The sequence below is a fragment of the Candidatus Methylomirabilota bacterium genome (genome assembly GCA_035315345.1).
Taxonomy (GTDB): domain Bacteria; phylum Methylomirabilota; class Methylomirabilia; order Rokubacteriales; family CSP1-6; genus CAMLFJ01.
This window is the reverse complement of the sequence record DATFYA010000161.1, coordinates 1-55847: the sequence shown is the minus strand read 5'-3', so window position 1 is coordinate 55847 and position 55847 is coordinate 1. Positions and strand designations below refer to the sequence as shown.

At 70.4% G+C, this 55847-nt stretch carries 59 protein-coding genes (1 of these 59 running past the window's edge); 41 read left to right on the top strand and 18 right to left on the bottom strand.

The window, feature by feature from the left end:
• On the top strand, positions 1-966 hold the 3' portion of the coding sequence (locus VKN16_20830; protein HME96652.1) for a TRAP transporter large permease. Its footprint begins 315 nt before the window's first position; 966 of the gene's 1281 nt are visible here — the last part of the coding sequence; the start codon falls outside the window, past its left edge; it ends in the stop codon at positions 964-966.
• A gap of 3 nt (positions 967-969) precedes the next feature.
• On the opposite strand, the gene VKN16_20825 is transcribed toward VKN16_20830, so the two are convergent.
• A complete protein-coding gene (locus VKN16_20825) occupies positions 970-1971 on the bottom strand; it encodes a zinc-dependent alcohol dehydrogenase family protein (GenBank protein ID HME96651.1) in 1002 nt (333 codons plus the stop codon).
• A gap of 221 nt (positions 1972-2192) precedes the next feature.
• Here VKN16_20825 and VKN16_20820 point away from each other — a divergent pair, with 221 nt between their 5' ends.
• From VKN16_20820 to VKN16_20775, 10 genes are all read left to right on the top strand, one after another.
• Positions 2193-3380: an acetyl-CoA acetyltransferase gene (locus tag VKN16_20820; GenBank protein HME96650.1), complete on the top strand. Its 1188-nt coding sequence runs from the start codon at positions 2193-2195 to the stop codon at positions 3378-3380.
• Positions 3381-3406: 26 nt separating this feature from the next.
• Positions 3407-3766, top strand: coding sequence for a hypothetical protein (locus VKN16_20815; GenBank protein HME96649.1), 360 nt, complete (start codon positions 3407-3409; stop codon positions 3764-3766).
• Positions 3766-4566: a Sir2 family NAD-dependent protein deacetylase gene (locus VKN16_20810; protein ID HME96648.1), complete on the top strand. Its 801-nt coding sequence runs from the start codon at positions 3766-3768 to the stop codon at positions 4564-4566. Before VKN16_20815 ends, VKN16_20810 begins: the two co-directional genes overlap by 1 nt.
• Positions 4563-5330: a fumarylacetoacetate hydrolase family protein gene (locus VKN16_20805; protein HME96647.1), complete on the top strand. Its 768-nt coding sequence runs from the start codon at positions 4563-4565 to the stop codon at positions 5328-5330. Before VKN16_20810 ends, VKN16_20805 begins: the two co-directional genes overlap by 4 nt.
• Positions 5327-5932 (top strand): CoA pyrophosphatase, encoded by a 606-nt coding sequence (locus VKN16_20800; GenBank protein HME96646.1) that lies wholly within the window; start codon positions 5327-5329, stop codon positions 5930-5932. The genes VKN16_20805 and VKN16_20800 overlap by 4 nt, the downstream gene beginning before the upstream one ends.
• Positions 5929-6711, top strand: coding sequence for an enoyl-CoA hydratase-related protein (locus VKN16_20795; GenBank protein ID HME96645.1), 783 nt, complete (start codon positions 5929-5931; stop codon positions 6709-6711). Before VKN16_20800 ends, VKN16_20795 begins: the two co-directional genes overlap by 4 nt.
• Positions 6712-6929: 218 nt before the next feature.
• On the top strand, positions 6930-7598 hold the full coding sequence (locus VKN16_20790) for a FecR domain-containing protein (GenBank protein ID HME96644.1): 669 nt from the start codon (positions 6930-6932) through the stop codon (positions 7596-7598).
• Entirely contained in the window at positions 7595-8437 is an 843-nt protein-coding gene (locus tag VKN16_20785) for a MaoC family dehydratase (protein ID HME96643.1), read from the top strand. Before VKN16_20790 ends, VKN16_20785 begins: the two co-directional genes overlap by 4 nt.
• A 4-nt stretch (positions 8438-8441) precedes the next feature.
• Positions 8442-9833, top strand: a complete 1392-nt coding sequence (locus VKN16_20780) for a sigma-54 dependent transcriptional regulator (protein HME96642.1) — start codon at positions 8442-8444, stop codon at positions 9831-9833.
• 217 nt (positions 9834-10050) lie between these two features.
• Complete coding sequence (locus VKN16_20775; GenBank protein ID HME96641.1) at positions 10051-10299, top strand: helix-turn-helix domain-containing protein; 249 nt, start codon at positions 10051-10053, stop codon at positions 10297-10299.
• A gap of 7 nt (positions 10300-10306) precedes the next feature.
• Here VKN16_20775 and sppA read toward each other — a convergent pair whose 3' ends face one another.
• Together sppA and VKN16_20765 are read right to left on the bottom strand one after the other, a co-directional pair.
• Positions 10307-11269, bottom strand: a complete 963-nt coding sequence (gene sppA / locus VKN16_20770) for a signal peptide peptidase SppA (GenBank protein ID HME96640.1) — start codon at positions 11267-11269, stop codon at positions 10307-10309.
• Between the two features lie 49 nt (positions 11270-11318).
• Positions 11319-12254: a TIGR03619 family F420-dependent LLM class oxidoreductase gene (locus VKN16_20765; protein HME96639.1), complete on the bottom strand. Its 936-nt coding sequence runs from the start codon at positions 12252-12254 to the stop codon at positions 11319-11321.
• Between the two features lie 150 nt (positions 12255-12404).
• Between VKN16_20765 and VKN16_20760 the strand changes: the two genes are divergently transcribed.
• The 9 genes from VKN16_20760 (at position 12405) to VKN16_20720 (ending at position 18505) form a co-directional block, all read left to right on the top strand.
• Complete coding sequence (locus tag VKN16_20760; GenBank protein ID HME96638.1) at positions 12405-13046, top strand: PilZ domain-containing protein; 642 nt, start codon at positions 12405-12407, stop codon at positions 13044-13046.
• A 47-nt stretch (positions 13047-13093) separates the two neighbouring features.
• On the top strand, positions 13094-13678 hold the full coding sequence (locus VKN16_20755; protein ID HME96637.1) for a TetR/AcrR family transcriptional regulator: 585 nt from the start codon (positions 13094-13096) through the stop codon (positions 13676-13678).
• 24 nt (positions 13679-13702) lie between these two features.
• Positions 13703-14476 (top strand): enoyl-CoA hydratase-related protein, encoded by a 774-nt coding sequence (locus tag VKN16_20750; GenBank protein ID HME96636.1) that lies wholly within the window; start codon positions 13703-13705, stop codon positions 14474-14476.
• The gene (locus VKN16_20745; protein ID HME96635.1) at positions 14477-15226 is read left to right on the top strand and encodes an SDR family NAD(P)-dependent oxidoreductase; all 750 of its coding nucleotides are present in this window, start codon (positions 14477-14479) and stop codon (positions 15224-15226) included. It abuts the gene before it with no gap.
• Between the two features lie 33 nt (positions 15227-15259).
• Entirely contained in the window at positions 15260-15580 is a 321-nt protein-coding gene (locus tag VKN16_20740) for an SCP2 sterol-binding domain-containing protein (protein ID HME96634.1), read from the top strand.
• Positions 15581-15684: 104 nt separating this feature from the next.
• Positions 15685-16785, top strand: coding sequence for an alpha/beta fold hydrolase (locus VKN16_20735; protein ID HME96633.1), 1101 nt, complete (start codon positions 15685-15687; stop codon positions 16783-16785).
• Between the two features lie 23 nt (positions 16786-16808).
• Complete coding sequence (locus VKN16_20730; GenBank protein ID HME96632.1) at positions 16809-17339, top strand: poly(R)-hydroxyalkanoic acid synthase subunit PhaE; 531 nt, start codon at positions 16809-16811, stop codon at positions 17337-17339.
• The gene (locus VKN16_20725) at positions 17336-17917 is read left to right on the top strand and encodes a MaoC family dehydratase (protein ID HME96631.1); all 582 of its coding nucleotides are present in this window, start codon (positions 17336-17338) and stop codon (positions 17915-17917) included. The genes VKN16_20730 and VKN16_20725 overlap by 4 nt, the downstream gene beginning before the upstream one ends.
• A gap of 84 nt (positions 17918-18001) precedes the next feature.
• On the top strand, positions 18002-18505 hold the full coding sequence (locus VKN16_20720; protein HME96630.1) for a polyhydroxyalkanoate synthesis regulator DNA-binding domain-containing protein: 504 nt from the start codon (positions 18002-18004) through the stop codon (positions 18503-18505).
• 42 nt (positions 18506-18547) lie between these two features.
• Here VKN16_20720 and VKN16_20715 read toward each other — a convergent pair whose 3' ends face one another.
• The gene (locus VKN16_20715; protein HME96629.1) at positions 18548-19000 is read right to left on the bottom strand and encodes a hypothetical protein; all 453 of its coding nucleotides are present in this window, start codon (positions 18998-19000) and stop codon (positions 18548-18550) included.
• A gap of 156 nt (positions 19001-19156) precedes the next feature.
• On the opposite strand from VKN16_20715, the gene VKN16_20710 reads away from it, so the two are divergent.
• Genes VKN16_20710 through VKN16_20700 form a run of 3 tightly spaced genes read left to right on the top strand, consistent with a single transcriptional unit; the run spans position 19157 to position 23229 of the window.
• On the top strand, positions 19157-20662 hold the full coding sequence (locus VKN16_20710; protein HME96628.1) for a long-chain fatty acid--CoA ligase: 1506 nt from the start codon (positions 19157-19159) through the stop codon (positions 20660-20662).
• A 10-nt stretch (positions 20663-20672) separates the two neighbouring features.
• Entirely contained in the window at positions 20673-22463 is a 1791-nt protein-coding gene (locus tag VKN16_20705; GenBank protein HME96627.1) for a long-chain fatty acid--CoA ligase, read from the top strand.
• Positions 22432-23229, top strand: a complete 798-nt coding sequence (locus tag VKN16_20700) for a glucose 1-dehydrogenase (protein ID HME96626.1) — start codon at positions 22432-22434, stop codon at positions 23227-23229. The genes VKN16_20705 and VKN16_20700 overlap by 32 nt, the downstream gene beginning before the upstream one ends.
• A gap of 3 nt (positions 23230-23232) precedes the next feature.
• Here the strand turns inward: VKN16_20700 and VKN16_20695 are convergent, their stop codons facing one another.
• The 3 genes from VKN16_20695 to VKN16_20685 all read right to left on the bottom strand — a co-directional run bounded on the left by VKN16_20695 (position 23233) and on the right by VKN16_20685 (position 27365).
• Entirely contained in the window at positions 23233-24966 is a 1734-nt protein-coding gene (locus VKN16_20695) for a carboxylesterase/lipase family protein (GenBank protein ID HME96625.1), read from the bottom strand.
• A gap of 105 nt (positions 24967-25071) precedes the next feature.
• On the bottom strand, positions 25072-26355 hold the full coding sequence (locus tag VKN16_20690; protein ID HME96624.1) for a DUF445 domain-containing protein: 1284 nt from the start codon (positions 26353-26355) through the stop codon (positions 25072-25074).
• A gap of 254 nt (positions 26356-26609) precedes the next feature.
• Complete coding sequence (locus VKN16_20685; protein HME96623.1) at positions 26610-27365, bottom strand: alpha/beta fold hydrolase; 756 nt, start codon at positions 27363-27365, stop codon at positions 26610-26612.
• A 119-nt stretch (positions 27366-27484) separates the two neighbouring features.
• On the opposite strand from VKN16_20685, the gene VKN16_20680 reads away from it, so the two are divergent.
• From VKN16_20680 to VKN16_20670, 3 genes are all read left to right on the top strand, one after another.
• Positions 27485-28489, top strand: a complete 1005-nt coding sequence (locus tag VKN16_20680; GenBank protein HME96622.1) for an alcohol dehydrogenase catalytic domain-containing protein — start codon at positions 27485-27487, stop codon at positions 28487-28489.
• A gap of 77 nt (positions 28490-28566) precedes the next feature.
• On the top strand, positions 28567-30261 hold the full coding sequence (locus VKN16_20675) for a DUF1800 domain-containing protein (protein ID HME96621.1): 1695 nt from the start codon (positions 28567-28569) through the stop codon (positions 30259-30261).
• 2 nt (positions 30262-30263) lie between these two features.
• On the top strand, positions 30264-31529 hold the full coding sequence (locus VKN16_20670; GenBank protein ID HME96620.1) for a DUF1501 domain-containing protein: 1266 nt from the start codon (positions 30264-30266) through the stop codon (positions 31527-31529).
• Here the strand turns inward: VKN16_20670 and VKN16_20665 are convergent.
• Positions 31489-32454, bottom strand: a complete 966-nt coding sequence (locus tag VKN16_20665; protein ID HME96619.1) for a LysR family transcriptional regulator — start codon at positions 32452-32454, stop codon at positions 31489-31491. The two genes, VKN16_20670 and VKN16_20665, sit on opposite strands and share 41 nt — an antisense overlap.
• A 97-nt stretch (positions 32455-32551) precedes the next feature.
• Between VKN16_20665 and leuC the strand changes: the two genes are divergently transcribed.
• Genes leuC through VKN16_20645 form a run of 4 tightly spaced genes read left to right on the top strand, consistent with a single transcriptional unit; the run spans position 32552 to position 36364 of the window.
• Complete coding sequence (leuC, locus tag VKN16_20660; protein ID HME96618.1) at positions 32552-33979, top strand: 3-isopropylmalate dehydratase large subunit; 1428 nt, start codon at positions 32552-32554, stop codon at positions 33977-33979.
• Positions 33976-34569, top strand: coding sequence for a 3-isopropylmalate dehydratase small subunit (gene leuD / locus VKN16_20655; protein HME96617.1), 594 nt, complete (start codon positions 33976-33978; stop codon positions 34567-34569). Before leuC ends, leuD begins: the two co-directional genes overlap by 4 nt.
• Before the next feature lie 16 nt (positions 34570-34585).
• Positions 34586-35488: an alpha/beta hydrolase gene (locus VKN16_20650; GenBank protein ID HME96616.1), complete on the top strand. Its 903-nt coding sequence runs from the start codon at positions 34586-34588 to the stop codon at positions 35486-35488.
• Between the two features lie 9 nt (positions 35489-35497).
• Positions 35498-36364 carry an EamA family transporter gene (locus VKN16_20645; protein HME96615.1) on the top strand — a complete coding sequence of 289 codons (867 nt, stop codon included), beginning with the start codon at positions 35498-35500 and terminating at the stop codon, positions 36362-36364.
• Here the strand turns inward: VKN16_20645 and queF are convergent.
• Complete coding sequence (gene queF / locus VKN16_20640; GenBank protein HME96614.1) at positions 36361-36726, bottom strand: preQ(1) synthase; 366 nt, start codon at positions 36724-36726, stop codon at positions 36361-36363. The two genes, VKN16_20645 and queF, sit on opposite strands and share 4 nt — an antisense overlap.
• Before the next feature lie 43 nt (positions 36727-36769).
• The gene (locus VKN16_20635; protein HME96613.1) at positions 36770-37654 is read right to left on the bottom strand and encodes a DMT family transporter; all 885 of its coding nucleotides are present in this window, start codon (positions 37652-37654) and stop codon (positions 36770-36772) included.
• A gap of 63 nt (positions 37655-37717) precedes the next feature.
• Here VKN16_20635 and ychF point away from each other — a divergent pair, with 63 nt between their 5' ends.
• On the top strand, positions 37718-38797 hold the full coding sequence (ychF, locus tag VKN16_20630; GenBank protein HME96612.1) for a redox-regulated ATPase YchF: 1080 nt from the start codon (positions 37718-37720) through the stop codon (positions 38795-38797).
• Positions 38798-38930: 133 nt separating this feature from the next.
• Here the strand turns inward: ychF and VKN16_20625 are convergent, their stop codons facing one another.
• From VKN16_20625 to VKN16_20610, 4 genes are all read right to left on the bottom strand, one after another.
• Positions 38931-39938 (bottom strand): uroporphyrinogen decarboxylase family protein, encoded by a 1008-nt coding sequence (locus VKN16_20625; protein HME96611.1) that lies wholly within the window; start codon positions 39936-39938, stop codon positions 38931-38933.
• A gap of 13 nt (positions 39939-39951) precedes the next feature.
• A complete protein-coding gene (locus tag VKN16_20620; GenBank protein ID HME96610.1) occupies positions 39952-40812 on the bottom strand; it encodes a MaoC/PaaZ C-terminal domain-containing protein in 861 nt (286 codons plus the stop codon).
• Positions 40813-40822: 10 nt separating this feature from the next.
• The gene (locus VKN16_20615; GenBank protein ID HME96609.1) at positions 40823-42703 is read right to left on the bottom strand and encodes an ASKHA domain-containing protein; all 1881 of its coding nucleotides are present in this window, start codon (positions 42701-42703) and stop codon (positions 40823-40825) included.
• Between the two features lie 146 nt (positions 42704-42849).
• Positions 42850-43266, bottom strand: coding sequence for a hypothetical protein (locus VKN16_20610; GenBank protein HME96608.1), 417 nt, complete (start codon positions 43264-43266; stop codon positions 42850-42852).
• A 234-nt stretch (positions 43267-43500) separates the two neighbouring features.
• On the opposite strand from VKN16_20610, the gene VKN16_20605 reads away from it, so the two are divergent.
• The 3 genes from VKN16_20605 to VKN16_20595 are packed head-to-tail and all read left to right on the top strand — an operon-like array spanning position 43501 to position 47076.
• Positions 43501-44430, top strand: a complete 930-nt coding sequence (locus VKN16_20605; protein HME96607.1) for an ABC transporter permease — start codon at positions 43501-43503, stop codon at positions 44428-44430.
• Positions 44431-44470: 40 nt separating this feature from the next.
• Positions 44471-45316, top strand: a complete 846-nt coding sequence (locus tag VKN16_20600) for an ABC transporter permease (protein ID HME96606.1) — start codon at positions 44471-44473, stop codon at positions 45314-45316.
• Between the two features lie 20 nt (positions 45317-45336).
• On the top strand, positions 45337-47076 hold the full coding sequence (locus VKN16_20595; GenBank protein ID HME96605.1) for a peptide ABC transporter substrate-binding protein: 1740 nt from the start codon (positions 45337-45339) through the stop codon (positions 47074-47076).
• A 323-nt stretch (positions 47077-47399) separates the two neighbouring features.
• Here VKN16_20595 and VKN16_20590 read toward each other — a convergent pair whose 3' ends face one another.
• Positions 47400-47816 (bottom strand): nuclear transport factor 2 family protein, encoded by a 417-nt coding sequence (locus VKN16_20590; protein ID HME96604.1) that lies wholly within the window; start codon positions 47814-47816, stop codon positions 47400-47402.
• 604 nt (positions 47817-48420) lie between these two features.
• Here VKN16_20590 and VKN16_20585 point away from each other — a divergent pair.
• Both VKN16_20585 and VKN16_20580 read left to right on the top strand, forming a co-directional pair.
• On the top strand, positions 48421-48678 hold the full coding sequence (locus tag VKN16_20585; GenBank protein ID HME96603.1) for a hypothetical protein: 258 nt from the start codon (positions 48421-48423) through the stop codon (positions 48676-48678).
• Positions 48679-48769: 91 nt separating this feature from the next.
• Positions 48770-49045, top strand: coding sequence for a Smr/MutS family protein (locus VKN16_20580; GenBank protein HME96602.1), 276 nt, complete (start codon positions 48770-48772; stop codon positions 49043-49045).
• Here VKN16_20580 and VKN16_20575 read toward each other — a convergent pair.
• The 3 genes from VKN16_20575 to VKN16_20565 all read right to left on the bottom strand — a co-directional run bounded on the left by VKN16_20575 (position 49042) and on the right by VKN16_20565 (position 50785).
• Complete coding sequence (locus VKN16_20575) at positions 49042-49815, bottom strand: class I SAM-dependent methyltransferase (GenBank protein HME96601.1); 774 nt, start codon at positions 49813-49815, stop codon at positions 49042-49044. The genes VKN16_20580 and VKN16_20575 overlap by 4 nt on opposite strands.
• Positions 49816-49834: 19 nt before the next feature.
• Complete coding sequence (locus VKN16_20570; GenBank protein HME96600.1) at positions 49835-49978, bottom strand: hypothetical protein; 144 nt, start codon at positions 49976-49978, stop codon at positions 49835-49837.
• Positions 49979-50050: 72 nt separating this feature from the next.
• The gene (locus VKN16_20565) at positions 50051-50785 is read right to left on the bottom strand and encodes a hypothetical protein (protein HME96599.1); all 735 of its coding nucleotides are present in this window, start codon (positions 50783-50785) and stop codon (positions 50051-50053) included.
• A gap of 158 nt (positions 50786-50943) precedes the next feature.
• On the opposite strand from VKN16_20565, the gene VKN16_20560 reads away from it, so the two are divergent.
• Genes VKN16_20560 through VKN16_20540 form a run of 5 tightly spaced genes read left to right on the top strand, consistent with a single transcriptional unit; the run spans position 50944 to position 55844 of the window.
• On the top strand, positions 50944-52479 hold the full coding sequence (locus VKN16_20560) for a PLP-dependent aminotransferase family protein (protein ID HME96598.1): 1536 nt from the start codon (positions 50944-50946) through the stop codon (positions 52477-52479).
• A 9-nt stretch (positions 52480-52488) separates the two neighbouring features.
• Positions 52489-53652, top strand: a complete 1164-nt coding sequence (locus VKN16_20555; protein HME96597.1) for an aminotransferase class I/II-fold pyridoxal phosphate-dependent enzyme — start codon at positions 52489-52491, stop codon at positions 53650-53652.
• Positions 53649-54305 carry a GNAT family protein gene (locus VKN16_20550; protein HME96596.1) on the top strand — a complete coding sequence of 219 codons (657 nt, stop codon included), beginning with the start codon at positions 53649-53651 and terminating at the stop codon, positions 54303-54305. The genes VKN16_20555 and VKN16_20550 overlap by 4 nt, the downstream gene beginning before the upstream one ends.
• Positions 54306-54333: 28 nt before the next feature.
• A complete protein-coding gene (gene pdxS / locus VKN16_20545; protein HME96595.1) occupies positions 54334-55215 on the top strand; it encodes a pyridoxal 5'-phosphate synthase lyase subunit PdxS in 882 nt (293 codons plus the stop codon).
• An 11-nt stretch (positions 55216-55226) separates the two neighbouring features.
• On the top strand, positions 55227-55844 hold the full coding sequence (locus VKN16_20540; GenBank protein HME96594.1) for a peroxiredoxin: 618 nt from the start codon (positions 55227-55229) through the stop codon (positions 55842-55844).
• Positions 55845-55847: the final 3 nt, after the last annotated feature.

The window sequence follows — 55847 nt, the reverse complement described above, 5'->3', positions numbered from 1 at the left end:
ATCTCCGGCTCCACGGTGGCCGACGTCTCCGCGATCGGCTCGACGATGATTCCGCCGATGCTGCGCGCCGGCTACAAGCCCGAGCAGGCGGTGGCGGTGGTCTCGGCGGCCTCCGCGATGGGGATCCTGGTGCCGCCGTGCATTCTCATGATCGTGATCGGCTCGGTGGCCAACGTCTCGGTGGCCGCGCTGTTCGCGGCGGGCTTCCTGCCCGCGGTGGTCCTGGCGCTGGCGATCATGCTCTACATCTGGTACGACGCCGGCCGCAGCGGCATCGAGGCCCGGGCCCGCGCGGGCTGGGCCGACATCTGGCGGGCGTTCACGGACGCGGTCATTCCGCTGGGCCTGCCCGTCATCATCTTCGGCGGCATCCTGGGCGGGGTGGTGACCCCGACCGAGGCCGCGGTGCTCGCGGTCATCTACGCGTTCATCGTCGGCGTCTTCGTGTACCGCGAGATCGCGTGGAGGGACCTCCCGAGTCTCCTCGTGCAGAGCGCGGTGGTCACCGCCGCGGTGTGCTTTCTCCTGGGCACCGCGGCGGTGGTGGCGTGGGTGCTCGCCGTGCAGCAGATCCCGCAGCTGCTCCTGAGCTTGATGCTGGCGGTGCCCGGCGGCAACATCGTGTTCCTCGTGCTGACCGCGATCCTCTTCATCCTGCTCGGCGCGGTGCTGGAAGGGTTGCCCGCGGTGGTGATCCTCCTGCCCACCTTCATGCCGGTGGTGACCCGGCTCGGGATCGACGTGGTCCACTACAGCACGGTGGTGGTGGCCGCGACCGGCATCGGACTCTTCCTGCCCCCGATCGGGGTGGGCTTCTTCATCGCGTGCGGCATCGCCAGCATTCCGGGCGACCGCGCGACGCCGGCGATGATGCCCTACGTCTACATGATGTGCGCGGGGCTCGTGATCGTGATCCTGGTGCCCTGGGTCACCCTCATCATCCCGCGGCTCCTCGGGCTCGGCTAGGGCTCAGTCCACCATCAGCACCGCGGTGCCCGCCACCCGGTCCGCCGCGAGCGCCTGCAGGGCGCGGTTGGCGTCGCTCAGCGCGTACCGGGTCACCCGCGGGCGGATCGGGATGGCCGCGGCCTCCGCGAGCAGCGCCCGGCCATCTTCCCGCGTGTTGGCGGTCACGCTCTGGAGCGTCTTCTCCCAGAACAGATTCGGCTCGTAGGCCATCGCGGGCAGGTCGCTCATGTGGATACCGGCCAGCGCGACGGTGCCGCCCTTCTGAAGGCTCTGCAGCGCGACGGGCACCAGACCCCCCGCCGGCGCGAAGACGATGGCCGCGTCGACCCGCTCGGGCAGCGCCTCGTGGGTGCCGCCAGCCCAGCGCGCGCCCAGATCCAGGGCCAGGCGGCGATGCGCGGCGTCGCGGGTCACCGCATACACCGTGCACCCCCAATGTCGCGCCACCTGCAGCGTGATGTGAGCGGAGGACCCGAAGCCGAACAGCGCGAGCCGGCCGCCGCGCGGGACCTGGCTCCGCCGCAGCGCCCGGTAGCCGATGATGCCCGCGCACAGCAGGGGAGCGGCCTCGGTGTCGTCGAACTCCGGCGGGATGACGTGGGCGAAGGCCTCGGGCACGCAGCAGTGGGTCGCGTAGCCGCCGTCGTGGGTCCAGCCGGTGTAGGTGGAGGCCTCGCACAGGTTTTCGCGACCGGTCGTGCAGAAGGAGCAGGCCCCGCAGGTCGAGCGGAGCCAGGCGATGCCGACGCGGTCGCCGATCCGGAACCGCTGCGCGCCCGGCCCGAAGGCTTCGACCACGCCGACCGCCTGGTGGCCCGGCACGAGGGGCAGACGACGCGGCGGCAGATCGCCCTCGATCACGTGCAGGTCGGTGCGGCACGCGGCGCAGCACCGGACGCGCACCCGTATCTCGCCGGATGCAGGGGCCGGCGTCGGGCCTTGCGACGCGCGAAGCGGCGACGAGCCGATCGGAGCCTGCGCGGGCAGCGTCATGCTTCGCATCACGACGCAATTCTCCCACACCAGCGCGACTCGACGCTTGCAGGTCCACCCGCCCGCAGAGTAGGCTTGGACGGCTCGACGTCAGAGAGCACGCGGTGGACAGGGCCCCGGCAGGCACGCGCACGGGTGCCCGCGAACGAAAGCCCGCCAGACGCGGGCCGCCGCAACCATCTCGACCACGGTCAACATGGCTTCAGCCCTGTTGAAGATGAAGGGACGCTATGAACGGACTGGGCGGCGCGGTCGCGATCATCGGCACCGGGACGATCAAGTTCGGGGAGAACTTCCACCAGAGCCTCACCGACATGATCTACGAGGCGGTCACCCTCGCGCTCGCGGACGCGGGCATCGAGCGGCGCCAATTGCAGGCCGGGTGGCTCGGCTGCTACGAGCCGATGCTCTACGGGTTCGAGGGCAACTCGGGGGCGTTCGTCTCGGATCCCCTCAACCTGTTCCCGATCCCGATCACCCGCGTGGCCGCGTACTGTGCGACCGGCATCGAGGCGGTGCGGAACGCGGCCCTGGCGGTGGCCTCCGGCGAGTACGACCTGGTCCTCGCGGTGGGCGCCGAGAAGATGCGCGAGGTGCCCTCGCGCGGCTCGCTGGTCGCGCAGGCGGTGAACCGCGGGCACCCGGTGCTGGCCAAGGGCCGCACCGCGCCCGGCATGTTCGCACTGCTGGCCTCCCGCTACTTCAAGGAATACGGGGCCGACGAGAGCGCGCTGGGCGCGGTCGCGCTGAAGAACCATCATCACGGCTCGCTGAACCCGAAGGCCCACTTCCAGAAGGAGATCACCGCCGAGCAGCACGCGCGGGCGCCCAAGGTGGCGGAGCCGCTCGGGCTCTTCGACTGCTGTCCCACCACCGACGGGGCGGCCGCCGCGATCCTGACGCGCACCGATCTGGCGCGGCAGTTCACCGATCGCTACTCGGTCATTCGCGGGATCTCCTATGCGGTGACCGCGGGGTACTGGAATACTCAGTTTGACCCCTCGTGGAACTTCACCTCGTTCCGGGCCACTCGCGAGGCGGCGAAGGCAGCCTACAAGATGGCGGGGGTCACCAATCCGGCCAGGCAGATCAAGGTCGCCGAGTGCCACGATTGCTTCACCATCACCGAGATCGTCAACTACGAGGACCTGGGCTTCTTCGAGCCGGGCGCGGGCTGGCGGGCCGTGCAGGCGGGGGAGACGCGACTCGGCGGCTCGCTACCGGTGAACACCTCGGGCGGGCTCAAGTCGTGCGGCCACCCGATCGGCTCGTCCGGCATCCGGATGATCAACAACGTCCACGACCAGCTCGTAGGGCGCGCCGGGAAGATGCAGGTGGCCGGCGCCGACATGGGGCTGGCCCACAATCTCGGCGGCCCCGGCTCGGTGTCGGCGGTCGCGGTCCTCTCCCAGCCCTGAGCGGGGCCTGAATCGAGGAGGCATTGATGCCAGAGCTGACCCGTCGGTACATCGTGATGGCCATGGCGACCGAGGCGCCGTTCGACGCCCACGATCCGGAGGCTCCGTTCGTGCTGAAGCCGTGGAAGGACCCGGCGGCCCTGCGGGCGCTCGAGACGTATCGGGATCACTGCTATCCGGAGCTGGCCGAGGACTTGACGACGTGGATCCACACCATCGCCAGCGGCGCCAAGGTCCGAGGTGGAATCGGCGCCCGCAACGAAGCGCACATGGCCAGCCGGGCCAGGGCGCGGGCCGCCGCCCGGCCGAAGGCGAAGGCGAAGGCTAAAGCGAAGCCAAAGAAGGCAGTGGGTAAGTCGTCGAAACGCAAAGGGAAGCGTCGCTAGTGAGCGGATCGCCGGTCGATCACCTCACCGAGCTGGTCCGGAATTCGTCCCGGATTGTCGTCTTCACCGGCGCCGGAGTCAGCACCGAGTCGGGCATACCGGATTTTCGGAGCCCGGGCGGGGTGTGGGACCGATTCGATCCCAGCGAGTTCACCTTCCAGAACTTCATGAAGGGCGAGGCGGGGCGCCGCCGCTACTGGGAGCTGGGACGCACGACGTTCCCGGTGATCCGCCGCGCCGAGCCGAATCCCGGGCACCACGCGCTGGTGACCCTGTGGCGACTCGGGCAGCTGGACTGCGTGATCACCCAGAACATCGACAACCTCCATCAGCGCGCGGGACTGCCCGCGGACCGGGTGATCGAGCTGCACGGCAACGCGACCCAGGCCCGGTGTCTGACGTGTGAGCGGTCGTACGAGCGCGACGTCATCCAGGGCTGGCTCGAGGCGGGCGTGGCGATCCCCGCGTGCGACCCGCCCTGCGGCGGCATCATCAAGCCGCGCACCATCATGTTCGGCGAGGCGATGCCGCGGGTGGAGCTCGAGGCGGCGGAGCGGCGGGCCCGCGCCGCGGATCTCTTCATCGTGGTCGGGTCGTCGCTCGTGGTGTATCCGGCTGCGTACATGCCGCTGCACGCCAAGGACGCGGGCGCCACCCTGGCCATCGTCAATCTGACCGAGACGCCGCACGACGCACAGGCCGACCTGGTGATCCGGGGCAGCGCCGCGTCCGTGCTGTCGGAGGTCGTCGAGCGGGTGCACGCGCGATCGGCGCGTGCCGATGGCTCCGCGGTGCCATGACCGCGGCGCTGGTGGAGCGCCTGCTGCAGGGCCGTCTCGGCGGGCAGGTCAGCGCGCCATTGAGCGTGTCGACGCCCGATCTCACCCTCGACCAGGCGTACGGGCTCCAGCGCCAGCTCGAACAGGCGCTCGTCGGCCGGGGCGACCGGGTCGTGGGCTACAAGGTCGGCTTCACGACCGCGGCGTTGCAGGAGCGTCACGGACTGACCGAGCCGGTGCTCGGCTTCATGCTGGGCTCGGGAGTCTACGGAAGCGGCGATGCGGTCCCGCTCTCCCGCTTCATCGCGATCGGTGTCGAGGTGGAGGTGGCGTTCTTGCTCAAATCGGACTTGGCCGGCCCCGGAGTGACCATCGCCTCCGCGCTGCTCGCGGTGGAGGGCGCGATGCCGTCGTTCGAGCTGATCGACTTCCGCCTGAGCGGCACGCCGCGCGGCCCCGACGTGATCGCCGACGGCGTGTACACCAACGCGATCGTGCTCGGCCGGCCGCTCACCCCGGTGACCGGTATCGACCTCGCGCTGGAAGGCGTGGTCTTCGAGCAGGACGGCCAGATCGTGGCCACCCGGACCGCCGCGGAGGTGCTGGGCAACCCGCTGGTGTCGCTGGCATGGGCGGCCAACACCCTCGGCCGGATGGGGCGCGGCCTGCGCGCGGGCGAGGTGGTGCTCACCGGCTCCATCTCCAAGGTGCTGCGGCCCACCGCCGGCCAATCCGTTCGCGCCTCCTTCACGCGACTCGGCTCCGTGGCCTGCCGCTTCGTGTGAGCGCGCCCCCGCCGATCGGTCTCGAGGCGCTCCGTCGGCGGCTCGATGCCGGGCTCAGCCGCAGGCCGCGGGTCGCGCTGGATCAGAGCGACCTAGTATCGGCCGCGGTGCTGGTGCCGATCACCGATCGCGGTGGGCCTCATCTGCTGTTCACCAAGAAGACCGGGAGCGTGCCGCACCACAAGGGCCAGTTCTCGTTTCCGGGCGGCATCGTCGACGTGCGCGACGGGTCGCGCGTGGAGACCGCCTTGCGCGAGGCGTGGGAGGAGATCCATCTGCCCGCGGAGGCGGTGGAGGTGCTGGGGTTGCTCGACGACACCCCGACCCGCGCCACCAACTTCATCATCACGCCGGTGGTGGGCATCGTGCGCGATCCGGTGGAGCTTCGCCCCGACGGCCGCGAGATCGAGCGGGTGCTGGAGGTGTCGCTGCAGACGCTGCGGGATCCGTCCATCTTCCGCACCGAGATCTGGGAGCGCAACGGCGAGCCGCATCCGGTGCTGTTCTACGACGTCTCGCCCGCCGACGTCATCTGGGGCGCCACCGCGCGCATCCTGAGCCAGTTCCTCGCCCTGCTCGACGAGCCGGAGTCGCCCCCGTGAGCGAGGCCCCCGTCCTGGTGGACATCGCGGACGGCGTGGCGCGCGTGACCCTGAACCGGCCCTCGGTGCGCAACGCGCTGAACCCGGCCATGCTCGCGGCGCTCGACGCGGCCCTGCGGCGGCTCGAGGACGACGTGGCCGCCCGCGCGATCGTCCTGCGCGGCGCCGGGGATCGCGCCTTCTGCGCCGGTGCCGACCTCAAGGGGGTGGCCGACCGGGGCACCACCCTGCAGGCGCGCGAGTCCTTCGGCGGCCTCGCGCGCATCCTCGAGTACATGGCCCGCATGCGCACGCCGATCATCGCGCAGGTGCGCGGCTACGCCCTGGCCGGCGGCTGCGGGCTCGCCGCGGGATGCGACGTCGTGGTCGCGGCCGACGACGCGGTCTTCGGGCTGCCCGAGATCCGGGTGGGGCTGTTGCCGCTCGTGGTGATGGCGCCGATCCTGCGCGCGGTGGGACGCAAGCGAGCGATGCTGATGATCCTGAGCGGCGAGCCGGTGACCGCGCGCGAAGCCTACGAGATGGGACTGGTCAGCCGAGTCGTGCCGCCCGGGGATCTGGAGTCGTCGGTGAGTGCGCTGGCCGCCACCCTGGCCGGCTACTCGCCGACCGCGCTGGGGCTCGCCAAGGAGGCGGCCTCGATGGTGCCCGACATGGAGTACGGCGCGGCGTTGCGCTACCTGCGCGAGATGATCACGCTGGTGGCCCTCTCCGACGACGCCCGCGAGGGCATCGCCGCGTTCTTCGAGAAGCGCGCCCCGCGCTGGACCGGCCGCTAGCCGCGTGGACCGTCGTTGAAAGAGCCGCGCGCGCCGTCGCCCGATCGGTCGATCGGCCTGTGCGCGACGTGCGTGCACGCGCGTCGCATCGTGTCGGACCGCCGATCCGAGTTCTGGATGTGCTCGCTGTCCGCCCGGGACGCGGCGTTTGCGAAGTATCCACGCCTGCCCGTGCTAGGCTGTCCGGGATATCAGCCCAGGTCCACGGAGGTCTGAGCGTGCCCGGAATCATGCGGCCGGCGGTGCTCGGTGGGACCATCATCCTCGTCGCGCTCTCCGGCTCCGCGTGGGGGCAGCCGCGTGAGCTGCCGGCCCGGATCGTCACCCTCGGCGGGATCGCCGAGCTCTACAAGAAGGACACGCCGACCTGGACCTCGGCCGCCCTGCGAGCCGAGGTGGGCCAGGGCGACAGCGTGCGCACGCAGTCGGGCGGCCGGGTCACGCTCAAGACGGGCAGCGGGCAGGCGCTGCGTCTGGGCTCCCGATCGCAGATCGCGCTGCCGTCCGGCTCCGACGGCGCGCCGACGCGGGTGCGGTTCGACTACGGCTGGATGTGGGTGGCGGTGATGCCCGGCGGCGAATCGACCCAGGTGGAGGTGCGGGCAGGCCCGGCGGTGATCGTCCCGCGCGAGGGCGGCGTCGGCATCCGCCGCAATCCCGACGGTTCGCTCCTGATCCAGGTCCATCACGGCACCGCCATGTGCGCCGGACCGGATCGCCAGTGGCAGCAAACCGTGAGCGGGCAGCAGCAGCTCTTCGTGCCGGCGTCCGGGGTGCCCGGGCCTCCCGCGAAGCTGGTCGTCGACCCGGTGGAAGCGACGTGGGTGCGGTGGAACGCGGACCAGGACTTCGCGGGCGGCTACGGCGGCCAGAAATCGGGGCCATGAGCCTGGAGGCGCTGGTGGTGGGGACCGCGCTTCCCGAGTATCGGGTGAGCGCGGTCGCGACATCCGACGCGTGGGAGAACAAGATCCACGAGGACTCGCTGGCTCGCGCGTTCGGCTTCCGCGGCGGGCTGGTGCCCGGCGTCACCGTGTACTCGTGGATGACGCACCCGGTGGTCGCGTCACTCGGCGGCGCGTGGCTCGATCACGGCACGTTCTCGGTGCGCTTCGCCAAGCCGGTGTACTTCGGAGAAGAGGTGACGGTGCGGACCAGCGTGGCCGCGCATTCTCGCGACGAGGTCACCATCCAGGCCCGCGTGGTGAACGCTCAGGACGAGGTCTGCGCGACCGCGACCATGGGCATGCCGCTGGGCCCGCTGCTGCCGCTGCCGGACGTGGCCGCGTATCCCGCGGCCCCGCTGCCCGCGGAGCGCCCGCCGGCCAGCCGCGCCGCGCTCGAGAGCCGCGCCGTGCTGGGTACGCCGCGCCTGCAGCTGGACCGAACGGTGCTCGACGCCTTCCTCTTGAAGGTCGGCGATCGGCTGCCGATCTACCGCGGCGCCGACGCCCCCGCGCATCCCGGGATCTATCTCGAGCAGGCCAACCGCGCGCTCGACCGCAACGTGCGTGTCAGCCCGTGGATCCACGTGGAGAGTCACGGCCGGCATCTGAGCGTGCCGCGCGTGGGGCAGCCCCTCGAGATGCGCGCCCGGGTGAAGAATCTCTTCCAGGGCAAGGGGCACGAATTCGTGGAGCTGGATCTGCTCCTGCTCGCCGCGGGCGCGCGCCCGGTGGCCGCGATCCGCCACGTCGCGATCTACCAGCTCCGAGCCACGGGATGACCTGGTGACCAAGATCCTGGTGGTCGACGACGAGGCGGAGATCCGATCGCTCCTCGGCGCCATCCTCCAGAATCACGGCTACGAGGTGGTCACCGCGGAAGACGGGGACGCCGCCCTTCAGCAAGTCCAGCGCGAGCGGCCCGACGTCATCCTGCTCGATCTCAGCATGCCCCGCATGACCGGGCTCGCCGCGCTGCCCGAGATCAAGCGCGTCGATCCCGAGGTGCCGGTCATCATCTGCACGGCCCACGCTGACCTGGCCACCGCGGTGCGGGCCATGAAGCTCGGAGCCTACGACTACCTCACCAAGCCGTTCGACGTGGATCTGCTGGCCCTGACGGTGGGCCGGGCGGTGGAGCGTGGCCAGCTCCGCTCGCGCATCGACGAGCTGAAGCGGCAGGGACCGGACAGCTCGCTGGCCGAGCGCATGGGGGGCAGCGCGGCGATCGGGCAGGTGATCCAGCAGGTGGCGCGCGTGGCCGAATCGAGCTTCACCGTGCTCGTGCAGGGCGAGACCGGAACCGGCAAGGAGCTGGTCGCCCGGGCCATCCATCAGCAGAGCCCGCGCCGGCCTGCGCCCTTCGTGGCGGTGGACTGCGGCGCGATCCCGGAGACCCTCGTGGAGTCGGAGCTGTTCGGCCACGAGCGCGGGGCCTTCACGGGCGCGCAGGCGAAGCGCGCCGGGCACTTCCAGCTCGCGCGCGGCGGCACCCTGTTCCTCGACGAGATCGGCAACATCCCGGTCGCCACGCAGGCCAAGCTGCTGCGCGCGCTGGAGCAGCGGGAGGTCCTGCCGCTCGGATCGACGCGACCGGTCGCGGTCGAGGCCCGGATCATCGCGGCGACGAATTCCTCCCTGGAGGATGGCGTGAAGGCCAGCCGGTTCCGGGCCGACCTCTACTACCGGATCAGCGAATTCACGATCGCCCTGCCGCCGCTGCGCGCCCGGCGCGAGGACATCGCGCACCTCGCGCAGCGCTTTCTCGACGAGGTCAGCATGGAGCTGCGCCGCTCGGTGCGGCGCGTGGCCGACGAGGCCATGGACGTCCTGCTCCGCCACGACTGGCCCGGCAACGTGCGCGAGCTGCGGAACGTGATCCGCAAGGCGGCGCTGCTCGCCTCCGACGAGGTCACCGTCGAGCATCTGCCCGCGCTGGGCGCGCCCATCTCCGCCCCGGCTCGGGGCGCAGCGGCGCCGGCCGGCGAGGACCTGTCGCTTCGCGAGGCGGCCGAGCTGGCCGCGACCCGGGCCGAGCGAGAGGTGATCCGGCGGGCGCTGGAGACGACGAAAGGCAACAAGAGCCAGGCGGCCCGCATGCTGCGCACCGACTACACGACACTGCACGCCAAGATGAAGCGCTACGGGATCTCCGCCCGCGACTTCACCTCCCGCTGACCGCCATCGCGCGGCTCCTATGGCGCGCCCGCCATAGTTGTGGGGCGCCTTCGCTAGCCCGTCCGCTTCACCCATCGGCCTGCCCCGTGGTCGGCCGCCGCGACTGCACGACAAGTGGCGACATTCATTCGCCACGCGCTCGCACGCCGCGGGTGGCATCGCGCTTGCCCTGACTTCGCCGGCAAGGAAGGCGACCGATCATCGACGGAGGGCAGGTATGAGCAGTGTCGAGGTCGCGGCCGTGGAACCGGCCGCCACGTCCGTCCGCGCCAGCGGGTTCGCGCTACGCCGGATCGTCACCCACGCGGTGACCCGCGCCGAGGTCGAAGCGATCCGCCACGCGCTGGGGCTCACGCACGGCAACAAGAGCCGCGCGGCCCGGCTGCTGCAGACCAACTACACCACGCTCCACGCCAAGATGCGGCACTACGGCATCTCGGCGCAGGAGTTCTTCGCTCAGGGATAGCGCGCGATCAGGGCCACCAGAGATACAGGAAGCGCGGGCCGCCGCCGCCCAGCGCGGCCGCGAACTGGGCCAGCGTGCTCTCCGCGGTCGAGGCCGCGGGGGTGGCCGAGTAGATGTTCGTGCGGTACTCCTTCGGCCGGTGGTACATGATCACCCGCGCCTCGCTCACCCCCGCCTTCTCCTTCGCCAGCGACACCACGTCCTCCAGATAGCCGATCCGGTCCACCAGGCCCAGACGCAGCGCCTGCTCGGCGGTATAGACGCGGCCGTCGGCGGCGGCGCGCACGCGGTCCTCGGGCAGCTTGCGCGACTGCACGATGAGGCTCAGGAAGCGGCCGTACATGTCGTCGATGATGCCCTGGAACACCGCCCGCTCCGGCTCGGTCATCGAGCGGAACGGCGAGCCCGCGTCCTTCATGGGTCCGGACTTGATGGCCAGGGGAGCCACGCCGATCTTCTCGAGCAGCCCCTGCGCGTTGACCGTGACCATCACCACGCCGATGCTGCCGGTGATGGTGGTGGGGTTGGCGACGATGGTGTCGGCGGCGAGGGCCGCGTAGTAGCCCCCGGAGGCGCCCACGTCCATGATGGCGGCGATCACCGGCACCTTCTTGCGGCTCTTGAAGGTGAGCAGCTCGTGATAGAGCACGTCGGAGGCGGTGATGGTGCCGCCCGGGCTGTTGATCCGAACGATCAGGGCGCGGACGTGCTCGTCCTCCTCCGCCTTCTGCAGCTCCTCCCGCACGCGCGCGATCAGGGGCACGCGGGGAGGCGGGGCGCCGATCGAGAAGCTCGTCACGTCCTCGGAGAGAACGCCGGAGAGATCGAGCAACAGGATCTTGCTCGGGCCCTTGCCCTCGACGGTCTCCTCCTCGAGCGGCCGGATCCGGGGCTGGAGGTCGAGCGTGATCAGCGAGCATCCGGACACCACGAGCAGCATCGCGACGGCGAGAACGGGCAGGCGGCGCATGGCGGCAGTATACGGGTGGGTGCGGCCGGGGCCTAGCCCCGTGGGTCGCTCAGCGGCGGTGATACTCCGGGCAGACGTGCTCGGCCACGATGCCCAGCTGCTCGAGCATGCGGTCGGCGGGAGCGAGCGGTCGCAGGATGAACTTGGAGGCGCCCGCCTTGACGTACTCCTCGACCCGCTCCAGCAGCCGGCCCACCGGACCGAAGGCGGTGCACTGGCGCATGGTGGCCTCGTCCACGCGGCCGCGAGGGATGAAGGGCTGGGCCATCGCGTGCGCCGCGTCCTCGCGGTCGGCGACCGCGTAGTTGATCAGGGTGCCGAAATGGTCCTCGGGCACCTGACGGCCTTCGGCCGCGGCCAGGTCCTGCACCTTCTGGATGCCCGCGCGCATCTCGTCCGGCGTGATGAAGGACGGGATCCAGCCATCGCCGAGGCGCGCGGTGCGCCGCATCGCCGCCTCGCTCTTGCCGCCGATCCAGATGGGCGGCGGGGTCTGCCAGGGCTTGGGGAAGACGGAGATGCGGTCGAGCTTGAAGAACTCGCCCTGAAAGGTCACCTCGTCTTGCGTCCACAACATCCGGATCACCCGGATGGCCTCGTCGGTCCGGCGCCCGCGCTGGGCGAACGCGACGCCCGAGGCCTCGAACTCGCGCGGCAGCTCGACCCCGACGCCGACCGCGGGGAACAGTCGTCCCTGCGAGAGCCAGTCCACCGTGGCCATCTCCTTCGCGCAGACCACCGGCGTCCGGTAGGGCAGGACGACCACGCTCGGACCGAACTTCAGCCGGGTGGTGCGGGCCCCGATGGCGGCGAGCGTGGTCATCACCTCCGGGACGGGGGCGGGCGAGGAGAGCCGGTCGGAGAGCCAGATCGAATCGACGTCGCTCCGCTCGAGCATCTCGCACAGCGTCCACAGGAACGCGGCGCCGCCGCGGCCAGGCGGCCACGGTCCCGGCATGATGCCGATGCGGTACTTGATCGTCATGGTGCGGGATCGTACGCGTCGGTCCCGAGCGCGTCAAGGCGCCGGGCGCGGAGTCGGAGTTGACAGCGAGCCCCCGGACGCGTCAGGGTCGTGGACGGCGTGCGAGCCCGCGGCCGTTCGAGGGCGGGCCATCACCATCAGGAGGCGCGAGTGAGCGGCCACGATCGGCGATCCTTTCCGAGAGCGGCGGCGGCCTGGCCGGCCACCGTGGAGACTACCGACGGACGGGTCGTCTCGGGCGAGGTGGTCAACCTGAGCCTGTCCGGGATGAAGGTGCGATCCCAGACCGAGGCGACGGTGAACAGCATCGTCACGGTACGCGTCACGATGCCGGGCGACGCCGGCCGGCTCGAGATGGTGGGCACCGTGGTGCGACGCGACGCGGAGAGCGTCGGCGTCGGGTTCCTCAAGATGTCGGACTCACCGGCGGGCCGGGTCACCCCGTTCGTCTCCCGCGGCGACATGCGCCGTCGATTCCCCCGCGTGCCGGTCAGCCTGCCCATCCGGGTGGAAGGCGGCTCGGCGGGCAGCGCGGGCGGCCACACGGTGGATCTCAGCGCGTCGGGCGGCCGCGTGGCTACCGATCAGCCGCTGGTCGAGGGCGACGTGGTGGTGATCGAGCTGCCCGCGCGCGCGGGTCTCGATCGGCTGCGGTTGCCCGCGCTGGTGTGGGAGGCCTATGAGGGTGGCGCGGTGCTCGTCTTCACGAATCTCGACGGCAAGGAGTTCACGCGCCTCCAGGAATACGTCGCGAACTGTCAGCCGCGCGGCTCACGGCCAAGTTCCGTTTGACAGTGCGGAAGGCCCCGCATAGTATGAACGGCGATTCACTGCCTGCCATGCGTGATCCAGACAAGCCCCAGCACATCATCGAGGCCGCGGTTCGGGTCTTCGCCCGCAAGGGCTATTTCAACTCCCGCGTCTCGGACGTGGCGCGCGAGGCCGGCATCGCGGCGGGCACCATCTATCTCTATTTCAAGACCAAGGAAGACCTCCTCATCACGCTCTTCCGGGAGAAGATGGCGACCTTCGTGGCGTCGATGCGCCGCTCCATCGCCGACGAGCCCGACGCGGTGGCGAAGGTGCGGCGGCTCGTGCACCTGCACTTTCACATGCTGGAAGAGGACCCCGACCTGGCCGAGGTCGTGCAAATCGAGCTCCGTCAGGGCCAGAAGTTCTTCCGCGGCGCCTCCAGCCAGGAGGTGGGCGAGTACTTCGCCCTGATCGGCTCCGTGCTGGAGGAGGGCGTCGGGCAGGGCCATTTCCAGTCGGACCTGCCGGTGAAGGTTGCCACGAAGGTGCTGTTCGGCAGCATGGACCAGATGGCGACGTCCTGGGTGCTCGGAAAGCGCGGCTATCGCCTCACCGAGACCGCCCCCGCGGTCGCCGATCTGTTCCTGAAGGGCGTGGCCCCGCGTCCCTAGCCCCACCGAGAGGAGAGTCGCCCGATGGCGTACGAGACCCTCATCCTGACCCGCGAGGAGCGCTTCGCGATCATCACCCTGAACCGGCCGCCCGCCAATGCGATCAGCGAGACCCTGATGCGCGAGCTGAACGCCGCGCTCTCCGATCTGGAGCACGACGACGCGGTCCGCAGCGTGATCATCACCGGCGCGGGCGACAAGATCTTCTGCGCGGGCGCCGATCTCGGCTCCGCCTTCCAGGGCGCGGACGTGGGCACGTTCATTCGCTTCGGCAACAGCGTGGTGCGCCGCATCGAGCGCTTCCCGAAGCCGGTGGTGGCCGCGATCAACGGCCACGCCCTCGGCGGCGGCTGCGAGATCGCGATGGGCTGCCACATCCGCATCCTGAAGGAGACCGCGCGGATGGGGCAGACCGAGTCCAACCTGGGCATCACGCCCGGCTTCGGGGGCACCCAGCGCTACCCGCGTCTGATCGGCCGGGGGCTGGCGCTGGAGCACCTGATCCTCGGGACCCAGATCCCGGCCGCGGAGTGCTACCGGCTCGGACTCGCGAATCGCCTCTCCAAGGAAGGTCAGACCCTCGACGACGCCCGGGCGCTGGCTCGCGAGCTGGCCAAGCGCCCGCCGGTGGCGACGCGGCTCATCATCGAGGCGGTCGACGACGGCCTGCCCGCGCCCATCGACACCGCGATCGAGATCGAGGTGCGCGCGTTCCTGCAGTCGCTGCGGACCGACGACGCCTCCGAGGGCATCCAGGCCTTCTTCCAGAAGCGCCCCGCCGATTTCAAGGGCCGCTAGGTGGACCTCGGCATCGCCGGGAAGACCGCGCTCGTGACCGGGGGCGCGCGGAGCCTCGGCAAGGAGGACTGCCGGCAGCTGGCCGCCGAGGGCTGCCGGATCATCGTGCTCGACCTCAACGGCGAGGGCGCCGCCGAGACCGCGAAGGAGATCACCGACGCGGGCGGACGCGCGCGTGGATACGCCGTCGACATCACCGAGCGGGTCGCGCTGGCCGAGGTGCTGCGGCGTGCGGAGGGCGAGGTGGGCCCCGTCGACATCTGCGTGAACAACGCCGGGTGGATCTACACGATGGGGCAGCTGAAGGACACCGCGGATGACGACTGGGACCTGAACCTCCGCATCAACCTGACCGGCACCTACAACGTGACCAAGCTCGTGTTCCCCGGCATGCGCGAGCGCCGGTGGGGGCGGGTGATCTGCATGGCCTCGATCGCCGGCCTCATGGGCGGCTTCGGACAGACCGCGTACTCCGCGAGCAAGATGGGCGTCATCGGGTTCGCCAAGTCGGTCGCCCTCGAGGGCGCGCGGTACAATGTGACCTCGAACGTGATCGCTCCCGGCATCGTGGGGCCGAACGCGAACATGTCGCCGTTGTACGACCGCATGGTCAAGCGGGTGGCCATGCAGCGGGAGGGGCAACCCGAGGACATCGCCAGCGCCGTCGCGTTCCTGTGCTCGGAGCGCGCGCGCTACATCACGGGGGCCGTGCTCACCGTCACCGGTGGGATGGACCTCTTCACCTTCTAGCATCGCGCTCGACATCGGAAAGGAGACGCGTCCATGCCGACAGTGAAGGAGACCTTCGACAACATGACCTCTCGCTTTCGCCCCGACAAGGCGGCGGGAGTCAACGCCACGATCCAGTACGACATCACCGGGGACCAGGGGGGAACCTGGAACGCGGTGATCAAGGACGGCGCCTGCAACGTGAGCCAGGGCGCTGCCGCCAACCCGAACCTGACCTTGACCATGTCGTCGCAGGACTGGCTCGACATGACCGGCGGCAAGCTCTCGGGCCAGATGGCCTTCATGTCCGGCAAGCTCAAGCTCAAGGGCGACATGGGCCTGGCCATGAAGGTGGGCAGCCTGTTCCAGGTCTAGCCGCCCGACGTCGCCGCGGCCCGCTCCGGCCCTCACCGTGCGGAGCGGGGGCCGGTCGACGAAAGGTTGACGCGTAGCGTCACCGGGCGGTAGGATGGAAGCCTATGAAAGACGAGCTCTTCACGATGATGGGTGAGCTGCCCGCGATGTCGCCGGAAGTGATGGCGCGGATGAAGGAGGAGGCCAATCGCAACCTTCTCCGCATGAAGCACTTCAGCGAGATGGTGATGAACCCGACGGAGCCCAAGGTCGGGCCCACCCCACGCCAGGAGATCTACCGCACCAACAAGTCCCGGCTCTGGCGCTACGAGTCCCGGCGCACCATCCGGACGCCGCTGCTGTTCGTGCCCAACCTCGGGATCAGCCGTCCGTACATTTTCGACCTCATGCCCAAGGGCTCGTTCATCGAATACATGACCCAGCAGGGGTTCGACTTCTACCTGGTCGACTGGGGTGTGTTCGGCGAGGAGGACAACGGCCTCACCGTCGAGGCCGCGGTGACCAAGATCCTGCCCCGACTGGCCCGCAAGGCGCTCGAGTCCTCGGGCGCGTCCGAGATGTCGGTCCTCGGGTACTGCATGGGCGCCCCGCTCTCCGCCAGCTTCGTGACGACCCACCCGGAGTTCCCGCTGAAGAACTTCATCAACATGGCGGGCCCCATCGACTTCGCCCACGTTGGGCTGTTCGGCAAGTGGCTCGCCCCGGACGTCTTCGACGTGGACAAGTACGTCGACACGCTGGGGAGCATCCCGGCCGACATGGTCAAGATGGGCTTCAAGCTGCTCAAGCCCACCATGGACGTCAGCACCAACCTCAATCTCTGGTGGAACCTCTGGAACCCGGAATACGTGTCGGGATTCAACGCGCTCAACAAGTGGGCGAACGAGTATCTGCCGTTCCCGGGCGAGTTCTTCCGCCAGTGGGTCCGCGACTTCTACCAGCAGAACAAGCTGATCAAGGGCGAGCTGGTGATGGGGGGACGCCGCGTCGACCTGCGCGAGATCCGCTGCCCGGTGCTCGCGGTGGGCGCCAAGGAGGACAACATCGCCCCGCCCGGGTGCGTGAAGCCGCTCATCGACGCGGTGAGCACGCGCGACAAGGAGTACGTGGAGCTGCCGGGCGGGCACATCTCGCTGATCGCCGGACGCGGCGCCTCGGTGCACTGCTGGCCGAAGGTGGCGTCCTGGCTGGCCGCGCGCTCCTAAGCGCGGGGCCGAGGAGCACGGTCATGGCCGACAGTCCGAGTCAGCAGCTGGTGGACATGTGGAAGCGGCAGGTCGAGGAGGGCACGCAGGCGTGGCTCCGGATGATGGGGCAGGGACCGGGGGCGGCACCGACCATGGATCCGCAATCCTTCTGGCGGCCCTTCATGGATCAGGGCATGGCTGCGTGGTCCAAGGTCATGACGCAAGGGACGGCGCCGTCGCCGGACCTGATGACGCAGTGGAAGCAGTTCCTCGACCAGTGGATCGCCGCGTGGTCTCGCGTGCTCGAGCAGGCGATGGGGACCGACGCGTTCGCCAAGGCCATGGGCAAGCAGCTGGAAGGCTTCCTGAACGCGTCGGGTCCCGCGAAGAAGGCGGCCGAGCAGCAGATCGAGGTCTCGCTGTCCGGCCTCGGGATGCCCTCGCGCACCCAGGTCACCGCCCTGGCCCGCCACCTCGCCCAGGTCGAGGAGAAGATCGACACGCTCGAGGACAAGCTCGACCGGGTCCTGAGCCGGCTCGAAGGAACGCCCGGCCGATCGGAGCGCGCATGATCGGACTCACCATCGATTCGATCGCGGTCGGCGACAGCGCCCAGCTCACCCGGCGCGTCACCGACGACGACATCGCGGGCTTCGTGGACGCGGTCGGCGACTACAACCCGGTGCACTCCGACCGTGACTACGCCGCGGGTACCGTCTTCAAGGAGCCGATCGCGCCGGGCATCTGGACGGCGGGGCTCGTCTCCGCCGTCATCGGAACCCGACTGCCGGGTCCCGGTGCCATCTACGTCTCGCAGGACCTGAGATTCCTGAAGCCGGTGAAGTCCGGCGACTCGATCTCCGCGCGCGTCGAGGTGGCCGAGGTGAATCGGGAGAAGAACCGCATCCGGCTTCGCACCGTGTGCACCAACCAGCGCGCCGAGGACGTCCTGACCGGCGAGGCGGTGGTGATGCCGTCGCGTAACGCGATCACCTACGTCCGGCCCGTCGACGCGATGGGGCCGCTCGCGCTCTGGATGCTGCAGCCGCTCGCCTGGATGGCCCAGGGCGCGAGCATCATGAGCATGCTCGGGATCTCCGCGCTCGCCGCCGCCACTCCGACCTTCCCCGCTCCTCCGCGGTCGAAGTAGTCACCGCGCGCGCTCGGCGGTCGCGCGCCCCGCGCCGGCGGCGCCTTGTGACGCTACATGCGCGGTGCTAGACTGAATTCCGCCATGCCGTACGTCATCAAGCGCTACTCCAATCGCAAGCTCTACGACACGCAGGAGAGTCGCTACGTCACGCTCGAAGAGCTCGAGGAGCTGATCCGGGCCGGCCGAGAGATCTCCGTCGTCGACGTCTCGACCGGGGAAGATCTGACCTCGGTGACGCTCGCCCAGATCATCCTGGAGAACGAGCGCAGTCATCGCGCGACCCTTCCCACCGCGTTCCTGCACCAGTTGATCAAGCACGGGGAGGCCTGGCAGGATTTCGTCCAGAAGTCCCTCCGCTCCAGCCTGGAGGGATTGATGACGAGCCAGCGGGAGGCGGACCGGGTTCTTCGTGAATGGGCCTCCCGCGCCGGCTGGATGGCCTCGACGACGCCGGCGGGCGAGCCGGTGAAGACCGAAAAGCGCGCCGAGCCCGCGGAGGCCGACGCCCTCCGGGAAGAAGTTTCCGTGCTGCGAGAGCAGCTACGCGCGCTCGAGGAGCGTCTGGAAAAGAAGCGCGAGAAGTAGCGCGCGGGCCGGCCGACGCCGACCCGCGCCTCAGCTGGACGACTAGGCGATCGGGGCGTACAGCGACTTCATCTTGCCGGCGAGCTGGGTGACGGTGGCCTGGATCTCGGTGCCGGCCTGCTCCGTCTTCAGCTGGAGCCGCTCCGCCGAGCGGGTCATGGCCTGGGCGGTGGTCTCGAAGAGGCGGAAGCCGTGCTGGGCACCCTCCACGGATTCGGCCACGCCCTTCTGATAGAACGTCACCGGATCGCGAGGCGCGTCCTGCAGCTCGCTCTGACGCCGCAGCAGGTACGACTGGCTCTCCTTCACCGCCTCCACCGCCGAGGATTGGATCTCGGCGTAGAGCCGGACGCCCTCCTTCGCGGTGGTCGCGGACAGGTCGACCAGCTCCCGGAGGATCCGCTGGTTGGCGTCGGCCCAGACGGAGAAGGCCTCCACGGCGCGGCCGGTGAGCTGCGAGATGAGCTCGCTGGGGGGCATCGGATTCGTCATCATCGACTCTCCTTCGTTGTGATTCGCTGGGGTTCTTGACCGAACGAGGCCAGTGTAACGCGTCGCGTAACGTTGAGCAAGAGTTTTATCGCGACGCGTTACCCGGCGCGTGATATACGGGGTAACCTCTTGAAACTCATTGCGAACTGGTAGCCTCCCATGTCACTGAGCCGCCTGGCGGACGAGGCCCTCGACAGGTTCGGGGAGTATCCCGCGCTGGCGTTCGAGGGCCGGCAGTACACCAACGTGGATCAGGAGCGCGCGGCCGGCCGCCTGGCCCACGCCCTGCGTCGCCTCGGCGTCGACCCGGGCGACCGCGTGGTGGTCCTGCTGCCGAATTGCCCGGAGGTGATGCAGAGCTACGGTGCGATCCTGAAGTGCGGCGCGGTGATCGTGCCGCTGATCTTCCTGCTGGGCGAGCGAGAAGTCGCGCACGTCCTGGCCGACTCCGAGGCGAAGATCGTGATCACGTCCACCGATCTGGTCTCGAAGGTGGACGGCCAGATCGGGGTGACGCCGACGCTCCGTCACGTGCTCTCGGTCGACGGCGGCGGTGACGGACGCGTGCGCTCGCTGGAGGCGGAGACGGCGGGCGAGTCGGACCGCTTCATCGCGGCGAATCGGCGCCCGGAGGACCTCGCGGTCATCCTGTACACCTCGGGCACGACCGGGACCCCGAAGGGCGTGGCGCTCTCCCACGCCAACCTCGAATCCAACGCGCGCGCGATCGCGTCGCTGCACGAGCTGCCGCGGGAGGAGTGGGCGGTGACCGTCCTGCCGCTGTCGCACTCCTACGGGCTCACCGTGATGAACGCCGGGCACATCCTGGGCACGCGCGGCGTCCTGCTGCGCTGGTTCAACCCCGATCTGGTGTTGCAGACCATCCAGGACTTCAAGGCGGTGTCGATGGCCGCGGTGCCCACCATGCTGCTCTATCTGCTCAACTATCCGGGCGGAGACGCCTTCGACACGCGATCCATGCGCGTGTGGGGATCGGGCGCCTCGCCGCTGCCGGTCGAGGTGGTCGAGCCCTTCGAGCGAAAGTTCGGCGGCAGGATCCTCGAAGGCTACGGCTTGACCGAGGCCTCGCCGGTGGTCTCGGCCCACCGCCTCTCCGGGGCGCGGAAGATCGGCTCGGTGGGGCAGGCGATCCCGGGAGTGTCCATCTCGATCCAGGACGATGCCGACCGGCCCCTGCCGGTGGGCGAGGTGGGCGAAGTCTGCGTGCGCGGGCCCAACGTGATGACCGGCTACTATCGCAATCCCGACGAGACCGCACGCACCCTGCGCGCGGGGTGGCTCCATACCGGCGACATGGGGCGCCTCGACGAGGACGGCTTTCTGTTCATCGTGGAGCGCAAGAAGGATCTGATCATCCGCGGCGGCTTCAACATCTACCCGCGCGAGGTCGAAGAGGTGCTCTACGCGCATCCCGCCATCGCGGAGGCCGCGGTCGTCGGCATGAAGGACCCGCTGATGGGCGAGGACGTGCTCGCGTTCGTGGTGCTCAAGGACGCGTCGGCGGCCTCGGTCGAGGAGATCATGACCTTTTGCGAGAGCCGGCTGGCCCGCTTCAAGTGTCCCAAGCAAGTCCGGTTCGTGCCGTCGTTACCCAAGAGTCCCATCGGGAAGGTCTTGCGCAAGGAGCTGCGCACCCAGGTCTGAGGAGGCGACGATGGCCAACGTGACGCTGGCGAGCATGTTCTGGAACCGGGTCGAGCGCGACGGCGATCGCCCGGCACAGCAGTCCAAGGAGGCGGGCGCCTGGAAGACGCGCACCTGGGGTGAGGTCGGCGAGATCGTGCGGGAGCTCGCCACCGGGCTGCTCGCGCTCGGCCGCAAGAAGGAGGACGCGGTCGGCATCCTCTCGGCCAGCCGCGCCGAGTGGGTGCAGGCCGACTTCGCGGGCTTCTCGGCCGGGTGCCGCACCATTCCCATCTATCCGACCTATCCGCCGGACCTCATCCAGTACATCGTCAACGACGCGGGGGTGAAGACCCTGTTCGTGGAGGACCCGGCGCAGCTCGCCAAGGTGCTCGAGGTGCAGGGCAAGATGGACGGCCTCGAGCAGATCGTGGTGATCCACGGATACCAGGGCGAGCCGTCGTCGCACATCATGACCTGGGAGGGGCTGCGGCGGCTCGGACGGGACCAGGGCGAGCGGCTGAAGAGTGACCTGGCCGGGCGCGTGGCCGAGATCCGGCCCGAGGACATCGCGACCATCGTCTACACCTCGGGCACCACCGGGCCTCCGAAGGGCGTGGTGCAGACCCACGGCAACCACATGGCCACGCTGGACTCGGCCTCGAAGATGGCGGGAATCCAGGACCGCGACACGCACCTGCTGTTCCTGCCTCTGGCTCATTCCTTCGCGCGGCTCGAGTCGTTCATCGGCGTGCACCGCGGCCTCACCACCGCCTTTGCCGAGAACATCGACAAGCTGCGCGACAACCTGCCCGAGGTGAAGCCGCACTTCATCTGCAGCGTGCCGCGTGTCTTCGAGAAGGTCTACGCGGGCGTCCTCGCCCGGGCGGAGGCCGGCTCGCCGGTCAAGCGGAAGATCTTCCACTGGGCGGTGGGGGTGGGACGCGAGGTCTCGAAGCTGCAGCAGGCGCGGCGGCCGGTGCCGCCCGGCCTGGCCTTCAAGCACCGGCTCGCCCACAAGCTGGTGTTCTCGAAGCTGCACGCGGCGCTCGGGGGTCGCCTCCGCTTCGCGGTATCGGGTGGCGCGCCGCTCTCGAAGGAGATCGCCGAGTTCTTCCACGCCGCCGGCATCCTGATCCTCGAGGGCTACGGTCTCACCGAGACCTGCCCGTCGCTGACCTTCAACCGCCTCGACAACTTCCGGTTCGGCTCGGTGGGGCAGGCCCAGCCGGGGACCGAGATCAAGATCGCGCCGGACGGGGAGATCCTCGGGCGCGGGGCCAATATCGCCAAGGGCTACTTCAAGAAGCCGGAGGCGACCGCGGAGGTGTTCCTGCCGGACGGCTGGTTCGCCACCGGCGACATCGGCCGCCTCGACGACGACGGATTTCTCTACATCACCGACCGCAAGAAGGACCTCATCGTGACCGCGGGCGGCATGAACATCGCGCCGCAGAACATCGAGAACCGGCTCAAGGGCGACCCGTTCATCAGCCAGGCCATGGTGCACGGCGACAAGCGTCCCTATCCGGTGGCCCTGATCACCTTGAACCCCGAGGAGCTGGCCAAGTTCGCCAAGGCCGAAGGGATCCTGGACACCGAGCCGACCTCGCTCGCGAAGAATCCGAAAGTGGTCGAGCGGGTGAGCCGCAGCGTGGAGGTGCGCAACGAGGAGCTGCAGTCGTACGCCAAGATCAAGAAGTTCTCGATCCTGCCGATCGACTTCACGGTGGAGAACGGGCTCCTGACCCCGACGCTGAAGGTCAAGCGCAAGCTCATCACCGAGAAGTATCGGGAGACGCTCGATTCCCTCTACCGATAGCGATCGGGAGGCGGTCTCGCGCCTCGATGGCCGCGTCGCCATCGTGACCGGGGCCAGCCGGGGCCTCGGGCGGGCGATCGCGATGGCGCTGGCCCGGGCCGGGGCCGACGTGGCGGTGGCCGCGCGCTCCAAGCCGGACCTCGAGGAGACCGCCCGCCAGGTGGCCGCGACCGGGCGGCGGGCCCTCGTGGTGGAGACCGACGTGACCGCCTACGCGCAGGTCGACGCGCTCGTGCAGCGCACCGTCGGCACGCTGGGCGGCCTGCACATCGTGGTGAACAACTCGGGCATCGCCCGCGTCGCACCGGTGGCCCACATGTCGCCGGACGATTTTCGCGCCACCCTCGACGTCAATCTGGTCGGCGTGTTCAACGGCTGCCGCGCGGCGGCGGCGCATCTCATCGCCCAGAAGGCCGGAAAGATCATCAACATCTCGTCGGTGCTGGGGCAGGTGGGACTGCCCGGGTACAGCGCCTACGCCGCCTCGAAGTCCGGCGTCATGGGCTTCACCCGCGCGCTCGCCGCGGAGTGGGCCCGGTACTCCATCCAGGTGAACGCGCTGGCCCCGGGCTGGTTCGTCACCGACATGAACGCGGAGGCCTTCGACGACCCGCGAACCCGCGAGCGTCTGCTGCGCGACGTTCCCGCGCGCCGCACCGGACGACTCGACGAGATCGGCCCGCTGGTCGTATACCTGGCCTCGTCCGCGTCCGACTTCATGACCGGCCAGACCCTGTTCCTGGACGGCGGCCACTCGGCGGCCTGACCGCTACTCGCTCGGCACCCGGTCCCAGAACGCGCGCTCCGCCTCGCGGGGCGCCACCTCCACGCGGCACCGTCGATCCAGGATCATGGTGCGGCGGCTCGAGACGTCGTAGCCCGGCCACTCCGGGAGCCCCGCGTGATCCGGCCGTCCCGTTCGCGCGAACGCGATCCACGCATCCTGCATGCGCTCGGCGAGCGCGCGCGCCTCCGGGCCCTTGCCCGCGAAGGGACGGAACATCGGGTGCCCGAGCGTGCCGAAGACGAACGGCAGGTCGAGCGCGTGGCAGGAGCCCAGCAGGCCTCCCAGGGCCGGCGACGGCCACGTGAACAGGTACGCGTAGGTGTCCCGCTGGTGCGCGGATTGAAGCCCGGCCAGCACCATCGCAGGATGGCGCATCGTCCGGTCGGATTCGATGGCAAACCACAGCTCGCCCGGCTCGATGCGCTCGCCGCGCGCGGCGCGGGCGGCGCGATAGACCTCGATCGCCTCCCGGGCCGTCGCGTCACGCTCGCCGTCCTTGCCCGGGATCGCGTCCCGGCAACGGGCGAGCAGAGACGCCTCGTCGAGCGTCGCCGCCTCGGGATCGAGCGGCAGGAACAGCCTGGTCTCGTCGCGATTCGTGCCGATCAGGAGCGGGACGTCGCGAGCCGCGCCGTCGCGAACCGCCTCGAGGGGATCGCGCGGCACCACCGCGCCATCCACCACCGGCTGGAAGGGCAGCCCGCGCGTGCCGAGAGCGTGGAGGGCGGCCGCGCGCGACGACGGCATCCCGTCGCGTCGCCGGCGGCGCAGCAGGGTGAGGAGCCGCGCCGACAACGGCGCGGCCACCGAGCCGAAGCGCCGCCGCGCCAGCGCCAGCCCCAGGAACACCGCGCCGGCGACCCGCTGTCCGCCCGGCGAGAGGGCACCGAGCACGTAGTGGTCGCTCAGCAGCATGTTCATGAATAGCCGCCGCTGCGCGTCGAGCAGGGTCGACACGCGGGCCGCGCGCAGCGCGTCGGGCGAGGCCAACCCCAGATCCTCGAGGAGCAGGTCGGCGAGACCGGCCGCGACGTCGGGCGGCCACCGGAAGTTCGCCGCGCCGGACTGGAGGATGGCCCGGTGGAACAGACCGCGCGCCTGGGGCATGCCGAGGAGAGTGGCGCAGCTCATCGCGCCGGCCGACTCGCCGAAGATGGTCACATTGCCCGGGTCGCCGCCGAAGGTCTCGATCTCGTCGCGCACCCACCGGAGCGCCGCCACCTGGTCGAGGAGCCCCTCGTTGCCGGTCGCGGGCAGTCGATCGCCGAAGCGCTCTCGCAGCCGCAGGAAGCCGAGCGCGCCCATCCGGTAGTTGAGGGTGACCACCACGACGTCGCCGCGTCGGGCCAGGGCCGCGCCGTCGTAGAGCGTCTGCGAACCCGCGCCCAGCACGAAGGCGCCGCCGTGGATCCACACCAGCACCGGCCGTCGCGCGCGATCGGCGCGGGGCGTCCACACGTTCAGGTAGAGGCAATCCTCGCCGGTCCGTCCGATGCCCAGGCTCAGGAGGGGGCCCGCGATGGCCGCATTCTGCGGCGCGGCCCGGCCGAACCGGCTGGCGTCGCGCACGCCGCTCCAGCGAGGCGGCGGCTCGGGTGGCCTGAATCGGAGCGGTCCGACCGGCGGGGCCGCGAATGGAATGCCGCGGAAGACCGCCAGACCGCGCTCCTGGACACCGCGAAGCGCGCCCCGACGAGTCTCGATCTGAAGGTGCACGGCTCCCATCCTACGTTCCTCTCGGAGGAATCGCGCCGGGCGCACGCGGGATCTGGTGGGTGGCGGACGACGTCACGGCCTCCAGATCGACGAGAGCCGCGCGCGTCAGAGCAGCCCGAGCAGCAGGTGGATCGCGTAGAGGCCGCCCCCGGCGAGCCCGCCCACGACCGTTCCATTGACGCGGATGTACTGCAGATCGTCTCCCGCGTGCTCCTCGATGAGACGCACCGCCCCTTCGGGGCCCAGGGCATGGACGCCGCGCTCGATGAAGCGCGCGATGCGGTCGTGATAGCGCTCGAGGACCTCGGTGATCCGCTCCTTCAACCATGCGTCCAGGGTTCGCCGCACCGGCTCCTCCCGGGCGAGGGCGAGCCGGGCGCTCTCCAGACGTGCGGTGATCCAGGTGACGACCTCGGACGAGTCGGCGGCCAGGTCGGCCACGATGGACCGGCCGAGCCCGGCGGCCACGTCGTCGAGCAGCCGGGCCACCGCCGGGCTCTCGAGCAGCTCGGCCTTCGCGGCCTCGATGCGCGCGGCCAGCGCGGGATCCGCGCGTAGCCGCCCGGGCAGCGCGCTCAACGTCTCGGCGAGACGCACGCGTAGCGGATCGTCGGGATCATCCGCGATCTTCTGGAGCGCCTGCCGCAGCGCCGCGACGAGCCGTTCCCGGTCGATGAGCCCGAACGTGCTGGCCAGCCCCATCAGCAGCCGGGGGTAGAGGCGCATCCGCGCGCGGTAGCCGGCCAGGACCTCGTCCACCAGGCCGCCCACCGCGGTGCGGAAGCCCGGCCGATCGAGCGCGTCGGCCAGCGCGGTGGCCACCGTCTCGATCAGGCGCTGGTCCCAGCCCTGCTTGCGGGCCATCTCGAGCGCGGTGGCCAGCAGCGGCGCGATGGGATGCGATCGGGCGAGCCGCGTGAGCCAGGACGCGACGTCGTTGGTGGCCGCGGGCGAGATCTGCCCGGCGGCCCAGCGCGCGACGGAGCGGACCGCCGAGTCCAGGTCGTCCGGCTCGATCTGCGAGGCGCCGCGCGCGAGCAGATCGGCGAGATCGAAGCGGGAGATCTCGTCGATGACGTATTGCTTGGTGAGCACGCGGTCGCCCACCATGCTCCCGACCCGCTCGGCCATCAGCTCCCAGTTGGCCGGGATGAGCGCGGTGTGGGGGATCGGCAGCCCGAGCGGGCGCCGGAACAGCGCGGTGACCGCGAACCAGTCCGCCAGCCCGCCGACGATGCCGGCCTCCGCGATGGCGAGGATCCATCCGCCCCACCAGGTGCCCCGGAACGGAATGGCGGCCGCGGCGAGCGCGACGGCGGCCACCAGCACGAGGGAGGCGAGGCGCCGCTGGCGCGGCGGACGCCGGGTCTCGGAGGCGCGGGCGTCCACGTCCCTCAGCCTACTACGGCCGGTCAGATGACGACGAGCAACGGCGGTCAGCTCCAAGGAGTGCCGAGCAAGCTGATGGAGGCCGTCCCGGCATTTCGCGCAGACCAACGAGCGGAGTGGTCGGCGAGATGCAGGACGCGGCGAACCAACGTGCAGATCGTGACACGCAACATGGAACGGATACGCCTCGGCGGATCACGCGACGGGGGAGATCGAGCAGGCCACGAGCGGCCATGCCAGCCGCATGAAGGACGCTACGCGAAGTAGGCGCCGGCAGCGGTGCGCGCCGCGGCGGACCGCCGCGCTCGCGCGGCCGCCACGGCGACGAGATGCGCGGCCAGCGCCCGGTAGACGGCCGGGTTCGCCACCAGCGCCACGTGGGTGCCCGCCACCTCGACGTTGGTGTCGGGATCGTCGTTGACGCACACCCGCCAGTCGACGATGCCGTCGGTCCTCGTGTAGACCGCGACCTGCGGAACCGACGACGGGAAGGCGGACTCGAGGCCGGTCACCGCCGGGCAGCCGCAATGGCCGGTGAAGCAATCGGGCCGATCGTCACGCTGCAGGCGCTCGCGCACCCGATCGGAGACACGCAGCACCAGCGGGTGCGAGCGGATCCCCCGGAACGGCGCGCCCAGGGTCACGACCGACGCGACCAGCTCCGGGCGGCGCACCGCCACGGAGCGCGCGAGCAGGCCACCCAGGCTGTGGCCGACCAGATGGACGGGACGGCGGGTGGCCCCGCGCGCGGTCTCGGCGGTCTCGAGCAACCGACGCGAGAGTGTCTCCAGGCACTCCGCGTTGCGGCCGATGCGCGAGAGGAAGGGACGGTAGCCGAGGCGGCCGAGCCACCCGTACAGCTCGAGCAGATACCAGTCGGTTCCGAGAAAGCCGGGCACGAGCACCACCGCCGAGCCGTCACCGCGCGGCACGCCGATCCCGTAGAACACCGGGGACGCGCGTAGCGCCAGCCAGTCGAGCCCGAAGAGGCTCTCGCGCCAGAGCGGCACCGATGCCGGCTGCTGATCCCGGGAAAACGATGGGGCCGGCGCCGTCGCCACGGCCCGATGCTATCACGACGGGCGCGGCGCCTTGCCTCGGTCGGGGCCGGTCCGCTACGATACTGACGATGCTCGCTGCGGTCCTGCGCGGTCCCCGCTCGCTGGATCTGGCCTCGGTGCCCACCCCCACGCCGGGCCCGACCGACGCGGTCATCCGGGTCAAGGCGGCCGGCCTCTGCGGCACCGACTACCGCATCTGGACGGGCGAGCGGCCGGTCCAGTATCCGCGGGTGATGGGCCACGAGTTCGTGGGCACGGTGGCCGCGGTCGGCGCCGAGGTCGGCACGCTCACGGTGGGCCAGACGGTCGCGGTGGAGCCCAACTACTCCTGCGGGGTGTGCCCGCTCTGCCGCGAGGGCAACCGCAATCTCTGCCTCTCGCGCGTGGCGGTCGGCATCGACGTCGACGGGGGCTTCGCGGAGCAGGCGACGGTGCCCGCGCGCTGCTGCTGGCCGGCACCGGATGGCCTCGCCGACGAGCGGCTGCTCCTCGCCGAGCCACTGGCGGTGGTGGTGCGCGCCATCGGCCGCGCCGAGCCGGTCGAGGGAGAGACCGCGGCGGTGCTTGGCCTCGGCTCGCTCGGGCTGCTCGCGGTGCAGGTCTTGAAGGCGCGCGGTGTGCGCGTGCTCGCGGTCGCGCGCTCCACGCGACGGCTTGGCCTGGCGCGCGAGCTCGGCGCCGACGCGGTGGCGCTCTCCGGTGCCGACGACGACACCGCCGCCGCGCGCGCGTTCTCGGGCCGTGAAGGCGTCGACACCGTGATCGAAACCGCGGGGACCGCTCCCGCGGTGGAGCAGGCGGTCAACCTGTGCCGGCCGGGAGGTCGGGTGGTGCTGACCGGCCTGCCGCACGAAGCGACGTCGCTGAACTTCTTCTGGGTGGTGCGGCGCGAGCTGCGGATCATCGGCTCGATGATCTACCAGGACGAGTTCCCCGAGGCGATGCGCCTCCTCGCGACCGGCGCGGTGCGGGTGGAGCGCCTCCTGTCCCAGACGTTTCCGCTCGATCGGATCGACGACGCCTTCCAGGCGCACCGCTCGCCGGACTCGATCAAGGTCGCGGTGATTCCGTAAGGCGGCGGCCGCCCGGGACCGCCCCTGTAAACGTCTGGATACGGGGAGGCGTCTGTTACCGGAACGGGAGGACACCGATGCGTGGAGCAGTCGTTGTCACCGGGCTGACGCTGGTGGTGCTGGCCGGGGCTGCGTGCTCGTCGGCTCCGCCACCGCGCCGCGCCGTGGAGGCCCCGGCGCCCGCTCCGGGTCCCGCGCCGTCGCTGACGTTGCCGGCCTCGCCGCTGTCCGAGGAGCAGCGCGTGCTGCATGCCCTCAATCGCCTGGGCTACGGGCCCCGGCCCGGCGACGTCGAGCGCGTGCGGCGCACGGGGCTGGCGGCCTACATCGAGCAGCAGCTCAGCCCGAGCCGCATCGCCGATCCCGCCGTCGATCAGGCGCTGACCGGCTACCCGGTGCTGGGCCAGAGCGCCGCCCAGCTCGTGCGCGACTACCCGCAGCTCAGCCCGCAGATACGGCAGCGCGTGGCCCAGGGCGAGATGAGCCGTCGAGACGTGATGGAGATGTACCCGCTCGAGCGCCGACCGGCGGTCATCACCAGCCAGATGCAGGCGGCGCGGATCGCGCGGGCGGTGCTGAGCGAGCGGCAGCTCGAGGAAGTGATGGTGGATTTCTGGTTCAATCACTTCAACGTCTACGCGCAGAAGGGCGCGGTGCGCTGGATGCTGCCGGCCTACGAGCGCGAGGCCATCCGTCCCCACGCGTTGGGCCGCTTCCGCGATCTGGTGCTGGCCACCGCGCGGCATCCCGCCATGCTCTTCTACCTCGACAACTGGCTCAGCACGCGCGCCGACCTCATGATCCGGCAAGGACCGAATGCGGGCCGGCGCATGGGCTTGAACGAAAATTACGCCCGCGAGCTCATGGAACTGCACACGCTCGGGGTGGACGGCGGCTACGGCCAGGAGGATGTCATCGAGGTGGCGCGCTGCTTCACCGGCTGGACGATCGACCGCCCGCAGCAGGGCGGCGGCTTTCTCTTCCGCCCGCAGGCGCACGACCGCGGCGCCAAGCGCGTGCTCGGCCAGACGATCCCCGCGGGTGGCGGCCTGCAGGACGGCGAGCGCGTCATCGACATCCTGACGCGCCATCCATCCACCGCGCGCTTCATCGCCACCAAGCTCGCCCGCCGGTTGGTGAGTGACGACCCGCCGTCGACTCTGGTCGACCGGGCGGCGGCCACGTTCCAGCGCACCGACGGGGACATCCGCGCGGTGCTCACCGCCATCGTGACCGCGCCCGAGTTCTGGTCGGCCGAAACCTACCGCGCGAAGATCAAGACGCCGCTCGAGGTGGTCGCCAGCGCGATGCGAGCCCTCGACGGCCGCATCGCGCCGGCCGGCGCGTCCGAGGCGCCGGCCGGCGGCGTCGCGCTGGCGCGCGAGGTGGGCAAGCTGGGCGAGCCGCTCTACGAGGCGCAGCCGCCGACCGGCTACCCGGATCGCGCGGAGTCGTGGGTCAATACCGGCGCCCTGCTCGGCCGCATGAACTTCGCGCTCGGCCTGGCCCACAATCGCTTCCCGGGAGCGCGCGTCGATCTCGCTGGCTTGCTCGGCCCGGTCGATCGCCGCCGGCCCGATCAGGTGCTGGACCGCCTGCTCGCGGTCATCCTCAACGGCGAGGCCACGGCCCACACCCGCGCGGTGCTGGCCGCTCAGCTGGGGAGCCCCGAGATCACCCGCATCACCGCCTACGACCGGGTGCCGAAGGACACCGACGTGGAGAAGCTGACCGCGCTGGTCCTGGGCTCGCCCGAGTTCCAGAGGAGGTAGGCATGGCTCGATGCACGCGACGGTCCTTCATGAAGGGCGGGGCCCTCGCATTCCTCGCGCTCGGGAGCGCGCCGCGGTTCCTGCTCCGCTCCGCCCTCGCGCAGGAGCGGACGGGCAAGCCGAAGATCTTGATCGCGATCTTCCAGCGCGGGGCGGTGGACGGCCTCAGCATGATCGTGCCGCACGGCGACCCCGACTACTACGCCGCCCGCGGCGGCATTGCGATCGCGCGCCCGGCCGGCGGCGGGGCCGACACCACGATCGACCTGGACGGCTTCTTCGGGCTGCATCCGGCGCTGGCCCCGCTGAAGCCGCTCTGGGACGGCCGTCGGCTGGCGATCGTGCACGCGTGCGGATCGCCCGACGTCACCCGCTCCCACTTCGACGCGCAGGACTACATGGAGTCGGGCACGCCCGGGGTGAAGAGCACCGCGGACGGCTGGCTCGCCCGCGGCCTCGCCGCGATGCCGGCGCGCGAGGTCGCGTCGCCCTTCCGCGCCGTCTCGCTCGGCCCCGCCCTGCCCCGCGCGCTCCGCGGCGACGTGGGCGCGGTGGCCATGAACAGCGTGGCCGACTTCGACGTCAAGGAGGCCCCGGTGGTGATGGGCGGCGCGGGCGCGCGCCAGGGCTTCGAATCGCTCTACGAGCAGGGCGTGCGAGACCTGCTCTACGGCACCGGGCGGGAGACCTTCGACGCGGTGCAGATGCTCAAGGCCGCCGCGCCTCATCGCCTCGCGCCGGCCCACGGCGCCGTATACCCGCGCGGGCGCCTCGGCGAGAGCCTGCGTCAGATCGCGCAGCTCATCCGGGCCGACGTGGGCCTCGAGGTCGCATTCGCGGACGTGGGCGGCTGGGATACCCACGCCGGGCAGGGCAACGAAAGGGGCCAGCTCGCGTTCCGCCTCAAGGACTTCGCGGCCGGTCTCGCCGCGCTGGATCGCGATCTGGGCCCGCGGATGAGCGACGTGGTCGTGCTCACCATGTCGGAGTTCGGCCGCACGGTCCGCGAGAACGGCAACCGGGGCACCGATCACGGGCACGCCACCGCGATGCTGGTGCTCGGCGGCCCGGTGAAGGGCGGGCGCGTCTACGGCCGCTGGCCGGGTCTCCGGCGCGAGCAGCTCTACGAAGGCCGGGATCTGGCCGTCACCACCGATTTCCGGAGCCTGTTCACCGAGGTGGCGGTGAAGCACCTGGGCGCGCCTCCCGAGCCCCTGTTCCCGGCCTTCACGTCGAAGCCCTCCGCCTACCCGGGCGTGCTCGCGTAGGCGCGGCCGCGGCCGACGGCGCCGCGTGCCCCAGCCGCTCGCCGACGCGGCGCCCCTCTGCGACGAGCCGGGTCGCGAAGCGATCGGCGGCCGCCCCCCGGCGGAACCCGGTCCGGTAGAGCAGGGCCACCGAGAGCGCCGGGACGTCGGCCCGCTCCCAGCGCACGCGCTCCCGATCGATCTCGGTCACGGCCAGCGCCGGGGCCAGCCCGATGCCCAGACCCCCCGAGACGTAGGCGAGCAGCAGCGACACGCTCGGCACGTCGATGGTGGACACCGGCTGGATGCGCTCGCGCGCGAGATAGTCCTCGAGCAGCCGCCGGCCCTGGCTGCCTGCGCTCAGGCGAAGCAGCGGCTCGCGGGCGAGACGCTCGGTCAGCGGCGGCTGCGCGCGGCCGCGTCGCGGGCCGATCCAGACGAACGCCTGCTCGAAGAGGCGCTCGGCCTCGATCCCGCGCGGCGCCTCCTGGCCGGTCACCACCGCGCAATCGACCTCTCCCAGACCGACCAGTCGCGCGCCCTCGCGGGAATGGGTGGTGGCGATCTCGAAGCGCAGCCGCGGCTGCGGCTCGATCAGCTCGCGGAGGACCGGGACGAGCAGGGCGCGGCCGAGGTAGTCGCTGACCGCCACCCGCAGCGTTGCGGGTGGCCGCCCCGAGAGATCGGCGAGCTGGGCGAAGAGCGCCTCGGTCTCGGTGCTCAGCTGCAGGATACCGGGCAGGGCGGCCTCGCCCGCCGCGGTCAGGCGCACGCCGCGGCCGGCCCGCTCCAGGAGCCGGACGCCGAGATGGCTCTCCAGCTTGCGCACCTGCTGGCTGATCGCCGACGAGGTGCGGTGGTGCAGCCGGGCCGCCGCGCCCACCGAGCCGGTGCGGGCGACCGTCAGCAGGCTCAGGAGGGCCGGGAGGAGCGCGGCGTCTATCATTAGCGGATCTTACGGGACCGGGAAGAAGATTTCACTATACTTAACGATCTGACGGCGGCACACTCCCGGGCAACCGCTTCGATCCACGGAGGCTGCCATGGCGTCATCGCTGCTCGACAAGGTGTGGGACGCGCACACGGTGCGGACGCTCCCCTCGGGGCAGACCCAGCTGCTGATCGGTCTGCACCTGATCCACGAGGTCACCTCGCCGCAGGCCTTCCAGGCCCTGCGCGATCTGAACGTGCCGGTGCGCATGCCCGGGCGCACCTTCGCGACGCTCGATCACATCATCCCCACCACCGCCCAGCAGCGGCCGTTCAAGGACGAGGTGGCCGAGGAGATGACGGTCCATCTCGTGCGCAACTCGGAGCAGAGCGGGGTGTCCCTGTTCGGTCTCGACAGCGGCCGGCAGGGCATCGTCCACGTGATCGGCCCCGAGCTGGGGCTCACCCAGCCCGGCATGACCATCGCGTGCGGGGACAGCCACACCGCCACCCACGGCGCGGTCGGGGCCATCGCCTTCGGCATCGGCACGAGCCAGGTGCGCGACGTGCTGGCCACGCAGTGCCTGGCCATGGCCAAGCCGAAGCTGCGCCAGGTGCGGGTGGACGGCGCGCTGAGCCGGGGCGTCTACGCCAAGGACGTGATCCTGGCGATCATCCGCACGCTCGGGGTGAACGGGGGCGTCGGGTACGCGTACGAGTACGCGGGCCCGGTCGTGGACGGCATGACCATGGAGGAGCGCCTCACCCTCTGCAACATGTCCATCGAAGGGGGGGCCCGCTTCGGCTACGTCAACCCCGATCAGACCACCGTCGACTACTTGCGCGGGCGCCAGTATGCGCCGCAGGGCGCCGCATTCGAGCGCGCGACCGCGTGGTGGAAGGGCGTGGCCTCGGACCCGGAGACGCGCTACGACGACGTCAAGCGGCTCGACGGCGCCGCGATCCCGCCGATGGTGACCTGGGGCATCAATCCCGGCCAGTCGGTGGGCGTGGGCGACTGCATCCCCAGCCCGGAGTCGGCGCCCGAGCAGGAGCGCGCGACCTATCGCGAGGGCCTCGCCCACATGGGCTTCGAGGCGGGCCAGCCCATCGCCGGGGCGAGGATCGACGTGGTCTTCATCGGCTCGTGCACGAACTCGCGCATCTCCGACCTGCGGGTCGCCGCCGCGGTGGCCAAGGGGCACCGGGTGGCGAAGAGCGTCCGGGCCATCGTGGTGCCTGGCTCGCAGCAGGTGGCCAAGGCCGCCGAGGCCGAGGGCCTCCACGAGATCTTCCGCGAGGCCGGCTTCGAATGGCGCAACGCGGGCTGCTCGATGTGTCTCGGCATGAACGACGACAAGCTGCGAGGGCGGGAGATGAGCGCCTCGACCAGCAACCGGAACTTCATCGGGCGCCAGGGGAGCCCGACCGGGCGGACCTTGCTGATGAGCCCGGCGATGGCGGCCGCGGCGGCCCTGAACGGCGCGGTCACCGACGTGCGGCAGATGCTGCAACCGGCTGGCGCGGAGGCGGCGCGATGAGCGAGAGCGCGCGGCGGCAGGTGGCGGGACGAGGCATTCCGGTGCCGGGCAACGACATCGACACCGATCGGATCATCCCGGCGCGGTTCCTCAAGACGGTGACCAACGAGGGGCTGGGCCTGCACGCCTTCGAGGACGCGCGCAAGCACGATCCCGAGCATCCGTTCAACCAGAAGGCGTACGAAGGGGCCTCGGTGCTGGTGGCCGGCCTGAACTTCGGCTGCGGCTCCTCGCGCGAGCACGCGCCCGAGTCCCTCAAGCAGTGGGGCATCCGCGCCATCGTCGGCGGTTCGTTCGCCGAGATCTTCTTCGGCAACTGCACCATGCTCGGCATCCCGTGCCTGTCCATCGACAACGACGACGTGCTCTGGCTGCAGCGGGCGGTGGGCCGCGATCCGCGGCAGAGCGTGACGGTGGACGTGGAGAAGCAGGAAGTGCGCGTCGGCGACCGCGTGATCAGGGGGCGGATCCCGGACGGGGCCCGCAACCACCTGGTCTCGGGGGCGTGGAACGCCACCGGGGTGCTGCTCGAGGCGGGCGACGCCATCGAGGCCACCGCGAAGCGCCTGCCGTACATCAGCGGCTTCTAGTCCGGGCCGCCGGGTCGTGGCCCCGCGCGCGTCGAGCGTTCGCACGCCCTCGCTCGAGATCGCCTACGAGGAGCAGGGCCCGTCGGACGGCGCACCGGTGATCCTGCTTCACGGCTTCCCCGACGACGTGCGCGCGTGGGACGGGGTGGCGGCTCCCCTGGCCGCCGAGGGCCGCCGGGTGCTGGTGCCGTACCTGCGCGGCTACGGCCCGACGCGCTTCCTCGACCCGGCCGCGCCGCGCATGGCCCAGCAGGCCGCGATCGGCCAGGATCTGCTCGACTTCATGGACGCCCTCGGGCTCGAGCGGGCGAGCCTGGCCGGCTACGACTGGGGCGGACGCGCGGCCTGCATCGTCGCGATCCTGGCGCCGCGGCGGGTGCGCGCGCTGGTCACCATCGGCGGCTACAACGTGCAGAACACGCTCCGGCCCTCCGCTCCGGCCTCGGCCGAGGAGGAGCGCGCCTACTGGTACCAGTGGTACTTCAACACCGAGCGCGGCCGGGCCGGGCTCGAGGCCAACCGCCGCGACATCTGCCGGCTCCTCTGGCGCGAATGGTCGCCGGGCTGGCGCTTCGACGAGGCGACGTTCGATCGCACCGCGGTCGCCTTCGACAATCCCGACTTCGTGCCGGTGGTGATCCACTCCTACCGACACCGGCACGGCAACGCCGCCGGCGATGCGCGCTTCGACCCGATCGAGCGCCGCCTGGCCGAGCGGCCGCGGATCGAGGTCCCCACCGTCATCCTGCACGGCCGCGACGATGCGGTCGACCGGCCGCGCCGCTCCGAATCCCACGTCGGGCTGTTCCCGGACGGCACCGAGCGGCGCGTGGTGGCGGACGCCGGCCACTTCATGCCGCGCGAGCAGCCCGGCGCGGTGGCGGACGCCGTCCGCTCGCTCCTGGCCCGCACCCGATAGACCGCCGCCATGTGGCTCGTCCTCGCGCTGGTGGCCGCGCTGTGCCAGGTGCTGCGCAACACGGTGATGAAGCGCCTCGGCCACTCGCTCGACGAGTACATCAACGTGTGGGGCCGGTTCACCTTCCTGCTCCCGTTCGCGGCCGCCTTCGTGCTCTGGAAGGGCGTGCCGGAGATCAAGCCCGGCTTCTACCTGGCCTGCGCGTGCTTCGCGGTGAGCCAGACCATCTCCACCATGGCGCTGTCCAAGGCGCTCAAGCTCTCCGACATCTCGATGGTCACCGCGCTGTGGAAGGTCAGCCTGCTCGTGCTGGTCGTCCTCGGCTACTTCACCCTGAAGGAGCGGCCGACCCTGCTCGGGATCGTCGGCATCCTGATCAGCATGGCCGGGGTCTACCTGCTCAACGTCCACCGCGCCCACATCGCGTGGTGGGCTCCGCTCGCGGTGCTCTTCACCGACCGGGGCATGCGCTACTCGCTGCTCGCCGCGCTGTTCTTCGCGCCCTCGGTGGTCACCATCAAGTGGGCGATGCAGTGCTCGGACCAGTACATGGGCACCCTGGGAGGCTACGTGGCCGCGAGCCTGCTGGTCACCCCGATCGTGCTCAAGACCTCGCGCCGGCGCTTCGCGGAGGTCCCGCGCTACTGGAAGGCGTTCGTCAGCTTCGGTCTCTTCGCCTCGCTCACCACCGTGAGCCAGGGCACCGCCTATCTCATGACGCTGTCGTCGTACGTGGAGGCGGTCAAGCAGGTCGAGATCCTGTTCGCGATGGCGATCGGGGTGATCCTGTTCCACGAGAAGCAGAGGGTGCGCGACATCGCGCCGGGCGCGGTCGTGATGCTGGCGGGGGTGGCGCTGCTGAGCCTGGCCGGCTAGAGCTCCGGCCGCTTGCCGTGGGTGGCCCGCACCACCGTCTTGATGCCCCCGCGCACCGTGAAGTCGCCCACCACCTCGATCCAGCGCGGCGCGGCCGCGGCCACGAAGTCGTCGAGGATGCGGTTGGTCACGTCCTCGTGGAAGGCGCCCTCGTTGCGATACGACCAGATGTAGAGCTTGATCGACAGGAGCTCGAGGAGCCGCTGGTCCGGCACGTAGCGGACCCGGATGGTCGCGAAGTCGGGCTGCCCGGTGCGCGGGCAGATGCAGGTGAACTCGGGGATCTCGAGGCTCACCTCGTAGTCACGGTCCGGGTGCGGATTCGGGACGACCTCGAGGCTCTTCGACGGCCGGGTGGGCATGGATGGACGCTACCGCACCGTCTCCCGGGCGGTCAAGCGTGCCTCAGCGCCGAACCGTGAGCCCGATCCCGGCCGCGACCATCAGGGTGGAGAGCAGCAGCAGGGGACTCAGGCGGTCGCCGGTCACCGCGGCCGCGATGAGCACCCCGAAGAGCGGCGTGGTGAGCGAGCAGGTGGCCAGCGCGCTGGCCAGGTACTTCTGGTAGAGGTACGAGTTCACGATGAAGTTGAATCCGGCGATGACGACGCCCTGGTAGAAGAGCGAGGTGGCCAGCGCGCCGGTGTAGCGGGTCGGCGTTCCACTCTCGAAGAGCAGGCTCGCGAGCAGGAAGCACGCGCTGCCGATCGCGGACTGGAAGACCAGCAGCTTGATCGGATCGAGCCTCTGCACCGCCTTCGCCATGTACACCACGCGCTCGCCGAGCAGCACCGCGCTGCCCGCCACGATCAGGTCACCGACCAGGGTCGCGCTGTGGAAGGAGAACTCGCGGGCGAAGAGCAGCACGATCCCCGCGTAGGCGACGAGGACGCCGGCCAGCTTGGCGGGAGTCAGGCGATCGCCCGGGATCATGAAGTGGGCGAGCACCACCGCGTGCACCGCGTAGGAGTTGAGCAGGACCGCGCCGTGGGCGGCGGAGGTGAGCCCGATGCCCACGTTCATCGTGCCGATCTGGATCGAGAAGATCACGCCGAGCGAGATCAGCACGCGCCACTCGCCGGGCCCCACCGCGAAGACGCCGCGGTGCCGCGTCCACCGCGCGTAGGCCAGGATCGCGAGCGCGCCGAGCACGAAGCGGAACAAGGCGAGGCGCAGCGGCGGCGCGTCGGCGAGACCGACCTTCACCGCGACCGGATTGCCGCCCCACATGGCGGCGAGGAGGAGGGCGGTGGAGGCGCCGCGCCAGTCGAGGGGACGGAGCGAGGGCACTAGCAGCCGCGCGCGCGGCGCCGGAGGACGGCCATGTCGGGCGCTATGGTAGCATGGCCTGCGATGAAGATCGGTCTGGTCGGACTCCCCAAGAGCGGGAAGACCTCGTTGTTCAACCTGCTGACCGGCTCGAGCGTGGCCACCTCGTCGTTCGGCACCGCGCGCGGCGAGATGCACGCGGGCATCGCGCGCGTGCCCGACGCGCGGGTGGATCGCCTCACCGCGATGTTCAAGCCGAAGAAGACGACCTTCGCCACCTTCGAGGTGGTGGACCTCGCCGGCTTCGCGAAGGGCGAGCGCCAGGGCCTGGAGGCCAAGGAATTCCGCAACGCGGACGCGCTGCTCCACGTGGTGCGCGCGTTCGCGGATGCCGCCGGCACCGCCGCGGATCCGGCGGGTGACATCGACGACCTGGAGACCGAGCTGATCCTCGCCGATCTGGAGGTGGTGGAGCGGCGACTGGAGCGGCTCGAGGCGCAGCTCAAGAAGAAGCGCACCGACGCCGACGCGCACGAGCAGGCGATCCTGCTGAAGGTCACGCCCGGGCTCGAGGCGGGGCGGCCGATCCGGGCGATGGGACTCGCGGACGAGGAGGCGCGGGCCCTCCGGGGCTTCACCTTCCTTTCCCAGAAGCCGATCCTGCACTGCCTGAACCTCTCCGAGAAGGAGATCGCGCGCGGCCAGGGGCTCGCGGCGAGCTTCGGGCTCGAGGCGGTGGCCCAGCGGCCGGCGACGCGACTCGGCTGGGTGTCGGCGGTGATCGAGGCCGAGGTCGGCCAGCTCGAAGGCCCGGAGCAGGCCGCGTTCCTCGCCGATCTGGGACTCACCGAGCCGGCGATCCGTCGCGTCCTCGAGGACTGCTACGCCCTGCTCGGGCTGATCTCGTTCTTCACGGTCGGCGAGGACGAGGTGCGGGCGTGGTCCATTCCCCGGGGCACGCGCGCCCAGGACGCGGCGGGCGCGATCCACTCGGACATCGCGCGCGGCTTCATCCGGGCCGAGGTGGTGGGCTACGACGATCTGCTCGCGGTCGACGGCTCCATGGCCGCCGCGCGCGAGCGTGGCCGGCTACGGCTCGAGGGCAAGGACTACGAGGTGCAGGACGGCGAGATCTGCCACTTCCGCTTCAACGTCGCCAAGTAGGGCGAGGTGCAGCCGAAGGCGAGCCGAGCGAATAAGTAAAGACGGTTACGGTGTATGCGCCTGGCGCTTAGTCGGTAACCTCTCCCCCGCGGCCCGGATGCGGCATGAGAGCGCGGTCCACCGGGTCGCGCGGCTACTGTGGGCGGAGGAAGCCGAGGCGAGGCACGCCGCCGAGGGACTTGGCGATCGCCACGAGCGTCGCGTCGGAGGTGCCGACCGGCAGCACGCAGCCGGCGCCCAGGATGAGGCCGCGGCCGTCCACCTGCGCGATCGCGTCGCGCACCTCGGCCTGGGTGTCCTCGACGCTGCCGTCCTTCAGCGGTCCCCACTGGTCGAGGCCGCCGATCACCGCGCCGGGGACCCGCGCGAGGCCGTCTCGCAGTGACGGCCCGGCGCGGCGGTCGTCCCAGTTCCAGGCGTGCGCGGGGAGGCTGGCGAGCCGCTCGAACATCAGCCGCTCGCCGTGGCCATGCACGATCGTGAGCTTCGACTTCGCCTGCACCGCCTCCAGGATGCGCCGATCGTACGGCTCGCCGAAGCGTCGGTACTCCTCCTCGGTGTGGAAGGTCGTGCTCGCGGCCTGGATGGAGTAGAAGAAGCCCTCGGCGCCCTCGCGGAAGCACGCTTCGGCGAAGGCCAGGATGGTCTCGGTGATCGCCTCGAGCGCGTCGCTGACCGCCTGCGGATTCTCCTTGAGATCGTAGGCCAGCCGGTCGCCGGATAGCTTGCGGGCCAGCGAGAGCGGGCTGAACACCGTCGGCAGCGTCGAGCAGTCCGCTCGGCGGTCCACCACGCAGCGGATGATGGTCTCGAGATGCGACGCCCACGCGGTGGACTCCATCTTCACCGGCCGGATCTTCCGCCAGTCATCATGGGTGTTGACCGCGTGGCGCACGCAGGCGCGGTGCCCGTCGGCCAGCACCTCGTCGCCCTCGACGCAGCCCCAGTCCTCCACCGCGTAGCCGCCGGTGGGGGTGACCTTGAGGAAATCGGACTGGTAGCGCTCGTGGAAGCGCAGCGTGGACTGCGCCAGCGCCGCCGCGTTGCGGTCGACGTCGGGGAAGTGGCGCCAGAAGGCGTAGGGGGGCCGGTCGGTCGGCTGCCGCTTCAGCGCGGCCTGCACGCGCTCGAACTTGGTCATTCGCTCGTCTCCGTCAGCCTTCGAACACCAGCTCGCCGTCGCGCACCGCCGGGCGCCCGCCTTCGGCGAGGGCTTCGAAGCGGACCATCGGGCCATCGGCCGACGCCACCGGTTCACCGCCGCGGACGGTGAGTCGCGAGGGCAGCCGCACCATCGCGCCGAAGCGGCACGCGATCGAGCGCACCGGCGTGGCGGCGCCGCGCGGGTCGCGGCGCAGCGTCTGCGAGATCGCCAGGGCGAGCGTCGCGGTGCCGTGGAGGATGATGTCGGGCAGGCCCGCTCCGAGGGCCACCGCGCGATCGGTGTGGATCGGATTCCAGATGCGGGCGCACTCGGTGTACACGTGCGCGAGGGTGGCCGGGATGGGGATCTCGGTGGACCAGCTCCCGGACCACCCCTCACCCTGCCCTCTCCCCGCAGGGGAGAGGGTGGGGGAGGCGGGGTCGCAGTCGACGCCGAGGTAGAGGGAGCCGTAGTCGGTCATGCTGACGGGGTGTCCGGCGGAGTCCACCGTCTCCATGCGCAGGACCATGTAGGCACCGGGCGCGCGCCGCTCGAGCGCGGCCACCGTCGCGGTGGTGGAGAGGCGATCGCCGGCCCGCGGCGGCCGATGCAGGACGACGCGATGGGTCGCGTGCACGCCGCGCACCGCGATCTCGTCGGAGAGCGCCTTGGCGCGAAGATCGAGCGCCAGCGGCCACTCGTAGCACACCGGGAAGAGTGGGTGGGCGAGGATGCCTCCGGGGCGCGTGGTGTCGAAGTATTCCGGTGCATCCTCGCCGAGGGCGGCCGCGTAGGCCATCAGCCAGCGCGCGTCGATCTCCTGCTCGCGCGGCCCGACCTTCGTGCCGACGCTGGAGGCGGGGATGTGCACGGAAGACCCCTCACCCCGCCCTCTCCCCGGAGGGGAGAGGGGGGCGGGGGAAGTTCATGGAGTCGACGAAGATAGTCTCGAAGTCGGGATGCGCGGCGAGCGAGACGTGCTCGATGCGCCGGGCGATGGCCGCGGCCCGCGCCCTCTCGGCCTCGGAGACCAGCGCGAGCTGGGCGCCGAGTGCGGCCGCGTTGCCGACGTAGCGGACGCGGTGCTCGGGCAGGCCGGGCGGGATCAGGCCGATCCGCAGCGCGCTCCGCACCGAGAGATAGTTGCCGAAGCCGCCCGCCAGCATCAACTCGTCGACCCGCTCGGTGGGCACGGAGGCCACGTGCTGGAGCATCGCGACGCCCGAGGCGATCGCGCCCTTGCAGAGCTGGACCTGGCGGATGTCGTCCTGGGTGATCGTCAGCTCGCGCTCGGCACCCTGCTCACCCACCCGGGCGATGACGACGAGCCGCTCCTCGCCGCGCATCTCCACCCGCGAGCGGATCGGAGCGGGCAGGTGATCGCGCCCGTCGACGTCGATGAGGCCGGTCCAGTCGACCACGCCGAGATCGAGCAGCGCGGCGACCGCGTCGACGAGGCCGGAGCCGCAGAGCCCCTGGGCGGCGCCGTCGCCGATGGCGTGGAGCCGGAGGTCGCCGTCCGCCACCCAGACGCGGTCGATGGCTCCGATGGCCGCGCGCATGCCGTGGCGGATCTGCGCTCCCTCGAGCGCCGGGCCGGCGGGGGCCGAGCAGGCCCAGAGATGCTCGCGCGAGCCCAGCACCACTTCGCCGTTCGTGCCGATGTCCACCACGATGCGGAGCGAGGGCGACTCGTCGATGCGCGTGGCCAGCGCCGCCGCCACCGCATCGGCGCCCACGAAGCCCGCGACGATGGGCAGCAGGCAGACCACGGTCTCCGGGGGCAGCTTCAGGAACAGGTCGCGCGCGGGCAGCGTGAGGGGATGGCGCATGACCGGCGCGTACGGGGCCAGGCCGACGTGCGAGGGATCGATGCCGAGCAGCAGGTGGTGCATGCAGGTGTTGCCGACGATCACCACCTTGTAGATCCACTTGGCGAGCACTCCGGACTCGCGGGTGATCTGCTCGATGTGCTGGTTGAGCAGGCCGATGATGCGGGTCTGCAGCTTGCGCAGGTTGCCCGGGTCGAACTGGGCGAAGGCGATGCGTGACATGAGATCGCCGCCGAACACCGCCTGCGGGTTGAGGCTCGACACCGCGGCCATCTGCTCGCCGGACTCGAGCTCCATCAGCGTTGTCACCACGCTGGTGGTGCCGATGTCGATCGCGAGGCCGAACTGGTGCAGCGCGGTGTCGCCGGCCTCGACCGCGAGGAGGCGACCGCCGAACGTGGTGACGGTCACCTCCGCGTCGCGGTCACGCAGCGTCGCGGGCAGCGTCTTGAGCAGCGAGGGCGGGACCACGTCGACCGCGTCGCCGGTCGCGGCCAGCAAGGCCTCCAGGTCCGACGTCTGCAGGTGCTCGTCCTTGGGCAGGGCCACGTGGACAACTCGCTTGCGGATGCCCGCGTCGATCGAGATGGGCGTGGGCGCCCCCTCCGGCCGCTCCCCGCCCAGGATCTGGAAGGTGGTCTCGTCGAGCGGCGGCGCGATCTGCACCGTGACCGGCTCGGTCACCGGCCACTGGCACGAGAGACGGTAGCCCTCGCGCACGAGCGCGTCGCCCAGTTGCAGCTCGTCCATGATCGTGGGCGGCGGGGCGGTCCCGGCCACCAGCTTCACGCGGCACGAGGTGCAGCGCCCGCGACCGCCGCACGTGGCGGTGATGTCGACGCCGCCTCCGTGCGCCGCCTTCAGGATGGTGGTGCCGGGCTCGACCGGCAGGACGCGACGGCCGGGCAGGATGGTCAGCGGGATCGCCATTCGCGCGCAGGATACCACTCCATGGTGTCCGTGGACGAACCCGAACACCGGCGCGGAATGTCGAAGGCTACGCGAGCAGCAAGAAAGCCGTACCGAGCGGCCAGCGCTCCCGACCAGAAGGCCGGGAGTCCGATGTCACCGCCGGTCTACTTCGCCTTGTTGAAATCGAAGTTGAATGGTCCGCCCCTGGAGCCATAGCCATTGCCGACCAGCCCCCAGTTGCTTCCCCGATCCATCAGCGTGGCAGAGCCCGACCGCTCACCCGATCCGAGTGCACCGGTCCCCCCGGTGCTCATGAAGTGCACGTAGCCATCCTTGATCTCGGCCTTGCCGGTGGAGGAGAAGGCGCCCGCCGCGAGCGTGTAGGTACTGTCGGGCCTGACGGTCAAGGTCCCCGTTGCGGCCGGCGCGCCGGTCGCATACACATTGCCGGTCCATGCCCCGGTGAGTAGGGATGCATCGGAGGGCGTCACTTGCTTGGCCGTGCCACTCGCACAGCCGGCGATCAGGCCAGCCACCATCGTGACCACCGCGATACCACGGGACGTCGTCGTCTTCACCATCGGGGTTCTCCCTGGTTTCGGCTGTCTCTGCACGCTCGCGAGACGCCCCGGCACCAGTACCTGCGCAGTTGACAAGTCAGCTGCCACGCCGCCCCGAGCCACCAAATGCTACGAGGGCAGCCCAGCACCGTCAAGCGCCGAGATGAACCACTTCTTCCTTGACTTTTTATCTGGGTTTGCCGATAGTTGCGCTGACCCGTCACAGGTGCTTGGGCGGGCACTGCTTCGGGGGGTGTGTTGGTCCGCTACGTCGTCTATCGCCTCCTCTGGTTGGTTCCGACGCTTCTCGCCATGGCGCTCGTCACCTTCCTGGTGATGCATGCCACGCCGGGTAGCCCGCTCGATCCGGTGGCCGAAGGGGCCAATCCGCTATCGCCCGAGGCGCAGAAGAACCTCGCGGAGGTCTACGGTCTCGACAAGCCGCTCTACGCCCAGTTCGGGATCTTCCTGAGCAAGGCGATCCGGGGGGATTTCGGCACGTCGTTCGTCTACAAGACCCGCACCGTGACCGAGATCATGAAGGAGACGTTCCCGATCTCCCTCCTGCTGGGAAGCATGGCCCTGGCGCTTGCGATCGTGGGCGGCGTATCGCTCGGCATCCTGGCCGCGGTGTACCAGAACCGCTCGTGGGACTACGTGTCGGTGTCGGTGGCCACGCTCGGCGTCAGCGTGCCGAACTTCGTGCTTGCGGTATTCCTCATCGTGATCTTCTCGTTCGTCCTGCCCATCTTCCCGACCGGAGGCTGGAACTCGCCGAAGGACTGGGTGCTGCCGACGATCACGCTCGCCCTTGCCCCCATGGGGATCATCGCGCGCTTCACGCGCTCGAGCATGCTGGAGGTGATCCGGTCCGACTACATCGTGACCGCCCGGGCCAAGGGCCTGTCCGAGGGGCCGGTCATCCTCAAGCACGTGCTGAAGAACGGGTTCATTCCGGTGGTGACGTTGCTCGGGCCGATGTTCGCCGCGGTCGGCACCGGCTCGTTCTTCGTCGAGTCCATCTTCCGCGTCCCGGGCATGGGACGGTTCTTCGTACTCTCGATGACCGGCCGCGACTACCCGATGATCATGGCGGTGGTGCTGATCTACGGGGGATTCCTGGCCATGATGAACCTGGTCGTCGACCTCCTCTATGGCGCTCTCGACCCCCGCATCCGATACTAGCGTTCCGGGTGAGGCGGCGCTGCCGCTACCTCGCGCCACGGTGCGGGTATCCAGCCTGTGGCGCGACGCCTGGCGAAGACTCCTCCGGAACAAGCTCGCGGTGGCGGGTGGCGTTGCGATCGTCCTGCTCTGCCTGATCGCGATCTTCGCGGACTTCCTGGCTCCCCAGTCATACACCAAGGCCAACTTTGGCCGCCTCTACGAGGGGCCCTCGCGCGAGTACCCGCTCGGCACCGACCAGCTCGGGCGTGACGTGCTCTCCCGGCTGATCTATGGGGCGCGGGTATCGATGCTGGTCGGGCTGGGGGCGCAGGTCATCATCGTGCTGATCGGCGTGCCCATCGGCGCCTTGTCGGGATTCATCGGCGGTCGCACCGATCTGCTGCTGACCCGGTTCGTGGACGTGATGTACGCCTTTCCCCAGCTACTCTTCGTCATTCTGGTCATGTCCATGCTGGGGGCCGGGCTGATGAACATCTTCATCGCGCTGGGCCTCACCGGGTGGGTGGGCATCGCGCGGCAGACGCGAGCCCAGGTCCTCTCCATCAAGGAGAAGGAGTTCGTCGAGGGCGCCCGCGCCCTCGGGGCCGGCTTCTGGCGTGTGATGTCTCGCCACGTCCTGCCGAGCGCCCTGACCCCGATCGTGGTCTCGATCACTTTCGGGATTCCGACGGCCATCTTCACCGAGGCCGCACTCTCGTTCATCGGCGTCGGCATCAACCCGCCCACGCCCTCGTGGGGCCAGATGGTGGGCGAGAACCAGCAGTTCCTCCGTTCCTATTGGCACCTGTGCGTGTTCCCGTCGATCGCCATCGCCGTGACCATGCTCTCGTTCACCTTCTTCGGCGACGGCGTCCGCGACGCCCTCGACCCCAAGCTGAAGTAACCCCAACAGGAGGAGACCCCATGCCGCCACTGAGAATTCCGGACGCCCAGCTGGATCTCTTCGCCCAGCGCCTCGAGTCCATCGGGGTCGGCCGGCGCGACTTCCTGAAGGTGATTGGCGCCATGGCCGCCTTCGGGGGGCTCGGCTTCGCCACCGAAGCCCGGGCGGCCAAGCCATCTCGGCCCGGGCCCGGCGAGAAGCTCGCCAAGGAGCAGGTGCTGCGCTACGGCGGCGGCGGTTGGATGGCGAACGAGCCAGCCAGTCATGACTTCAACAAGGACCTCTACTGTGGGGGCGCGAATGGGCTCTTCGCCGGCCTCATGACCTTCAACCCCGACTTCGTGGCGGTGCCGTGGATGGCGAGCAAGGTCGAGGGCAACAAGGATGGCTCGGTATGGACCTTCACGGTCCGGAAAGACAGCCGCTGGTCGGACAACACGCCGGTGTCCGCCCGGGACTTCGAGTGGTCGTGGAAGCGCCAGCTCGATCCGGCCAGCGCGGCGCCCTACGCGAAGTTCCTGTACGACATCAAGAACGGGGAGGCCTACAACAAGAAGAAGGTCACCGACGCGAGCCAGGTCGGCGTGCGCGCCAAGGACGACTGGACGCTCGAGGTGACCCTGGAAGGGCCGCGGGGCTACTTTCCGGTCCTGACCGCGTACCTCGCTGCGCTGCCCGCGCACCGGGGCGCGGTGGAGAAGCACGGCGACAAGTGGACGGAGGCGGCCAACATCGTCTGCAATGGGCCGTTCACGCTCGAGGCGTGGGAGCACAACAAGCAGGTCGTGCTCAAGAAGAACCCTTACTACTACGGGGCCAAGGACGTGCACCTGACCCGGGTGGTGATCCCGATCATCCCGGTGGCCTCGGGCGCGCTGCCCTACGAGAACAACGAGCTCGACATGACCGCGCTGCAGTCCGGCGATCTCAAGCGCCTGCAGTCCGACCCGCGCATGTCCAAGGACGTCTTCCGTTACCCGTACCCCGGCACCTGGTACCTCATTCCCCAGGTGACCAAGCCGCCGTTCGACAACTTGAAGGTCCGCCGGGCCGTGGCCCACGCCATCGACCGGGAGAACGTGGTGAAGGTCAGCCAGGGCTTCGCGGTGCCGGCCTGGTCGATGATCCCGCCCGGCTTCCCGGGGGCGATCGACGACGCCAAGATCAAGGCGATGCAGAAGTACGACAAGAAGCTGGCCCTCGAGCAGCTCAAGGGCACGCCCTTCGAGGGCGGCAAGAACTGGCCCAAGATCACCCTCAGCATGCGCGACGAGGGGCTGGGCTCGAAGCCGCTCGCCGAGGCGGTGCAGGCGGTCCTGCTCGACTCCCTGAACATGAAGACCGAGCTGGAAGTCCTCGAGCCGCGGGTCTTCCGCGACCGCCTGTGGAAGCAGGATCTGCAGTTCGTATGGATCCGCTGGTTCATGGACTATCCGGACCCGCACAACGAGTACTTCGACACGTTCTACGGCAAGGGCACGACCGGCAAGCGCCAGGCGTGGGTCAACGACGCCTTCGACAAGGAGCTCGAAGCCGGACGCGACACCCGCGACCCGAAGGCGCGGCTCGAGCACTACAAGAAGGCCGAGGAGATCATGCAGCAGGACGTCGGTTACGTGCCGGTGGCCTGGGTGGTGCGCTATGCGGCCAAGAAGCCGTGGGTGGCCGGTGTCGAGAAGAACAAGGCGGGGGAGTTCGTGGTGGACGGCAACATCTACGTGGACATGTTCGAGCACATCTACATCACGGAAAAGGGCTAGTGCGGCGGCGGTCGTCTGGGCGGTCGCGGCCGACGCGACCGCCCAGACCGATCTGGTCCAGGCCCTCGTCGGCCGATGGGAAGGGGAGATCTTGGGGCGACGCCGGCGGCAAGCAGCCGTCGCTCCGCTGGACGAGTCGGAACGGCACCGCCTACGCGGTCAGCCTGTTCGACGGCCGCACGCTGTCCGGCACCGCGACCTTGACGCAAGAGACGGCGGGACACCGCGAGCGGGAGCGACCGGTCAAGCTGGAGAAGAAGCCCTAACGGCCACTTTGGAGTCTACCGACAGGCCGGCGGCCCGTCGTCACAGCCGTGTCGGATTCACGCGCGCCGCCCGTGGGCGCTCTCGGATTGACTGGGCAGCAGGGAGACGTGGCTGTGCACGGCCAGCCAGCGGCCGTCCCGCCGGGCCAGGTTGAAGGTCGCCCGGCCGTGGCGGGTGAACGGCTGACCATCCGAGCCGGAGGCGCCCGACGACCACGTGGCGGCGATCCAGGCGGAGTCTCCGGATCCCGAGACGGTCGGCGTCTCGTCGAAGCGGAAGTCGCGAATGCGCGGCCAGATCTGGCGCCACTGCTCGCGCTCGATGTTGTCGAGGCCGTGGACGGCCGTCGCGTAGGTCCCGAAGGCGACCGCGTCGGAGGCGAAGAGCTTGCGGCCCTCCGCGAAGTCACGCCCGCGGCAGGCGGCCTCGAAGGTGCGTAGCCACGCGAGCGCGTCGGCCCGGGTATCGGACATGCGCGGATTATGAATCGGGTGCGGCTCTTGTCAAGCGCGAGCCGACTCGCTATCCTGCGCCACATGATCGGGCCGGGTTTCCCATCGGGGCTCACCGGCAACCAGCTTGTGGCGAGGGACGTGTGAGAGCCCGGCCCGCGGCGCGCTGGCTCGTCGCGGTCGTTCTCGCTCTCGGGCTCGCGAGCGCGCCGAGGGTCGAGTGGCCGAGCGACGACGAGCGCCCGGCCGTGCGCGCGCCGGCGCTCGGCGAGACGATGGATCCGGGATGGGCCGCGCTCGACGACCCCGCCGTGGACGATCCATCCGGCGACGTCGAGAAGGCGGCACTTTCCCCCGCGGCGGCTCTCGTCCTCGGCACGTCGATGCTCGGCGCGCTCCCGACGCGGGCGGCCGGTCGGGGCAGGGCCGGCTGGCCCGGCTCCTCGCCGACCCGGGGGCCTCCGCGCGCGCGGGCGGCGGCCTCGAATTCCCTCCCGATTGCTCCGTCCCGTCCAACCGAATGCTCGATCGAAGGCCGTGGTCCGCCCGCTCGACGACGGTCTCCGCGCCGGCGGCCCGTGCTGTGCTGCTCAACCGACGGATCACCCTTACAGGAGGAACGCTCATGAGACTGGCCTCGATCGCGATCGCAACCGCCCTCGTGGCAATGTGTGGCGCCCCGGCCCTCGCCAACGAGTGCCCGCTGCTCCAGCGGCAGATGGACCGCCAGGTCGGCAACCGGCTCGACAATGCGTCGTACCAGGCGAAGGAGAAGATGAAGGAGGCCCAGGCCCTCCACCAGCAAGGCAAGCACGCCGAGTCCGTGGCCAAGTACGACGAGGCGGCGAAGATGATCGGAGTCACACTCGAGCACAAGAAGTAGCGTGAGCTTCGGCGCCCCGGACGGGGGCCGTGAGGCCACGTCCGCGGCGCCGCCGCTCGGGCTCATGGCGTAGGCTGATGGGTGCGGAGCCATGGACGAGCCCGAGCCGATCATCCTGCCCATCGAGGATTCCCTCGATCTCCACGCCTTCGCGCCGCGAGACGTGCGCTCGGTGGTCGAGGAGTATCTGCGTCAGGCTGCCGCGCGCGGATTCCGCGAGGTGCGGCTGATCCACGGCAAGGGCATCGGGATCCAGCGCGCGATCGTGCGAAGCGTGCTGGCGGATCATCCCGCGGTCGTCCGCTTCTTCGACGGTCCGCCCGAGCGGGGCGGATGGGGGGCGACGGTCGTGGTGCTGGCCGACTAGTCCCGATCGGCCCGCAGGAGCAGCATCCGATCGGTGAACGAGACGATGCGCCCGTCTTCGATCCGAAAATCGAACGCGTCCCGGCAGTGAGCGGGCGCGGCCAGCACGAACCGCTCCAGGTCGGCGCGCGCCTCCGGAGTCATCCGCATCCGGGTGGTCCACTCGTCCCAGGGACGCACCTTGCTCATGACCGTCTCGTCCAGGACGGTGAGGCCCGCGGCCCGGAGGAAGGCGGTCCACTCCAGCTGCCGGTAGGCGCGCACGTGGCTCGGATCACGCCGCCGCTCGACCTCCCGGATGAATGCCGCCGCGTCCTGGTCGTCGTGTCCCAGGATGTCCTGGATCAGGAAGGTGCCGCCGGCCCGGAGCACGCGGGCCACCTGGCGCAGGGCGGGCAGCAGCGCGGGGAAGTGATGGGCCGCGATCCGGCAGGTGACCGTCCCGAAGGTCGCATCGCGGAAGGGCAGCGTCTCGACGTCTCCGCCGACGAAGCGCACGGCGGCACCCTCGCGGGCGATGAATCGGCGCGCGGCCTCGAGCATCGGCAAGGTCACGTCCATCGCGACCACGCTCTCGGTGAAGCGCGAGAAGGCCAGCGCGGTGTGGCCGCCGCCGGTGGCGATGTCGAGGACGCGGGCCGCTCCGCGCTTGCGCCCCCAGGCGAGCAGCCACTCCAGGTCCGGGCCCGCGGCGTGGCCGGCGCTGGTGACGTAGGCGGCCGCGCTCGGCCCGAACTGCGCCTGCACCCGGCCCTGCTGGCTGTCGCTCACGTCGGCCTCTCGATGCCGGTCAGGACGGCTTGCGCTGGGAGAGGTGGCGCAGCAGGAACTCCGAGTCGAGCGGGGTCAGATCGAAGCGGCGCCCCGCCTCGTCGATGAGCTTCGTCCGGTCGGCGGCGGGATCGCGCTCGATCTGCTCGTCGATCCACTTCACCGCCTGCTTGATGGGCGCTTCGCCTGCGCTGATGGCCGGCCTCCTCTCGCGGACGCACCGGTGGGCGGTCTGCTAGAGATCGCGGACCACGCGCCGGGCGCGGTCCACGTTCCGTTTGAAGATGTCGAACGAGTTTTCCATCTCGGGCTTGCGGCCCTGTCCGCGATCGAGCGTGAAGCAGGAGAAGGTGATGTCGTGGGCCAGCGGGAAGTCGCGATAGAGCTGGCCCGCCACCTTCTGCGGATTCTCGGACCGGGTGATCTCGAAATCCTCCCGAGCGCGCAGGGGCGGCATGCGCTCGCCGTGCTTGGTCCGCACCCACTTCATGGTGCCGCCCAGCAGATAGGACAGGAACAGGCAGTCCACCAGCATGGATTCGGTCCAGGGGATCGCCTTCTGGTAACCGGCCACGAACCGCGCGCCGGTGGAGAGCAGGAAGTTCCGGGCGGTGTCGGGGGTGACGAAGTCGCAGGCCCCGAAGATGTAGCCGGTGCCGGTGCTGGGCCGGCAGTGGTCGACCAGGGTCTCCAGATGGATCACCTTGTCGCCGATGCCCACCAGCTTGCGCCGCTGGCCGTGCGAGGCGATGTAGCAGACCTGGAAGGAGCGGCGCCGGCGGCGCACCTCCTCGAGCAGCAGCCCCAGGTCGTAGCTCGAGTAGAACCGCCGGTAGACGAGGTTGACCCGGATGCCTTCCCAGGCCAGCGACTGCTTGATCGCCTTGAGGTAGGGGAGCACCGAGGGCTCGTCGTCGAGCAGACGGCCTTTCTTGTTCCACATCGATTCCAGCACTACGACGCCCGGCATCGTCCCGTCCTTTGAGATCCCTCTGGGAAGCCCAGGGAGCCCTGGGCGAGGCATGATACCACGGGGTCCCGGGGGTCGATATTGGATGGTTTCTGAATCATCCAATTGGCGGTTTACAACCTCGACATGGTAGAAATAATGGCTGGTATCGGGGAGCCATGAGAATTCAACTCGACAGGGGTACCGGCCGGACGGGCAAGGCCCCGTTGTCCCGGCAGATCCAGCTGCACTTCGAGCGGCTGATCAGCCAGGGCCTGCTCGGCACCGGCGTGAAGCTCCCGGCCAGCCGGGAGCTGGCCCGCGAGCTGGGGGTGAACCGTACCACGGTGGCCCTCGCCTACGACGAGCTGGTGGCCGGCGGGTGGGCGCGGGCCCACGTGGGCCAGGGGACGTTCGTGGCCGACCGGGTTCCGGTATCGGCCGGGGAGACGCGCCCGGCGGCGCCCAGGCTCGACTGGACGGGCTTCCTCTCGAAGGGCGCTCAGGTGATCGCGGCCGACAACCGCCGCCGCCGCGCCTCGACCCAGATGCCGCGATCCGGGCCGGGGGCCATCTCGTTCGCCGGCGGCATGCCCGACAGCGGACTCTTTCCGACGGACGCATTCCGTCGCGTCCTGAACCGGGTGATCCGCGAGGAGGGCCGCGAGCTGCTTCAGTACTATCCCGCGCGCGGCTACCCGCCGTTGCGCGAGTTCCTGGCCGCGTACCTCCTGCGCTTCGGCCTGGAAGTACGGCCCGACGAGATCCTGATCGTCAACGGCTCGCAGCAGGGCTTCGATCTGGTCGGCCGCACCCTGCTCGACCCGGGCGATTTCGTGGCCATCGAGGAGCCGTCGTACCCGCGGGCGATGCAGGTCTTCCGGGCCTTCGGCGCCCAGCTGCTGCCGGTGCCGATGGTGGCCGGAGGCCTCGACCCCGCGCATCTCGACCGCCTGCTCGAGCGGCAGTCGCCGAAGCTGCTCTACTGTCAGCCGAGCGCGCACAATCCGACCGGCCTCACCATGCGCGACGAGACTCGCGCGCGGCTATTGGAGGTGGCGGCCCGGCATCGCCTGCCCATCCTCGAGGACGGCTTCGACGGCAGTCTCTTCTTCGGCCCGCGGCCGCCCGCGCCGCTCAAGGCGCTCGACGCCTCCGGGCTCGTCATCTACGTCGGCACGTTCTCCAAGATCCTGTTCCCGGGCCTCCGGCTCGGCTGGATCGTGGCGGCTCCGGAGCTGATCGACCGCCTGGAGCTGGCGAAGGAGCTGTCCGACATCCACACGAGTCCGCTGATCCAGGCCGCGGTCTACCACTTCTGTCGCCAGCGCCTGCTCGATCGGCACCAGGCGCGGGTGCTGCGCGAGTACGGCCGGCGGCGCGCCGCCCTGTTGCAGGGCCTGTCCAAGCGCATGCCGGCCGGGGTGACGTGGACGGATCACGAGGGCGGCTTCTCGCTGCTGGTCACGCTGCCCGCGGGCCTGGATGCGGCGGCGCTGCTCGAGCGCGCCGCCCAGCGCGGGGTGGTGTTCACGCCGGGCAACGCGTTCTTCGTGGACGGCGGCGGCGAGCGCACGCTGCGCCTGTCCTTCTCCGCCCTGCCCCTGAGCCAGATCGACGAGGGCATCAAGCGCCTGGCCGACACCATTCGCGACGCGCAGCGGCAGCCGGAGCCCGCCAGCCTCGGCGCGGTGACCGCGGTGCCGCTGGTCTAGGAGAGATCCGTGAACTTCCACACCCTCGTCGCGCGCGGCGGCCGTGATGTGCCGTCGGCGAGCCGGCCGCTGACCGCGCCGATCTATCAGACCAACGTCTACGTGTTCGAGGACATGGATACGGTGGAATCGGTGTGGGAGAGCAAGAGGCCGGGCTTTGTCTACGGCCGCTACGGGACCGGCAACCACGCGATGCTGGAAGACCTGGTCGCGGCCCTCGAGGGGGCGGAGGCGGCGGTGGCCTGCGCGTCGGGCATGGGCGCGACCACCGCGCTGCTCCTCGGCCTCTTCTCGGCCGGCGATCATCTCGTGTCGGCCCGCGATCTCTACGGCTCGACCGCCGCGTTCCTGGGCGACGAGGGCCGGCGCCTCGGCATCGAGACCGACTTCGTGGACGCGACCGATACGACCGCCATCGTGAAGGCCCTCCGTCCCACGACCCGCGCGGTGTTCGTGGAAGCGATCTCCAACCCGCTGCTGCGGCTGGTGGACCTGCCCGCGCTCGCGCCCGAGCTGCGGCGCCGCGGGATCGATCTGATCGTCGACGCCTCGATGGCGTCCCCCGCGGTGCTCCGGCCCATCGAGCACGGCGCGACGATGGTGACGCACAGCCTGACCAAGTTCATCTCCGGGCACGGGGACGTCACCGGCGGCCTGGTCGCCGGGCGCGCCGAGCCGATGGCCCGCGTGCGCAACGCCATGATCCGCGCCGGCACCAATCTGGGGCCGTTCGACGCCTGGCTGGCCACCCGCGGCGCGCGCACCCTCGCGGTGCGCATGGAGCGGCAGTGCGCCACCGCCCACGCGCTGGCTCAGGCGCTGCAGCGCATGCCCGCGGTATCGCGCGTGTACTACCCGGGGCTGCCCTCGCACGATCAGCACGCGCTGGCCCGTCGGCTGATGCCGCGTTTCTGCGGCGCCATGCTCTCGTTCGACCTCCGCGCCGGCGCACCCGCGGTGGAGCGCTTCATGGGACGGACGCGCCTGCTCGAGTTCGCCCCGAGCTTCGGCGACGTGGCCACCACGTGGACCTATCCGGCCCGCACCTCGCATCGACGGGTCTCCGACGAGGAGAAGGCCGCGATGGGCATCGGGGCCGGGCTGGTGCGCGTGTCGGTGGGCCTCGAGGACGCGGGCGAGCTGCAGGCCGACCTGGAGGCGGCGCTGGCATGACCGGGGTGGCGACCGAGACCGCGACGACGGTGGTAGCGCCCGTGGTGCTGGAAGGGCGCGTCGTCCGCCTCGAGCCCCTGACCGCGGCCCACGCGGGGGACCTGCTCGCCGCGGCCTCGGGCCCGCGCGATACGTACGGCCTCACCTGGGTGCCGGGCAGCCTGGCCGACGCGGCCGCCTATATCGACGCCGCCCTGGGCGAGCAGACCGCGCGTCGCTCGCTGCCGTTCGCGACGGTGGACCGCGGCCGCGGACGGGTGGTGGGCTCCACTCGCTTCCTCAACATCGAGTACTGGACGTGGCCTCCGGGCAACGCGCACCAGCGGGGCGCCGAGCGGCCCGATGCGGTGGAGATCGGCGCGACGTGGCTCGCGGCCGATGCGCAGCGCACGCCGATCAATACCGAGGCGAAGCTGCTGATGCTGGAGCACGCCTTCGATCGGTGGCGGGTCCACCGGGTCAGCCTCATGACCGACGCGCGCAACGAGCGCTCGCGAAACGCGATCATGCGGCTGGGCGCGCGCTTCGACGGGGTGCTGCGCGCGGCCCGGCCGGCCAGCGACGGGAACATCCGCGACACCGCCGCCTTCTCGATCCTGGAATCGGAATGGCCGGCGATCCGGGCGAGGCTGCAGGCGCGACTCACGCAGTGATCCGATCACTCGAACAAGGAGACGGGACATGGAGAGCGGAACGCTGAGACTGAAGGTCGGACTGGCCGAGATGCTGAAGGGCGGCGTCATCATGGACGTGACCAACGCCGAGCAGGCCAAGATCGCCGAGGACGCGGGCGCCACGGCGGTGATGGCGCTCGAGCGAGTGCCCTCCGACATCAGGAAGGAAGGCGGGGTGGCCCGCATGTCGCCGGTGACCAAGATCAAGGAGATCCAGAAGGCGGTGACGATCCCGGTCATGGCCAAGTGCCGGATCGGCCACTTCGTGGAGGCGCAGATTCTCGAGTCGCTGGGAGTCGACTACATCGACGAGTCCGAGGTGCTGACGCCCGCCGACGAGCACTTCCACGTGGACAAGTTCGCGTTCAAGGTGCCGTTCGTGTGCGGGGCCCGCGACCTGGGCGAGTGCTTGCGCCGCATCGGCGAGGGCGCGGCCATGATGCGGACGAAGGGCGAGGCCGGCTCCGGCAACATCGTGGAGGCCGTGCGCCACATGCGCGCGGTGACCTCCGGCATCCGCCGGCTGACCATGCTGGGCGACGAGGAGCTGATGACCGAGGCCAAGAACCTGGGCGCTCCTTACGAGATCGTCCGCTGGGTGGCCAAGAGCGGCCATCTGCCGGTCCCGAACTTCTCGGCGGGCGGCATCGCGACGCCGGCCGACGCGGCGCTGATGATGCAGCTGGGCGCCGAGGCGGTGTTCGTGGGATCCGGCATCTTCAAGTCGTCCGACCCGACGGTCCGGGCCAAGGCCATCGTGCAGGCGACCACGCACTTCAAGGATCCCGACGTGCTGGCCAAGGTCTCCGAGGGACTCGGCGACGCGATGCCCGGGATCGAGACCTCGAAGCTCAAGGAGTCCGAGCTCCTGCAGACCAGGGGCTGGTAACGCGCGAGATCATGACCGACGAGATCTACCGCCTCCCCCCGGACCTGCCCGTGCCGGTCGACGACGGCGCCTGCGACCATCTGCCCGGGGCGCAGGTGCCGTCGGTCCGGCTGCAGTCCACGGCCGGGCGGTGGATCGATCTCGCGGACATCGCGGCGCGGCCGAGCGTGTTGTTCTTCTACCCGCGCACCGGCGAGGCCGGGAAGCCGGCCGGACCGGCGTGGGACGCGATTCCAGGGGCCCGCGGCTGCACGCCACAGAGCTGCGGGTTCCGCGATCTGTTCCGGGAGTTCGGCGCGCTGGGGGTCGTCGTCTACGGGGTCAGCACCCAGGAAACGGCGTACCAGCGCGAGTTCGTCGCTCGCCACCACGTGCCCTTCGAGATCCTGAGCGACCGCGATCTCTCGCTGACCCGCGGTCTGCGCCTGCCGACGTTCGAGTACCCCGTCGAGCGAGGAGGCCCGACGACCCTCATCAAACGAATGGCCTGGTACGTGGAGCGGGGGCGCATCGAGCGCGTCTGGTATCCGGTCTTCCCGCCGGGCCGGAACGCGGAGACCGTGCTCGGGTGGCTCCGCGAGCGCGCCCGCCTCTTGCCGGGGGCGCGCACGGCGGTGGGGCTCGCATGAAGA

Bases quoted from the DNA above. Each gene is read 5' to 3' on its own strand.
- pdxS (HME96595.1), top strand. From the start codon at position 54,334: ATGGAGAGCGGAACGCTGAGACTGAAGGTCGGACTGGCCGAGATGCTG.
- VKN16_20750 (HME96636.1), top strand. From the start codon at position 13,703: ATGGCGTACGAGACCCTCATCCTGACCCGCGAGGAGCGCTTCGCGATC.
- VKN16_20615 (HME96609.1), bottom strand. From the start codon at position 42,703: ATGGCGATCCCGCTGACCATCCTGCCCGGCCGTCGCGTCCTGCCGGTC.
- VKN16_20675 (HME96621.1), top strand. From the start codon at position 28,567: ATGCGTGGAGCAGTCGTTGTCACCGGGCTGACGCTGGTGGTGCTGGCC.
- leuD (HME96617.1), top strand. From the start codon at position 33,976: ATGAGCGAGAGCGCGCGGCGGCAGGTGGCGGGACGAGGCATTCCGGTG.
- VKN16_20540 (HME96594.1), top strand. From the start codon at position 55,227: ATGACCGACGAGATCTACCGCCTCCCCCCGGACCTGCCCGTGCCGGTC.
- VKN16_20560 (HME96598.1), top strand. From the start codon at position 50,944: ATGAGAATTCAACTCGACAGGGGTACCGGCCGGACGGGCAAGGCCCCG.
- VKN16_20580 (HME96602.1), top strand. From the start codon at position 48,770: ATGGACGAGCCCGAGCCGATCATCCTGCCCATCGAGGATTCCCTCGAT.
- VKN16_20825 (HME96651.1), bottom strand. From the start codon at position 1,971: ATGCGAAGCATGACGCTGCCCGCGCAGGCTCCGATCGGCTCGTCGCCG.
- VKN16_20775 (HME96641.1), top strand. From the start codon at position 10,051: ATGAGCAGTGTCGAGGTCGCGGCCGTGGAACCGGCCGCCACGTCCGTC.
- VKN16_20595 (HME96605.1), top strand. From the start codon at position 45,337: ATGCCGCCACTGAGAATTCCGGACGCCCAGCTGGATCTCTTCGCCCAG.
- leuC (HME96618.1), top strand. From the start codon at position 32,552: ATGGCGTCATCGCTGCTCGACAAGGTGTGGGACGCGCACACGGTGCGG.
- VKN16_20705 (HME96627.1), top strand. From the start codon at position 20,673: ATGGCCAACGTGACGCTGGCGAGCATGTTCTGGAACCGGGTCGAGCGC.
- VKN16_20730 (HME96632.1), top strand. From the start codon at position 16,809: ATGGCCGACAGTCCGAGTCAGCAGCTGGTGGACATGTGGAAGCGGCAG.
- VKN16_20665 (HME96619.1), bottom strand. From the start codon at position 32,454: ATGATAGACGCCGCGCTCCTCCCGGCCCTCCTGAGCCTGCTGACGGTC.
- VKN16_20755 (HME96637.1), top strand. From the start codon at position 13,094: ATGCGTGATCCAGACAAGCCCCAGCACATCATCGAGGCCGCGGTTCGG.
- VKN16_20625 (HME96611.1), bottom strand. From the start codon at position 39,938: ATGACCAAGTTCGAGCGCGTGCAGGCCGCGCTGAAGCGGCAGCCGACC.
- VKN16_20785 (HME96643.1), top strand. From the start codon at position 7,595: ATGAGCCTGGAGGCGCTGGTGGTGGGGACCGCGCTTCCCGAGTATCGG.
- VKN16_20715 (HME96629.1), bottom strand. From the start codon at position 19,000: ATGATGACGAATCCGATGCCCCCCAGCGAGCTCATCTCGCAGCTCACC.
- VKN16_20765 (HME96639.1), bottom strand. From the start codon at position 12,254: ATGACGATCAAGTACCGCATCGGCATCATGCCGGGACCGTGGCCGCCT.
- sppA (HME96640.1), bottom strand. From the start codon at position 11,269: ATGCGCCGCCTGCCCGTTCTCGCCGTCGCGATGCTGCTCGTGGTGTCC.
- queF (HME96614.1), bottom strand. From the start codon at position 36,726: ATGCCCACCCGGCCGTCGAAGAGCCTCGAGGTCGTCCCGAATCCGCAC.
- VKN16_20670 (HME96620.1), top strand. From the start codon at position 30,264: ATGGCTCGATGCACGCGACGGTCCTTCATGAAGGGCGGGGCCCTCGCA.
- VKN16_20815 (HME96649.1), top strand. From the start codon at position 3,407: ATGCCAGAGCTGACCCGTCGGTACATCGTGATGGCCATGGCGACCGAG.
- VKN16_20725 (HME96631.1), top strand. From the start codon at position 17,336: ATGATCGGACTCACCATCGATTCGATCGCGGTCGGCGACAGCGCCCAG.
- VKN16_20645 (HME96615.1), top strand. From the start codon at position 35,498: ATGTGGCTCGTCCTCGCGCTGGTGGCCGCGCTGTGCCAGGTGCTGCGC.
- VKN16_20610 (HME96608.1), bottom strand. From the start codon at position 43,266: ATGGTGAAGACGACGACGTCCCGTGGTATCGCGGTGGTCACGATGGTG.
- VKN16_20565 (HME96599.1), bottom strand. From the start codon at position 50,785: ATGCCGGGCGTCGTAGTGCTGGAATCGATGTGGAACAAGAAAGGCCGT.
- VKN16_20820 (HME96650.1), top strand. From the start codon at position 2,193: ATGAACGGACTGGGCGGCGCGGTCGCGATCATCGGCACCGGGACGATC.
- VKN16_20740 (HME96634.1), top strand. From the start codon at position 15,260: ATGCCGACAGTGAAGGAGACCTTCGACAACATGACCTCTCGCTTTCGC.
- VKN16_20585 (HME96603.1), top strand. From the start codon at position 48,421: ATGAGACTGGCCTCGATCGCGATCGCAACCGCCCTCGTGGCAATGTGT.
- VKN16_20550 (HME96596.1), top strand. From the start codon at position 53,649: ATGACCGGGGTGGCGACCGAGACCGCGACGACGGTGGTAGCGCCCGTG.
- VKN16_20590 (HME96604.1), bottom strand. From the start codon at position 47,816: ATGTCCGATACCCGGGCCGACGCGCTCGCGTGGCTACGCACCTTCGAG.
- VKN16_20710 (HME96628.1), top strand. From the start codon at position 19,157: ATGTCACTGAGCCGCCTGGCGGACGAGGCCCTCGACAGGTTCGGGGAG.
- VKN16_20680 (HME96622.1), top strand. From the start codon at position 27,485: ATGCTCGCTGCGGTCCTGCGCGGTCCCCGCTCGCTGGATCTGGCCTCG.
- VKN16_20720 (HME96630.1), top strand. From the start codon at position 18,002: ATGCCGTACGTCATCAAGCGCTACTCCAATCGCAAGCTCTACGACACG.
- VKN16_20805 (HME96647.1), top strand. From the start codon at position 4,563: ATGACCGCGGCGCTGGTGGAGCGCCTGCTGCAGGGCCGTCTCGGCGGG.
- VKN16_20735 (HME96633.1), top strand. From the start codon at position 15,685: ATGAAAGACGAGCTCTTCACGATGATGGGTGAGCTGCCCGCGATGTCG.
- ychF (HME96612.1), top strand. From the start codon at position 37,718: ATGAAGATCGGTCTGGTCGGACTCCCCAAGAGCGGGAAGACCTCGTTG.